We start from the raw sequence: 57,671 nt of genomic DNA, 5'->3' as shown, positions 1-57,671 counted from the left end.
CGAGCCCACCACCGGCACCGACACCACCAAGATCAAGACCACGGCCGTGCGCAAGGGCGACAAGTACGTGATCAACGGGCAGAAGGTGTGGATTTCGCGCATTCAGCATTCGGACCTGATGATCCTGCTGGCCCGCACCACGCCGCTCGATCAAGTGAAGAAAAAGTCCGAAGGTATGTCGATTTTCCTCGTCGACCTGCGCGAAGCCATCGGCAACGGGCTGACCGTGCAACCGATTGCGAACATGGTCAACCACGAGACCAACGAGCTGTTCTTCGACAACCTGGAAATCCCTGCCGACAGCCTGATCGGTGAGGAGGGCAAGGGCTTCAAGTACATCCTCGATGGCCTCAACGCCGAGCGCACCCTGATCGCCGCCGAATGCATCGGTGATGGTCGCTGGTTTATCGAAAAGGCCAGCGCCTATGCCCGTGACCGCGTGGTGTTCGGCCGCCCCATCGGCCAGAACCAGGGCGTGCAGTTCCCGATTGCCGAGGCTCATATCGAGATCGAGGCGGCGGACCTGATGCGCTGGCGCGCCTGTGAGCAGTACGATGCCGGGATCAATGCCGGGGCGAGTGCCAACATGGCGAAACTGCTGGCCGCCAAAGCCTCCTGGGAAGCGGCCAACGCCTGCCTGCAAACCCATGGCGGTTTCGGTTTCGCCTGCGAATACGACGTCGAGCGCAAATTTCGTGAAACGCGCCTGTACCAGGTCGCACCGATTTCCACCAACCTGATCCTGTCCTACGTGGCCGAGCATCTGCTCGAGCTGCCGCGCAGCTTCTAAGGGGCCGAACCATGAGTCATACCCGCACACTCGCCGCGTTCCTGGCCCGCCTGGATTACACCGATCTGCCACAAGACGTACTGGCGCGAACCGAGGACCTGTTCCTCGACTGGCTGGGCTCGGCCCTGGCCAGCCAGGGCGCGCATCCGATCCCGCTGTTCGAGCGCTACGCGGCGAAAATGGGGCCGACCGCCGGCCCGTCGATCATCCTGGTCAACGGCCAGCATACGTCGGCGTATTTTGCCGCACTGGTCAATGCCGCTTCGTCACATTTGGTGGAGCAAGACGACCTGCACAACAGTTCCGTGCTGCACCCGGCAACGGTGGTGTTTCCCGCCGTGCTTGCCGCGGCGCAGGACCTGGGCAAGTCCGGCCGGGAACTGCTGCTGGCCTCGGTGGCCGGCTACGAGGCCGGTATTCGCATTGGCGAGTTCCTCGGCCGCTCGCATTACCGCCTATTCCACACCACCGCGACCGTCGGCACCCTGGCCGCCGCGGTGGCGGTCGGCAAGCTGATGAACTTCGATGAAGAAGCGTTCATCAACCTGCTCGGCAGCGCCGGTACCCAGGCCGCCGGGCTGTGGGAGTTCCTGCGTGACGCAGCGGACTCCAAGCAACTGCATACCGCCAAGGCCGCCGCCGATGGCCTGTTGGCGGCCTACCTGACCGCCGATGGCCTGACCGGTGCGCGCAACATCCTCGAAGGCGAGCAGGGCATGGCTGCGGGCATGTCCAGCGATGCGCGGCCGCCGTGCCTGTCCGACCGCCTCGGCAGCCGTTGGGCATTACTGGAGACGTCGTTCAAGTTCCACGCCTCGTGCCGCCATACCCATCCTGCTGCCGATGCCTTGTTGGCGTTGATGCAGCGCGAGCAACTGCAGCATGACCAGATCGCCAGCGTGGTAACCCGCGTACACCAGGGTGCCATCGACGTGCTGGGGCGGGTCACCGTGCCGCAGAGTGTGCACCAGGCGAAGTTTTCCATGGGCACCGTGCTCGGCCTGATCGCCGTGCATGGCAAGGCGGGACTTCCCGAGTTTCACCAACTGGCGTTGACCGATTCGCGTGTCAGCACCTTTCGCGACAAGGTCTCGATGCAGCTCAATGCCGAGGTCGATGGCGCCTATCCGCAGCGCTGGCTGGGCCGGGTCGAGGTGCAAACCCTCGACAGTCGCCTGTTCAAGGCGGCCATTGATTCGCCCAAGGGTGACCCCGACAACAGCCTGTCTCGTGCAGAGCTCGAAGACAAGTTCCGCCGTTTGCTGGCCTTTGCCGGTGCGCTGGACAGCGACCGGGCCGGGGTGCTGATTGGCCGCGTCTGGGCGCTGCGCGATGCGGCCGACCTCAATGGCTTGATGGAGTGTGGCGATGCGTGCTGATCCCTTGAACCCACGCCCACTCGATGGCATCACCGTGGTCAGCCTGGAACACGCGATTGCCGCGCCATTCTGTACGCGCCAACTGGCCGACCTCGGTGCGCGGGTGATCAAAGTCGAGCGCCCGGGCTCCGGTGATTTTGCCCGGGGTTATGACCAACGGGTGCGGGGCATGGCGTCGCATTTCGTCTGGACCAACCGCTCCAAGGAAAGCCTGGCACTGGACCTCAAGCAGGCAGAAGCCGAGCAAGTGCTCGACAAGCTGTTGCAGCAGGCCGACGTGCTGGTGCAGAACCTCGCACCGGGCGCACCGGGCGCAGCGGCGCGCATGGGGCTGTCGTTTGAGGCGCTGCACGAGCGTTTTCCACGGCTGATCGTCTGCGATATTTCCGGCTATGGCGAAGGTGGCACTTATCAGGACAAGAAGGCCTACGATCTGTTGATTCAGAGCGAAAGCGGTTTTCTCTCGGTGACCGGCGATGCCGCCGAGGAGGGGATGGCCAAGGCGGGTTGTTCCATTGCCGATATCTCTGCCGGGATGTACGCCTACACCGGTATTCTTTCGGCGCTGTTGCTGCGCGGCAAGACCGGCCAGGGCAGTCGGATCGATGTCTCCATGCTCGAAAGCCTGGTGGAGTGGATGGGCTTCCCGATGTATTACGCCTTCGAGGACGCCACGCCACCGCCACGTACCGGCGCGTCCCACGCCACGATCTACCCCTACGGTCCGTTTCCCGCCGGGGAAGAGGGCACGGTCATGCTGGGGCTGCAGAACGAACGCGAATGGGCGATGTTCTGCGACAAGGTCCTGCAGCGCCCCGAATTGAAAGGCGATGAGCGCTTTTGCGCGAACTTCAAGCGCTCGGACAACCGTCAGGCTTTGCGCGAGATCATTGTCGAGGTGTTTGCACAGTTGGGCCTTGCAAGGGTCATCGAGCGACTTGACGCCGCGCAGATCGCCAATGCCCAGGTCAACGACATGGCGGCGGTGTGGGCGCATCCGCAGCTCAAGGCGCGGCAACGCTGGACGGAAGTGACAAGCCCCGTCGGCACGCTACCGACGTTGCTGCCACCGGCCAGCAGCAGCGCCTTCAGCCCAAGGATCGCGGCAGTACCGGGCCTGGGCGAACACAGCAAAAGCCTGTTGGCGGAGCTGGGTTACAGCGCCGTGCAGATCCAGCACATGAGCGAAACCGGTGTCATCGAGGGGCTGCAACCATGACCCAGGGCGTGCATGACTTGATGCGTTCGGCCTTGTTCGTGCCGGGCAACCGCCCGGAACGCTTTGCCAAGGCCTTGGCCAGTGGTACCGATGGGGTGATCGTCGATTTCGAGGATGCTGTGGCGGACCAGGACAAGGCGATGGCCCGCACGCACCTGGCGGCCTTTCTCGCGCAGCATCCGGCTGTCCGCCTGCGGGTGCGGGTCAACGCCGCCGGGCACCGCGAACACGAGGCCGATCTGCAGCTGTGCCGCGAGCAGGCGGGCGTGGTCGGGATCCTGCTGCCCAAGGCGGAATCGGCAGCGCAAGTGATTCACTGCGAGGCCAGCGGCAAGCCGGTGTGGCCGATTATCGAAAGTGCCCGAGGCATGCTGTCGCTCGAACACATCGCGGCTTGCAGTGGGGTCGAGCGCCTGACGTTCGGTGCCCTCGACCTGGCGCTGGATCTGGGGTTTGACGCACAAAGCGCTGGCAGCGACGCCGTGTTCGACCAGGTGCGTTTCGCCTTGCTGCTGCATACGCGGGTCAACGCTCTTGCGCCGCCGCTGGACAGCGTCTACCCCGCGTTCACGGACGACCAGGGCCTGGCCGCCGCCATGCGCCGTGGTCGTGACATGGGCATGGGCGGCGCCTTGTGCATTCATCCGCGCCAGGTGGCGGTGCTGCATGCCGCCATGGCCCCCAGCACCGAGGAAAAGGCCTGGGCGCAACGGGTCGTGGCTGCCTCGGCCTGCGGCGCGGCGGCGTTCGAGGTGGATGGGCAGATGGTCGACGCGCCGGTCTTGAACCGAGCGCGCCGGGTGTTAGTCTGCGACTGAATCGCGCTGTGATCAGTACGCTTCGCTGAGCCGCTTCGACTCCTGATCTGTGTCGCCGCCGGACATCGGTATCGGCGGCATTCGTGCATATGGCCACGATCGTCAGAGCTTGCGTGCTGTCAGCCCTGCCCAAAAGCCCTCGCTGCCGGCAGCGATCGCTGCCTGGCCAAGCACCTCGGCCCACTGAGCATCGCTGCCGAACTCTTCGCGCCAGGACCACAGGCGCCGGGTGGCGAAATGCAGGGTGTGCTCGTGGGTAAAGCCGATGGCACCGTGCACCTGGTGTGCAACCGAGGTGGCCAGGGTGGCAGCTTCACCCGTGCAAACCTTGGCCACGGCCACGTCGAAGGCCAGGCTGCTGGTATATCCCTGGCCGAGGCCTTACCCTGGACCTGGAAGGGCACGTCGCGACCTTGAGTTTCCACCGCCCGCCGCTGAACTTCTTCGACGCCGAGCTGATCAAGGACCTGGCCGACACCCTCGACCACCTCGATCAGTTGCCCGAGTGCCGGGTGGTCATCCTTCAGGCTGAAGGCAAGGTGTTCTGCGCCGGTGCCGATTTCTCCGGTGCCGATCAGCGTGATCCGCAGTACCCACGTCGCGTCTACAAGTCGGCCGTGCGCCTGTTCCGCACCCGCAAACCGCTGATTTGCGTGGTCGAGGGCGCCGCGATCGGTGGCGGCCTGGGTCTGGCATTGGTCGGCGACTTCCGGGTGACCAGCGAGAAAGCGCGTTTCTCGGCCAACTTCAACCGCCTGGGTATTCATCAGGGCTTCGGGATTTCGGTTACCCTGCCGCGTGTGGTTGGCCCGCAGATGGCCTCGTTGCTGATTGCCACCGGCCGGCGTATCGACGGTCGTGAGGCCGTGCGCATCGGTCTGGCCGATGTGCTGGCCGAACCAGGGTTGGAGCGTCAGGTTGCGCGTGAGCTGGCCGAGGAAATCGCCGCTTCGGCACCCAAGGCCGTGATGTCGAGCCGTGAAACCTTGCGCATGGGCCTGGCCGATGCCGTCGACCGGATTATCGACCGCGAAGCTGGCGAGCAGGAATGGCAGATCGTCAGCGCCGACTTTGCCGAGGGCACCCGTGCCATGGCCGAGCGGCGCACCCCCGCTTTTACAGGTGAGTAAGTACAGGTGAGTAAGGAATTGCCCAATGGAACCCGCTGAAAAAACCGACCAGCCCATGTCGCGCCGCACCCAGGCGGAGCGTCGCGGCGAGGCTGAGCAACGGCTGTTATTGGCGGCACGGCAGATTGTCGCGCGCAAAGGCTGGGTCGGCATGACTCTGTCCGAGGTAGGTGAGGAGGCGGGTTACAGTCGCGGCCTGGCCACCCACCATTTCGGCAACAAGGCCGGGCTGTTGCGGGCCCTGGCGGGCTTCGTCAATGCCAGCTTCATGACCCTGGTGCAGGTCGAATCGCCCAAATGGCGCCCCGGCATGGATGCGCTCAAGGGTTTTGTCAGCGTCTACTTGGGGCGTAACGATGGCGACTGGATCAATACCCGTGCGCTGCTGGCATTGATGTCTGAAGCGGTGACGCAAGACTCGGAAACCGCGCAGATACTCGCCGAATACAACCGCTCGGTGCAGCAGCACCTGGCGCAGCACATCCGCTGTGGCATCGCCAACGGCGAGATCCGTGCGAGTGTGCAACCGCTGCCCGGTGCCATGCTGATCCTCGGCGCCATGCGCGGGGCGATGCTGCAGTTCCTGTTGGACCCGGCGGGTATCGACTTGGCGGCCCTGCACAAGCAACTGCTCGACTTCATCGGGCATGCCATGGCCGCCGTGCCGTCAGCCTGAGGCAGGCGTGGTACAAAGCCTGCCTCAGTCGAGCAAGCCTCTGGTTCTGGCGATCGACACCGCCTCGGTGCGCCCGCCAGCGCCGAGCTTGGTGTTGATCTTGCGTAAATGGGATTTCACGGTCAGTTCCGAGAGAAACATTTTCTCGGCGATTTCGCGATTGCGGTATCCCAGTGCCAACAGCCGCAGTACCTGTAGTTCGCGGGCGGAAAGGTTGACCTGCGAGGCGTCTTCGCTTTTCGCTTCGATTTCTGTATGGGCACGGTTGCGCTGCAGTAAATGGGCAACGAAACGGGCCTGGATGCCCAAGGCATTTTCCTGGCCGTGGAAGGTGACTGACCAGCGCTCCAACAACGCATTCAGCGGCGCGCCCTCGTCGAGAAAGGTACGGATGAAACCGACATGGCTGGCCACGCGCAAGGCCAGGGTCAGGTGCTCGAGGGCTTCCTTGTGACGTTTTGCGCAGTCGAGCGCCAATGCCAGCAGCAGGCGCAGTTTGAGCGCGCGGCGGTGCTGATGCCGCTGCAGTGCTTCTTCCATGGCGCGCAGCAGTTCGTCGGGATTGCCGACGCCCTGGGCGATGCACAGGCGCTGCCGCGCGATGAAAGGGGTGTCGACATCGTTGGCGGTCAGCAGTATGCCCGGCCGCTCCCAGTCGCTCAGTTGTTCGGCCGAACGCATCGCGTGGTCAGCGGTGTCGAAACGGTTTTCCAGGGTGGCGACGCGCGCGCGTTCCAGCCAGGTGGAGCAGAGGGTACGCGTGGAGCCGGCGACCCGACCCAACTGGTCGAGATCGGCCAGGTAGCGCATCCATCCAGGCCGGTCGTCGTTCAGGTAGGCGATGCGTGCCAGCAGGATATGGGTGGTGATGAGCGAGTCCGATGCCGCATGCTTCCTGGCATAGGGGAGCATTTCGATGAGTCGTTGCTGTGCCTGCTCCAGCGCGTCCGTTTCGTACATGACCAGGCAGAGAGTGGCCTGCAGTAGCGGGAAGCCCTCTGGCGGTGCGCCAGCCAACTGCTCGCGACTGCGACGGCTGGCGGCCATCAGGCGGCTCAGGCCACTGTCGAGCTGGCCCTGGGTAATGTCCAGGATGGCTTCCAGGCTGTCGCTCAAGTCACGCAGGTAGGGCGAGTCAGCCTGAGCTTCACGTACTGCATCGCTGGCCAGCATGTGCCGGGCTTCGTCATAGCGGCCGCTATAAAGCAGGCTGCAGATGAGCACAATTGCAGTGATCCGGTAAGGCCGCGTGTCGTGGGGGAGCCGCTGCAAGAGTTCGCGGCTGGACGCCAGAGCTTCCTCGACGCGGTCATTGAGCAACAGCAACAAGCTGTGAATAGGGGAGGGTTGGCGCGTGACTGCCAGGCTTTCCAGAATGAGCAGCGCTTCCTTGTAACGGCGCGCATGGAGCAGCGCCCAGGCATAGGCGATACCCAGGTCAGGATGGGTTTCACGAATGTCGTTAGGGATTCGCGACAGCCAGCGCATCATCAGGCTGGCATGGCCACTTTCCACCAGGCTATCGACGTGCAGGATCAGTTGAGTGGCGGCCTCATCGAGGTCGTGGGCGGCAAACAGGTGCTCCAGCGCATCGACTGACCGATCAGCGGCGAAATACCACTTTGCAGCATTGAGGTTCAATTGTGCCGCTGCGTTCGGCTGCTGTTGCTCCAGGCTATGCTGCAGGAACTCGGCGAACAGGGGATGATAGCGGAACCTTTGCCGCTCTTCGTCTGTGGCGACAATGAACAGGTTGGCCCGCTCCAGGGCCTCGATCATCGCTTTGCTGTCGCTGCGGGCACCGACAGCATCGCACAAGGAGGGGCAAAACTGTGGCAGCACACTGGTTTGCAACAGGAATTGGCAGTACGGCTCGGGCTGCCTGACGAACACGTCTTCGGCGAAATACTCCGCCAGTGCCGGGTTGGCGCCGCTGAACGATTCAATGAAGGTTGCCGGGTCGCTGTGCCATTGCAAGGACAGCGTGGCCAGGAAGATCCCGGTGATCCAGCCTTCAGTGCGCTCGTACAGTTTGGCCATATCATCGCTGCCAAGGGCCAGTTGGCGGCAGTGGGTGATGTACTGAGTGGCTTCATCCAGGCTCAAGCGCAGGGCGTCGGTGCCGATTTCGAGCAGTTGCCCGCGCGCGCGTAACCGGCCAAGATTGAGCGGCGGCGTGGTGCGCGATGCAATGGCCAGGGTGCCGTTGGCGGGCAGCGTCTGGAGCAGTTGCTGGAAAAACTCCAATACCTGCGGATTGTGGATCGCTTCGAACTCGTCCAGCAGAAGGGCGAATGCCACGTTGCTGGTGGCGATGCATTCGAGCAGCGCCTGCTCCATTTGGGCGGGGGCTGGCTGGCAGGTGTCGTTGATCAGGCCGATATCGCGCAGGCCGCTGTGCAGAATGCTGACCAGGCGCGGCAGGTCGTTGTCCGCGTCATCCAGATTGCACCACAACACCCGGCGTTCCTCGGCCAGGCAGCGCTCGCGGTACTGCTGCAGCACGACGGTCTTGCCATAGCCTGCGCAGGCATTGATCAGAATCAACTGCATGCCTTCGCTTTGTTCGAACCGGGCAAGCAGGGCAGTGCGTTCCAATTGGCCGGTCATGCTCGCCGGCACCAGGAACTTACCCGGGCGCATAGGCGGCCTTACTCCCTGTGTTGGTTCGTTGGAACTACGTTGAAAACCTTCCATGCATCCTACCTTTGGTCGTCGTCGGGTCGGTGTCGCCCTTTCTAGTATCGGACGTCATGAGCCAAACCCGAGTCGCGGTTCGAGCCCTTGAGTGTAACGGCCCGCCACGGGATTGAAAGCTCCCGAACCGACCCATTGTATGGATAACCAAACCGCATGAGTGCCAATGAAAACCTGAGTGCTGCCAATGTTCGCGTCATTCTGGAAAAACAGCGTGCCGCTTGCCTGGCCAACGAACCCTGGACGGCCGAACAGCGCTGCGAACTGATCGACCGCGCTATCGGTCTGCTGGTCGATTATCAAGAGCAGATCGTGGCGGCTCTGGCGGCCGACTTCGGTCATCGCAGCCATGATTTCTCGCGCCTGTTCGACGTGCTGAGCCCTCTTGCGGCAATGAAAAGCGCCAAGGCCAACGTCGCCGAATGGATGCGTGACGAACAGCGCCATACCGACCGCGGCGAAGCCTGGGTGCAGTACCAGCCGCTGGGCGTGGTGGGCATCCTCACTGCCTGGAACTTCCCCGGCAACCTGATTTTCAACGGCCTGGCCGGTGCATTGGCAGCGGGCAACCGGGTGATGATCAAGGTCTCGGAGTTCACCCCGCAAACCGCCGCGTTGATCGCGCGTATTTTCCGTACCGTGTATGCCGAAGATGAAGTGGCAATCATCACGGGTGGCTCGGATGTCGGTCAGGTGTTTTGCAGTCAGCCGTTCGACCATCTGCTGTTCACCGGCGCCACCAGCATTGGCAAGCATGTGATGCGCGCGGCTGCCGAAAACCTGGTGCCGGTGACCCTGGAACTGGGCGGCAAGTCGCCGACTATCATCTCTCGCTCCGCCGACCTTGAGGCCGCGGTAATCAAGATCATCACCGGCAAGCTGCACAATGCCGGGCAGATCTGCCTGGCACCGGACTATGTGTTCGTGCCCGAGGAGCGATTGGCCGAGTTCGTTGCTGCCGCCAAGGCCACGGTCGCCAAGCTGTTCCCGACCCTCAAGGACAACCCGGACTACACCTCGGTCATCAATGCCCGTCACTACGAGCGCCTGCAGGGCTACCTGGCCGAAGCGCGTGCGGCCGGTGTCGAGCTGATCGAATTGAACCCGGCCGGTGAGGATTTCGCCGCTCAGGCGCACCACAAGATCGTACCGACCCTGCTCGACAACCCGGGCGACTCGCTCAAGGTCATGCAGGACGAGATCTTCGGCCCACTGCTGCCGATCAAATCGTACAGCGACATCCAGGAAGTGGTCGCCTATATCAATAGCCACCCGCGCCCGCTGGGCCTGTACTACTTCGGCAACAACGCCGACGAAGAAGCTTTCGTGCTCAAGCGCACCACCTCGGGCGGCGTGTGCCTCAATGACGTGCTGCGTCATGCCGGTATCGAGACCTTGCCGTTCGGCGGGGTCGGTGCCAGCGGCATGGGCGCCTACCACGGTTTCGACGGTTTCCGCACTTTCAGTCATGCCAAGGCCGTCATGCGTGCGGCGGACGCACCGGACTTGATGCGCCCGCCCTACAGCGACCAGGTGCGCCAGCTCGTCGGTTCGCTGATCAAGCGTTGAGTTTCTCCCGGCATGGCGGAGTTGCCCACCATGCTTGCCTGCTTCTAAAAATAAGAGAACAAAAACATGAAAGCTGCCGTATTCCACACACCGGGCTCGCCACTGACCATTGAAGAAGTCGGCATCAGCAAGCCTGGCCCGCGTGAAGTTCTGGTGCGTACCGTCGCCGTTGGCGTCTGTCATTCCGACCTGCACTTCGTCGACGGTCACTATCCGTATCCGGCACCGGTGGTACTGGGCCACGAAGCCTCCGGTATTGTCGAGCAGGTGGGTGAACTGGTGCGCACGGTCAAGCCGGGTGATCATGTGGTGACCTGCCTGTCGGCCTACTGCGGTCATTGCGAACACTGCGTCACCGGTCACCTGTCGCTGTGCGTCTCGTCTGACACCAAGCGTGGCGCGAATGAAGAGTCGCGCCTGACCTATGTGCAGAAGCCCATGCCGCAGTTCATCAACCTGTCAGCTTACGCCGAGCAGATGTTGGTGCACGAAAACGCGCTGGTCGCCATCCGCCGCGACATGCCCCTGGACCGTGCAGCACTGCTGGGTTGTGCGGTCACCACCGGCACTGGCGCGGTGTTCAATACGGCCAAGGTTCGCCCCGGCGAAACGGTCGCCGTGATCGGTTGCGGCGGTATTGGCCTTGCCACCATCAATGGTGCGGCACTGGCCGGTGCCGGGCGCATCATCGCCATCGACATGTTCGACTCCAAGCTGGAGCTGGCCAAGCAGTTCGGCGCTACCGATGTGATCAACCCGAAGAACGGCGACCCGGTGCAGCAGGTGCAAGAGCTGATCCGTGGCGGTGTGCACCATTCCTTCGAGTGCATCGGCCTGAAACAGACCGCCGAACAGGCCTTCAGCATGCTCGCCCGCGGTGGCTGCGCCACCATCATCGGCATGATCAAGCCCGGTGTGAAGCTGGATATCGACCCGTTGTTGTTGATGCACGAGCGCCGCATCCAGGGTTCGTTCATGGGCTCGAACCGCTTCCCGGTGGACCTGCCGCGCCTCACCGACTTTTACATGCAAGGTCGCCTCAAGCTCGACGAGATGATCTCCCAGCGCATCAAGCTTGCGCAAATCAACGAAGCCTTCGACGAACTGCGCCGTGGTGAACTGGCTCGTTCGGTCATTGTTTTCGACCAGTGATGACCTGCCGCCGCAGTGCCCCGGCCTGCGGTGGCCGTGATCGCCCCCCAAACCTTGCGAGCAAAGCAACCCGTCACACGCGGGTTGATCAATATCGAGGTATCAGATGGATATCCATTTCAGTCCCGAAGAAAGCGAATTTCGCGAAGCGGTTCGTGCCTTTCTGAAGGAAAAACTGCCGGCTCATGTGGCCGCCAGAGGCATTCACGGCAAGTCCATAACCAAGGCTGATCACGTCGCCTGGATGCACACGCTCAACGATAAGGGCTGGCTGGCGGCAAGCTGGCCGGTGGAGTACGGCGGCACAGGCTGGAGCGTCGTGCACAAGCACATCTTCGACGAAGAGTACGCGCACTCCGGCGCACCCCGGATCGTACCTTTCGGGATCAACATGGTGGGGCCTGTCATCATCAAGTTCGGTACGCCCGAACAGAAGGCGCATTTCCTGCCGCGCATTCTCAACAGCGAAGACTGGTGGTGCCAGGGTTACTCCGAGCCAGGCGCAGGTTCTGACCTTGCCAGCCTGAAGACCCGTGCGGTGCGCGAAGGCGATCACTACGTGGTCAATGGCCAGAAAACCTGGACGTCCACCGGCCACTACGCCGACTGGATGTTTTGCCTGGTGCGCACCGATAACGAGGCGCAGGCTCAGCGCGGAATCTCTTTCCTGTTGATTGATATGAAGACGCCCGGTATCACCGTGCGGCCGATCATCACCCTGGAGGGTGCTCATTATGTCAACGAAGTGTTCCTCGACAACGTGCGCGTGCCGGTACACAACCTGGTCGGTCGCGAGCACGAAGGCTGGACCTGCGCCAAGTACCTGCTGACCCATGAACGCACCACCATTGCCGGCATCGGGATGGCGAAGGCCATGCTCGCACGCCTCAAGAAAACCGCCAGCATCGAGCTGCGCAACGGTAAACCGCTGATCGAAGACCCGCACTTTCGGGCGCAGATCGCCGAAGTCGAAATGCAATTGATGGGGATCGACATGAGCAACATGCGCATCCTGGCAGCGGCCCGCGATGGCGGTGTACCGGGTTCGGAAAGCTCGATTCTGAAGATCAAGGGCACCGAGATCCGCCAGGCCATCAGCTACCTGCAGAGCAAGGCCGTGGGGGGGTATGCCGTACCATTGCTCAAGGATGAACTGGGTCATGAACATGACGGGGAGTTGCTGCATAACGATTACAGCACCACGTCGACCTGTCAGTACCTGGAAATGCGCAAAGCCTCGGTCTACGGCGGGTCCAACGAAATCCAGAAGAACATCATCGCCAAGATGATTCTCGAACTGTAAGGGGCAGGTCATGAACTTCAAATTGAGCGAAGAGCAGCAGATGCTGCAAGACACCGCCGCCCGTCTGGTGCGCAACAGCTATGGCTTTGAGCAGCGCGAGCAGTTTCTGCACAGCGCTCGGGGCTTCAGTTTCGAATTCTGGCAGCAATTGGGTGAGCTGGGCCTGACCTCGGTGCCGTTCGATGAGGCCTACGGCGGCTTCGGCGGTGATGGCGTAGACGTCATGTTGGTTGCCCAGGAGCTGGGCCAGGGCTTGTGCCTGGAACCGTACCTGCATTCGGTGATTCTGGGCGGTGGCCTGTTAGCCCAACTCGGTAGCCAGGAACAGAAAAGCGAACTGCTGCCCCAGGTGGCCGGCGCGGTGCTGCAACTGGCCGTGGCTGTCGACGAACCGCAGAGCCACTACCAGCTGCACGACGTGCAGACCTGCGCAGAGCCGGTGCAGGGCGGTTGGCGGCTCAACGGCCGAAAAGCGATGGTGGTCGGTGGGCAGAGCGCCGATTTGATCCTGGTTTCGGCGCGCGTTGCTGGCGATAGCCGCGACGAAACGGGCATCAGCCTGTTCCTGCTCGATCCGAAAAGCCCGGGAGTCAACCTGCGCCAGTACCCGACCATGGACGGCCGCCGGGCTTGCGACCTGTTCCTGGAAAACGTCTTCGTCAGCAGTGCCACATTGGTGGGCAAGGACGGCGAGGCCCTGGGTGCGTTGCGCTACCAGCAAGGCCGCGCCATCGCAGCACAGTGCGCCGAAGCTGTCGGCAGCATGAAGGCAACCTGCGAGCTGACCCTGGACTACCTGAAAACCCGCAAGCAATTCGGCCAGGTGATCGGCAAGTTCCAGGTCCTGCAGCACCGCATGGTCGACATGTACATTGAACTGGACCAGGCCACCTCCATGGCCATGCTCGCCGCCTGCATGGCCGACCAGCCCGACAGCGCCGAGCGCAGCCGCACCCTGGCCGCTGCCAAGTTCATCGTGTGCCGCGCGGCGCGCTTCATCGCCGACCAGGGCATCCAGTTGCACGGCGGTATCGGCCTGACCTGGGAATACGTGCTGTCGCACCATGCCAAGCACTTGCTGATGGTCGCGCGGCAGTTTGGCGACGACGATCATCATTTGCTGGCGTTCAGCGAGTTGATGGACGTGGCGTGAAACCACCCCTCTCGGGTGCCTGAAACAAATGCTGTAGCCCTTCACACCAGCCCTCCCCCCTGAAGGGAGAGGGCTGGTGTGAAGGGCAAATTGGAATACTGCCCCAGATTCAACAATAACAAGGAGACTCAAAACATGACCCGCTTCGGGAAATGGCTAACTGCGCTCGCCATACTGGCAGCTTCGTTCGGCGCACAAGCCGCCGATAAACCGAATGTCCTGGTGATCTTCGGCGATGACATTGGCATGTTCAACGTCAGTGCCTACAACCAGGGCATGATGGGCTATGAAACCCCTAACATCGACCGGATCGCCAAGGAAGGTGCATTGTTCACCCACGCCTATGCCGAGCAGTCCTGCACTGCCGGGCGTTCGGCATTTGTGCTGGGCCAGCATCCGTTTCGCACCGGGCTGTTGACCGTAGGCATGCCCGGCTCCGAGCACGGCATCCCGGACTGGGCGCCGACTCTGGGCGATGTGATGAAGCAGCAGGGCTACACCACCGGCCAGTTCGGCAAGAACCACTTGGGCGACCGCGACAAGCACCTGCCGACCAACCACGGTTTCGACGAGTTCTTCGGCAACCTGTACCACATGAATGCCGAGGAGGAGCCGGAAACCTATCACTACCCCAAAGATCCTGCGTTCCGTAAACAGTACGGTCCACGCGGCGTCATTCACTCTTATGCCGACGGCAAGATCGAAGACACCGGCCCCCTGACGCGCAAGCGCATGGAAACCATCGACGACGAACTGGTGCAGGCCACCGGGAACTTCATCGACAAGGCGCACAAGGCCGACAAACCCTTCTTCGTCTGGTTCAACAGTACGCGCATGCACATCTGGACCCACCTGAAGGAAGAGTCCGATGGCAAGACGGGGGTTGGCCTGTATCCAGACGGCATGGTCGAGCACGACGGTCATGTGGGCCAACTGCTGAAGAAGCTGGATGATCTGGGAATCGCCGACAACACCATCATCATCTACACCTCCGATAACGGCGCCCAGAAATTCAGTTGGCCCGACGGCGGCACTTCGCCTTTCAACGGCGAGAAAGGCACCTCCAATGAAGGCGGCCACCGCGTGCCGCTTTTAGTGAAGTGGCCGAAGGTCATCCAGCCGGGGGCGCACTTCAATAACCTGATCGCCCACAACGACTGGATGCCGACCCTGGCCGCCGCGGCCGGCGACGCGAATCTGGTGGCCGACATGGCAGGTGGCACCAAGCGCAACGGCAAGCAGTTCCGCGTGCACCTGGACGGCTACAACTTCTTGCCGTTTTTCAAGGGTGAAGAGAAGAGCAGCCCACGCGAGGAGTACTTGTACTTCAGCATGGGTGGCGACCTGGATGCAATCCGCTGGAAGGAGTGGCGGGTCAGTTTCGCCTCCATGGACGGTGATTTTGGTGGCGCATCACGCAAGGTCACCAACGCCCCGATCATCACCAACCTGCTGGCCGACCCATTTCAGACCGCTCGCCAGGAAGCCCCCATGTCCAAGCGTTGGGCCGCCGACCAGATCTGGCTGTTCGTGCCGGTGCAGGCCAAGGTCAAGTCCTTCCTTGCCAGCCTGTCGCAGTACCCGTTCCAGGAAGGTGTGAGCCTCAACGTCGGCAACATCAACTACCAGAGCCTGGCGGTGAAAAAAGCACTGATGGGCTTGCAGAAACCCGCAGCGACCCCGGTGGCGAACTGATCAGTTTTAGTCACTCACTTACCCGGGCTTCGCGCCCGGGGTTTTCGGAGTTTTCCAATGAAAGTCCTCGTAGCGATCAAGCGCGTGGTCGACTTCAACGTCAAGGTTCGCGTCAAAGCGGACAATTCTGGCGTCGACCTTGCCAACGTCAAAATGGCCCTGAATCCCTTCTGCGAAATCGCCGTGGAAGAAGCCGTGCGTCTGAAAGAGCAGGGCATGGCCAGTGAAATCGTGGTGGTCAGCGTTGGCCCGAGCACGGCTCAGGAACAGCTGCGCACGGCCCTGGCCCTGGGTGCCGACCGCGCCATCCTCATCGAAGCCGCGGATGACCTGAGTTCCCTGGCCGTGGCCAAGCTGCTCAAGGCGCTTGTCGACAAGGAGCAGCCGCAGCTGGTGATCCTTGGCAAGCAGGCCATCGACAGCGACAACAACCAGACCGGTCAGATGCTGGCTGCGCTGAGCGGTTACGCCCAGGGCACCTTTGCCTCGAAAGTGGAAATCACCGGGGACAAGCTGCGCGTGACCCGCGAAGTCGACGGCGGCCTGCAGACCGTTGCCCTGAACCTGCCGGCCATCGTCACCACCGACCTGCGCCTGAACGAGCCACGCTACGCATCCTTGCCCAACATCATGAAGGCCAAGAAGAAGCCGCTGGACACTGTGACGCCGCAGGCTCTGGGCGTGAACACGGCGTGTACCGTGACCACCCTGAAAGTCGAAGCACCGGCCTCCCGTAGCGCCGGCATCAAGGTCAAGTCGGTAGCCGAACTGGTCGAGAAACTGAAGAACGAGGCGAAGGTCATCTGATGGCAATTCTGATTATTGCAGAGCACGAAGGCGGCGCAGTCGCTTCGGCCACCCTGAACACCGTGGCAGCAGCTGCGCAGATCGGTGGCGATATCCACGTGCTGGTCGCAGGCAGCGGCGTTGGCGCTGTTGCCGAAGCTTCGGCAAAAATTGCTGGTGTGGCCAAGGTGCTGGTGGCCGATAACGCCGCCTACGCCCACCAACTGCCGGAAAACGTCGCGCGCCTGGTGACGGCCATTGTCGTCGACCAGCAGGTGATTTACAGCCACGTGCTGGCCCCGGCGACCGCCAACGGCAAGAACATCCTGCCGCGCGTTGCGGCTGCGCTGGACGTCGACCAGATCTCCGAGATCATCACCGTTGAGTCGCCCGACACCTTCAAGCGCCCGATCTATGCCGGTAACGCCATTGCCACCGTGCAATCGAGCGCTGCGGTCAAGGTGATCACCGTGCGTGCCACCGGCTTTGACGCTGTTGCAGCCGTTGGTGGCTCGGCTCATATCGAGCAGCTTGCTGCTGCCCACGACGCCGGCCTATCGTCCTTCGTCAGTGAAGCGTTGGCCAAGTCCGACCGTCCTGAGCTGACGGCTGCCAAGATCGTCGTTTCCGGCGGGCGCGGCATGCAGAACGGCGATAACTTCAAGCACCTGTATAGCCTGGCTGACAAGCTCGGTGCCGGCGTAGGCGCCTCGAGGGCGGCGGTGGATGCCGGTTTCGTGCCCAACGACATGCAGGTCGGCCAGACCGGCAAGATCGTCGCGCCGCAGCTGTATATTGCCGTCGGTATCAGCGGCGCGATCCAGCACCTGGCCGGGATGAAGGACTCGAAGGTCATCGTTGCGATCAACAAGGATGAGGAGGCACCGATCTTCCAGGTGGCCGACTACGGCTTGGTGGCGGATTTGTTCGAGGCTGTGCCGGAGTTGGAGCAGGCCCTCTAAGGGGCCTCAGGCTGCCGACAAACCTGGAACTGATGGATAACCCCCCTTGTAGCCGCTGCCGATAGGGGGGTCGTCCTTACCCTGAGGCCCTGCAAGGGGCCGCGACAGATTCACCCTGTCTCAGGCAATCCACCCCCACGCCCGGGCAATGGCCAGGGTTTCGGTGCGGCCCTTGGCGTCGAGCTTGGCGTAGATCTTCTGCAGGTGCGACTTGACCGTGAATTCGGAAAGAAACACCTTCTCGGCGATGTCCCGGTTCCGATGTCCGGCGGCCAGCAGCTGGAGGATCTGGTACTCGCGCACGGTCAGTATCTGGCCGGCGCCGTTGTCGTTGCGCGCGCCCTCCATGTCGCCACCGCTGACACCCAGATGTTGCAGCAGGTCATCCACGAAACCGGGCTCGATACCCAGCTCTTTGCAGCGTGGCTTGCCGGTCACCGACCAGCGTTGCAGAAGGCCGGTCAGGCGTTGGCCCTCCTCGATGAAAGTGCCGAAAAACCCCTCGTGGCTGGCCATGCGCAGTGCATCACTGAGCGCCTGGAAGGCATCCTGCGGCTGCTGGAGGCTGTCCAGCGCCATGGCCAGCAAGATGTGCAGTTTCAGCTCGCGACGATAATGCTGCCAGTGCCGCGCCTGCTCGATGGCTGAGCGCAGGCACTTGACCGCGGCAGCGCCTTCGCCCTGGGCAATGCGCAGGCGTTGGCGGGCGATGGTGGGGGTATCGACGTCATTGGCGAAACGGATGAAGCCGGGGCGGTCCCAGCCGCCGCTCAGGTCGGCCGAGTGCAGGGCCTGCGCCGCTGCATCCAGGCGCTGCTCGAGAATCGCCACCCGCGCCCGTTCCAGCCAGGCGGAACACTGTACGCGGTGTGAGCCGACCTGTTGGCCGATGTGTTCCAACTCCACAAGGCAACGCATCCAGGTGGTACGGTCACCCTTTGTGTAGGCCATGCGTGCGGTGAGTACGTGGGTGACGATCTGGTTTTCCGGGGAACTGACCTGCTTGGCGAAAAACAGGCATTGGGACAGACATTTCTGCGCTTGGTCGAAAGCGGCGCTCTCGTACAGCAACAGGCCGTGGAAAATGTCCAATGACAGCTTGGCTTCGTGCGGCTTGCGCTGGCCGGCGCCGCGTGGCGTGTCGACGGTGCTCTGGACACGCACCATCGCATTGCTCAGGCGCCCCTGGATCAAGTCGAGAATGCTTTCGTTGACGCTGAAAGTGTGTCGCAGAAAGCTCGAATTGATCCGCGGGTCGCGCTGCAGCGCATGGGACAACAAGCTGCGAGCTTCATCGTAGCGACCACTGGCAACCATGTTCATGGCCACCGAATTGGCCAACACCGTATACAGGTTCGCTTCATCGGCGGGCATGCGCTCAAGCAATTCGATGCCCAGGCGGCAACACTCCTCGGCGTGGTCGCTGGTGCCCAGTTGCAGGCAGTGCACGACCTCGGTGACGTAGGCGTAGCTCGGCCCGGCAAGGCGATGCAGGCGTTCGGCGACCTGCATCGCGTCCTTCAGGCGGGTGGTGGTTGCCAGTAACCAGGCATAGGACTGGTTGATGTACGGATAGGCGTCACGGGTGTCTTCCGGAATGCGATCCAGCCAACGCAGCAACAGGCGTGTGCGGCCGCTGTCGATCAAGGTGTCCATGTGCTGGTTCAGGCGCTTGGCGGCCTCGTCGAGGAGCCCGGCATTGAACAAGTGCTCGATGGCCGGGATCGGTTGTTCGGCCGTGAAGAACCACTGTGCGGCAATTTCGTGCAAGCCTTTAGCCATGCCCGGATGCAGTCGTTCCAGTGCGTGGCGCAGGAAGCTGGCAAACAAGTGGTGGTAACGGAACCACTGCTGTTGGCTGTCCACTGGCACCAGGAACAGGTTGGTCCGGTCGAGGTGATCGAGCATCGCCCGGCTGTCGCTGCGACCGGTCACCGCCTCACACAAGGGCACGCAGAATTGCTCGAGGATGCTGGTTTGCATCAGGAACAGGCGACAGTCTTCGGTTTGTCGCGTGAGAATGTCTTCGGTCAGGTATTCGGCCAGTTCCAGGTTCGATCCGGAAAACGACGCAATGAAGGCTGCGTGATCATCGCGATCCTTGAGCGACAGGCTCGCCAGGTAGAGCCCGGCGATCCAGCCTTCGGTGCAGCGGTAAAGGGTTGCCAGTTCGTTGTCGCGAAGCGGTATCTGGCGCTTGTCGCGGATGAACGCGACCGATTCTTCAGGGGTGAAACGCAGGTCGCTTGGCCTGATTTCCAGCAACTGGCCGCGGGCGCGGATGCGCCCCAGGCCAATACCTGGCGTGGAGCGTGAAGCCATCGCGACGCCGCCGCCCGATGGCAACTGTTCGATCAGATGCTGGAGGAAGTCGAGCACTTCCGGGTTCTGGAGTGTTTCGACTTCGTCGAGCAGGATGGCGTAGGGCAGTGCGCTGTCGGCAATCTGCTCGAGCAGGTTTTCGGCGCTTTGCGGCTCAGCGGGTGAACGGTCCTCCAGGGGCGAGGGGAGGAATGGCGACAGGCCGTTGGCCAACAGGCCGATGAAGCGCTGCAAGTCGTTGTCGGCCGGTTCCAGGTTGATCCACAGCACAGGTCTGCCGGCGGCCAGGCAGCGTTCACGGTATTGCTGCAGCAACGTGGTCTTGCCGAAACCTGCGGCGGCGCGGATCAGGATCAACCGGGCTGAATCTGCCTTTTCCATCACGTGCAACAGACGTGAGCGCGGCAAGTGACTCTCGGCCGATTTCGGGCTCGCGAATTTGGTGGAGGTGGATTTATTGGCGCAAACCTCGCCCTGATGAGTTGGCATTGAAAACCTCCATTTTTGTGACCTGTCGCTTGGGGCCGCGGGCAGGTCGAATGCATTCTTATTTTAGTCCTGAAGCATAGTGCCACGTGATTCGGGTGACTGGGTGGCAGGTCCATCCGAGCCTCTTCACCCTGTGCGACGAACAGTCCCCGATTATTGTGCACGCGTTGCTTCTTGGATACCTGCCCCCCCTGTGGGGGTGGCTCTCGGTCAACCCGCTCTCATGCAAAGATTGTATCGACACGAGGGTGCGGGTTCGCCCCGTTTCCCTATGCAATCGGGCTGTGGCCAAAGGTTACCGGATGGATGTCCAACGCAGTATCTACCGCGAAGATCATGAAATGTTCCGTACTGCCGTGCGGCGTTTTCTCGAGCGTGAGTACCTGCCACGCCGGGCGCAATGGGAGCCCGGCGGCGCCCTCGATCGCCGGCTCTGGTTGAAGGCCGGACGCGAAGGCCTGCTGTGCGTCACGCTGCCCGCGCAGTTCGGTGGTGGTGGCGATTTCGGTCATGCGGCAGTCCTCAGCGAAGAGTTTGCCCGGGCCGGGGTGCGCGACAGGGCGTTGTCCCTGCATTCGGACACCCTTGCGCCCTGTATTGCCAGCCTCGGCGACGACGTACAGAGTCAGCGTTGGCTACCGGGTATCTGCAGTGGCGAAACCATTCTGGCGCTGGCGGTTGCCGAGCCCGCCAGCTCATTGGAGAACGACCCTACACGCGCAGTACGGGACGGTGGGCACTACCTTATCAACGGCAGCAAGGCCTGTGTCGGCAATGGCATGCAGTGCGACATGGTGCTGCTTGCCTGCCACATACAAGGGGATGACGGCGCGGGCGGATTGAGCCTGGTCATTGTCGAACTTGACCGCCCCGGTGTGTACCGCGTGTCCCATGACGCCGAGCAGCCAACCGCTGCCGAGTTGCACCTGGTCAATGTGCGCGTGCCGGTCGGCAACCTGCTCGGCGAAGCGGGCAGGGGCCAGGAGTACCTCGATGAGGTATGGAGCCAGGAACACCAGCTGTCGGCGATTTTTTCCGCCAGCCAGCTTGAGCAATTGCTGCTGCAGACCCTTGCCTGGGTGCAGCTACCCGATGGCGCGGGGCATGCGCTGTGGGGCCAGGCGGACATCCGACGCACGTTGGCCGGGATCAAGATCCGAGCAGTCGCCTTGCGCCTGCTGGTCGATCATTACCTGGAAAGGCGCATGCGGCAGTCGTTATCCAATGAGCAAACGGCGATTGCCAGTTTGTACGCCAGTGAAACCCTGGGCCAGTGCATCGAAGAAATCGCGCACCTGCACAGGGCCGGCGACCGGCAGTCGAGTCTCCACGGTCAGCGCGCGAACGGCAGCGTAACGCATTTGCACGAGTTCATTGCACGAGCACTGTGAGTCCTTCCATCCATCAATGTTGTCAAACAGTCAGGACATATCCATGAGTGAAAAAGTACTGGTAGCCGGTGTCGGCATGATCCCGTTCACCAAACCGGGCGCGAGCCCGAGCTATATCGATATGGGCGCCGAAGCCGTGCGCCTGGCACTGGCCGATGCGGGCCTGGACTACGACAAGGTGCAAATGGCGTTCGCCGGTTACGTCTATGGCGACACTACCTGCGGCCAGGCCGTGCTTTACCGCGTGGGGCGCACGGCCATTCCGGTGTTCAATGTCAACAATGCCTGCGCCACCGGCTCCAGTGCCTTGTACCTGGCGCGTGCCGCCGTGGAAAGCGGCCAGGTTGAATGCGCCCTGGCGGTCGGTTTCGAACAGATGCGCGCCGGGCCGACTCGCTCCAACTTCGATGACCGCCCGCTGCCCCGTGGCGACTACCTGCCGATCCAGGACCAATTGTGCGGCGATGCAGGCGACATCCCGCGCAATCTGATCACTTTCGGCGGTGCCGGGCGTGAGCACATGCGCAAGTACGGCACGCAAATGAGCACCTTCGCCGCGATCCGCGCCAAGGCCAGCCGCCATGCCGCCAACAACCCGTTGGCTCTGTTCAGGAAGGTCGTCACCACCGATGAGGTGATGAACGACCAGCTCATGTGGGAAGGCGTCATGACCCGCATGATGGCCTGCCCGCCAACCTGTGGCGCAGCCGCTGCCATCATTTGCTCTGCGGCTTTTGCCAAAAAGCATGGCCTGCGCACTGACGTATCGATCCTCGCCCAGTCGCTGGTGACCGACCCGGTGGAATCGTTCGAACCCAAATCAATGATCGGCTTCGTCGGCGCCCATATGGCCGAACGAGCCGCCGGGGCGGTTTACGAAAAAGCCGGCGTGGGCCCGCAAGACATCCGCGTGGTCGAGCTGCACGACTGCTTCGCCCACAACGAATTGCTGACCTACGAAGCGCTCGGCCTGTGCCCGGTCGGCGGGGCCGAGAAGTTCGTCCTCGACGGCGACAACACCTATGGCGGACGCGTGGTGACCAACCCGTCCGGTGGCCTGTTGTGCAAAGGCCATCCATTGGGCGCCACGGGCCTGGCGCAATGCTACGAGCTGACTCAGCAATTGCGCGGCACGGCGGGTGCGCGTCAGGTCGAAGGCCTGCAGCACGGTTTGCAGCACAACCTCGGCCTGGGCGGTGCCTGCGTGGTCACGTTGTACGGCAAAAACTGATTCCCCCAGACCTGGGGCAGGGCCACCTGCTCCCGGTCTACCCGGCATGTTTCTACAGTGGCCAAATAAAGAAGGAGCCCACCAAATGACGACCACAACCGCGGATTCGCTTACCCGTACATTGCTGCACACCCGCGAAATCGTCTGCAAGGGCTACCAGCGCAGCGATGGCCTGTTCGATATCGAAGGGCGTCTGCTGGACCTGACCAACGAGCCGACCGACTTGCCATTTCACACCGTGCCCAGCGGCGGTGCGATCCATGACATGCGCCTGGTGATGACCGTCGACGCCGACATGCAGATCCAGCACATCGAGGCCACCACGGCCGTCGGTGCCAGCCGGTTCTGTGGCGAAATCAGCTCGGCCTATGACGGCCTGCGGGGGCTGAAGATTACCGCAGGCTTCAAACAGAAGATGAAAGCCATCGTCGGTGGGGTAAAGGGGTGCACCCACCTGACCGAATTGCTCGAGCGCATGGCAACCACGGCGATGCAAACGGTGTTTTCGACCTACCGGGCAGAGGCCAGTCGCCAGAGATCCAGCGGTACCCAGCGCGTGGTCGCCGTGCGCCCCTGGGTGATCGGCACGTGCCACGCCTATCGCGAGGATGGCGACGCCGTACGGCTGTTGTGGCCACAGGGCTTGCCCAAGGCCTGATGGGGTCTCCAGAGTAGGGAATGCGCAATGGCCGGGAACAACACTTTATCCGTCTTGACCAATACCAATGACGGTCGGCAAGCGACACGTAAAGACTTACACTGTGCCGCATTGTCGAAAACAGCCCGGGGATGGCACTGTCCCGAGCTGTTTTTCGTTTTGCCCGTTTCCAGGAAGTTTCCGATCATGCCGCTAGCTCCTGATACAGGCGCTGGCCTGGACCCGTCGGCCGACGGAGATCAGGCCATTGCCGATACCAAGGTCGTTCCGCCGCGAGGAGCGCGCCGCCTGGTGGCCCGCGAAGGGCTGATGCTGCGTTTGCAGGATGCCCGGCGGCAACGCTGCGTGGTGATCCAGGGGCCGGCCGGCTGTGGCAAGACCAGCACCTTGCTGGCCTGGCGCCGGGAGTTGATGGCACTGAATTTCGATGTGGCCTGGTTGTCGCTGGCCGCCGAAGACAACGCGCTGCAACGCTTCTCCCATTGCCTGCAGGCCAGCCTCGCGGAAATAGACCCGAATCTGGTGCGCGATGCCTGCTTCCTGCTCGGCCGCGACAACGGCGAAATGGCCGTCGAACATTGGGTCATTACCCTGGTGCAAAGCATCGCACAACATCCGCGAGATCTGGTGTTGATGCTCGATGATCTGCACCACGTGCAAGACCGGCAAATTGTCCAGGCGCTGCAGTGGTTGCTCGACTATGCACCGGCCAAGCTGCACCTGGTGTTCGGCTCGCGCATGGCCATGCCGTTTCCGATGGCACGCTTGCGCGCGCGCGGTCATGTCAGTGAGTTCGACCTGCGCGACCTGCGCTTCAGCCGCGAAGAGTCGGAGCGTTTTCTGCGCGAGCACCTGGGCAGCATCGACGCGCGCGACGCAGCCGTGCTGCATGAGCTCACCGATGGCTGGGTGGCGGGGCTGCAGTTGTTTGCCATCGACCTGAAGGCCAAGCAGGTGCCCCGTTTCGACCGCGTACAGATACGCGATGCCGATGGCTTTGCCAGTTATTTCGAACGTGAGGTATTGGTGCGCCTGGCGCCTGACGACCTGCGCCTGCTCACCCGTGCTTCGATCTGCGAGCGCTTCTGTGCATCGCTGTGTGCCACGTTGCTCGGCCAGCCCCATGCGCTGGCGGGGATGCTCACCCAACTGACCCGGCTCGACGGCGACAACCTGTTCATCACCCAGGTCAAGAGCCACGACCACGAGACCTGGTACCGCCTGCACCCGCTGTTGGGCAAGGTACTGCGCGCGCATCTCGAGGCTCACTCGCCCGACGAGTTGCCGGCTCTGCACGCGACCGCGCGCGGCTGGTTCAGCGAGCACGGCCATCTCGATGAGGCCGTGCGTCATGCGGTACAGGCCGGCGATGTCGAAGCGGCAGCCGATATTGTCGAAGCCTGCGCCAACGACCTGCTCGCCAATGGCAACCTCAGTCAGGTTGCGACGCTGCTGCAGGGCTTGCCGCAGGAGCAGGCAGCCGAGCGTATCGGCTTGCAACTGGTCATGGCGCACCTGCACCTGTACGCCCGTGATTTCCAGGCGTTGCACCAGAGCATGACGCACCTGCACAGCCAATACGCCAGGCTCGACGGCACACAGCGCCATATATTTACCGTACTGCAAGCCAGCTGGGCCCTGTGCCGGGACGATACCGCCGCGATGATGGCGATCCTCCCCGAGTTGCTGGCCATGCCCGCCGATGCCGATGATTTTGCCTATTCGGGCCGCTGCAATACGCTGTCCTGGCTGTACATGTACAAGGGCGAGTTCGAGCAGGCCAGGGCGGTTCTCGAAGAAGGCGAGCGTCTGCAGGGTTCGCCGCGCCGCAGCCTCCTGGGTCGATGCCTGAGTGGCATGAGCCTGGCCCTGGAAGGCCGCATGACCCAGGCCGAGCACCTGTATCGCGAGGTGCTGGAGGAGGCTGAAGCACGTGGCGTGGGTTACCTTGTGGTCAGTAGCATGGCCGCCGCACTGCTGGGTGTGGCCTTGTATGAACAAGGTGATTTCGAGGCGGCCTGCCAAGTGCTGGAGCGACGGATGAAGCTGCTCGAGCGCGTGGCGGTGCCCGATACCGTGCTGCAAGCCCTGCAGACGCTGGCCCAGGCGCACTGGCTGGCGGGCCGGCAAGCCGAGGCGTGGAGCTGGGTGGAGCGCCTGGAACATTACGCGACGCGCTATGCACTGGACCGACCGCTGGCCAGCGCATTGACCGTGCGCATGCGCTGGTTACAGCAGACCGGCAATGAGTTGCAGGCCGATGCGGTGCTGCAGCGCATCGAGCAGATCGCCCAGCGCCATGACGAGGGGCTGGGCACCTCCCTGGAAATTCAGATCATTGCTCGCCGGGCCGCCAGCGAACGGCGCCTGCATGGCGCGGATTTCAGCGGCGCCGCCGAGCGGTTGCAACGGCTGATCGAGGTTTCGCAGAACGACCGGCGGTGGCGCCGCGTAGTGTCCATGCGCTTGCAGATGGCGATCAGTGAGCAAGGCTGCCAGCGGGAGCAGCAGGCCCGTGAGCACTTTGTCGAGGCGCTGCGCCAGGGGCATCGGCTTGGTCTGGTGCGCAGCCTGTTGGATGCCTGGCCAGGGGTTGCAGACAGGCTTGAGGCATTGCTGGCCGAGGGTGTGCTCGATCCTGTGTTGGCGTTCTACACCCAAAGGTTGCTTGGGATTGCCCGCGCCACCCAGGCGCGCAGCGAACACGCTGAAGATGCGCACACCCCGAAAATGTTGAGTGCCCGCGAGCTCGACGTGCTGAGCCTGGTGGCCCAGGCACTGCCCAACAAGAAGATCGCCCGCGTGCTGAACCTGTCGCCGGAAACGGTGAAGTGGCACATGAAGAACATCTTCTACAAGCTGGGCGTGACCGGCCGTGACGAAGCGATTGCCAAGGTGCGCGATCTGGCGCTCAAGCTGCCCGACAACACACCCGTGTGATCAGCGTTTGCCCAAGACGTTGCCGATGAACGTTGCCTTGGCGCGCGCCACCAGGCGTTCGCCATCGAGCAGGTCGAGGCTGGCGTGATACAGCGTACGGCCCATCTTGTGCACCTGGACGTGAGCCTCGAGCCAGGCGCCGAGCGGGGCCGCACCCAGGTAGTCAATGCACAGGTTGACCGTCGCCGGCGGCAGTTCGGTACCGGCTGTTCTCTTCAGTACCAGCCCGAATGCCGTGTCGGCCAGCGTGGCCAGATAACCGCCATGGGCAATGCCCAGCGGGTTCAGGTGCTCGGGGCGGATGCGGGCGGCCAATATGGGGCGCTCGGGATGGTGGTACAGCCCGGTGCACTGGGCCATGAAGCCCACGGCTGGCATTGGTATGAAGCCTGCCGGCGGATCGTCATGGGGGATCGGGGCAGAGTGCTGGGGGTTGGCTGCAGTCATTGAATGTCTCCAGTGGATGGGTTCTTTGGCCCGTCCCGGCCTCGTGCACTGCGCCAGAGGTCAGGTCGGCCCCTCCGATTATTGTTGGTGTGCAAACGCTGTGCCTGGGGCGCGGCCGCAAGCGCCAGCCACGCCCGAGCTGGCGCAGGTTTACAGCGTGCGGGCGATCAGCTCTTTCATGACTTCGTTGGAGCCGCCGTAGATCCGCATCGGACGGGTATTGATGTACAGCCGCGCGATGGGGTATTCGAGCATGTAGCCATAACCGCCATGCAACTGCAGGCAGTCGTCGATGATCTGGCAGGCCTGGGTCGAGGTCCACCACTTGGCTTTCGCCGCCGTGATCGGGTCCAGTTGGTGTTTCACCATCTTGTCCAGGCAGTCGTTGATGAAGGTCCGGGCGATGGTCACGGTGGTCTGCATTTCCGCCAGCTTGAAGCGGGTGTTCTGCATGTCCAGCAACGGTTTACCGAACACCTTGCGGTCGTTGGTGTACTTGATGGTTTCCTCGACGGCACGCTCCATCGAGCCGAGTGCGTTCATTGCAATGAACATGCGCTCTTCGGGCAATTGCTGCATCAGCTGGATAAAGCCTTTGCCTTCTTCCGGGCCGAGCAGGTTGGCCACTGGCACGCGCATGTCATCGAAGAACAGCTCGGAGGTGTCCTGGCCCTTCTGGCCGAGCTTTTCGAGAATGCGGCCACGACGAAAGCCCGGCAGGTCGTTGACCTCCAGGACGATGATCGAAATCCCCTTGGCTCCCAGGCTCGGATCGGTCTTGCACACCAGCAAGACCAGATCGGCGAGGTAGCCGTTGGTGATAAAGGTTTTGGAGCCATTGATGACGTAATGGTCACCGTCGCGGATGGCTTTGGTCTTGATGTTCTGCAGGTCGGTACCGGCGCCTGGCTCGGTCATGGCGATGGCGGCGACCATTTCGCCGGTGGCCATCTTCGGCAGCCAGCGCTGCTTCTGCTCTTCGTTGGCGTAACGCAGGATGTAATGGGCGCTGATCGCGCTGTGCACGTTGGTGCCCAGGCTGGTGGCCACCGCGTGGGCCAGTTCGTAGCCGATGATCGCGTTATGGGCATGGCTGCCACCGCCACCGCCGTACTCTTCCGGAATCGCCGGGCACAGCATGCCCATCTCGCCGGCCTTGAGCCAGGTCTGGCGGTCGACGTGCTGCTGTTTGGCCCAACGTTCTTCGTGGGGTACCAATTCTTCGGCGGTAAAACGACGAACCGACTGCTGGAAGATCGCCAGGTCTTCGGTTAACCACGATGGTCTGTATTCGCTCATTTCAATCCTCGACAGGTGGGGCTGGGAGTGCCCGGCGTTGTGCGCCTGCGCCGTTCGCCGGGGTCTATCTGGCCAATCCTAGGGTTAGCGCAAATGTGCAGCGAGGGCCGAAGGGATGATGCTGCGGAGTAGGTGCCGGATCGTTCGAAGGGACGTAGCGAGGGAGGGGGGTGGCGCGAGGGAGGGGGTTACTCCTGTCACACGTTCCTTCGAACGCTTTGGGGTGTATCCGAAACTTCATCCCTTCGACGGTCGTAGAGCCGTCGCGACCGATCCTAGGATGGGCTCCAACGAAAACCCGCCGGCCGGTGGGTACATCAACCGAGTGTGCATTTCACAGGAACAGAGTCGATGAGCGAAAAAGTCGTCGTTGCAGGGGTCGGCATGATCCCGTTCTCCAAACCGGGTGCAAGCCCGAGTTACACCGACATGGGCGCCGAAGCCGTGCGCCTGGCACTCAAGGATGCCGGCATCGATTACGACAAGGTACAGATGGCCTTCACCGGCTATGTGTATGGCGACTCTACTTGCGGCCAGACTGCGCTGTACGAAGTGGGCCGCACCGGTATCCCGGTGGTGAACGTCAACAACAACTGCTCCACCGGCTCCACTGCACTGTACATGGCCCGCGCGGCCGTTCAGAGCGGCCAGGCCGACTGCGTGCTGGCCCTGGGTTTCGAGCAGATGCAAGCCGGTGCCCTCAAGTCCCATTGGGATGATCGTCCGCAGACTCGGGCCAGTGTGGTCCATGTCATGGAAGGCCTCACCAGCGATGTCGACCTGCCGCGGGCGCTGCGCACCTTTGGTGGCGCCGGGCGTGAGCACATGCAGCGCTACGGCACCCGCATGGAAACCTTCGCCGCCATCCGGGCCAAGGCCAGCCGTCATGCGGCGAACAACCCGCTGGCGTTGTTCAAGAATGTGCTGACCACCGAAGACGTGATGAACGACAAGGTCATGTGGGAGGGCGTGATGACTCGCCTGATGGCTTGCCCACCGACCTGCGGCGCGGCAGCGGCAATCATCTGCTCGCCGGCTTTCGCCAAGAAACACGGCCTGCGTAGCGACGTGGTGATCCTGGCCCAGTCCATGGTGACCGACCCGGTCGAATCCTTCGATCCGCCTTCGCTGATCGCTTACGCCGGCTTCTACATGACCCAGCGTGCCGCGCAGCAGGTCTACGAGCAGGCGGGCGTAGGGCCACAGGACGTGCGCGCCGTGGAGCTGCATGACTGCTTCGCCCATAACGAATTGCTGACCTACGAAGGCCTGGGGCTGTGCTCGGTCGGGGGCGGCGAGCAGTTCGTCCTGGACGGCGACAACACCTACGGCGGTCAGGTGGTGACCAACCCGTCCGGCGGCTTGCTCTCCAAGGGCCACCCGCTGGGTGCCACGGGCCTGGCCCAGTGCTACGAGCTGACCCATCAACTGCGCGGCACGGCCAACAAGCGTCAGGTCGAAGACCTGAACATCGCCCTGCAGCACAACCTGGGCCTGGGCGGCGCCTGCGTCGTCACTATGTACGGTCGCAACTGAGCCTTTCCCCGCCGGCGCCCGAATGGGCACGGTTAACAACAAGAGGAGTGAGATACATGGCAGACAAGAGTCTGATCGGGCACAAGCTCGATGTGTTCAATGCCGAAGTCGAGAAGGGCCGCTTGCGCTTCTTCGCCAAGGCCATCGGTGAAACCGACCCGGTGTATACCGACGAAGCCGCTGCCCTGGCCGCCGGCCATCGCGCCTTGCCGGTGCCACCGACTTTTTTCAAATGCCTGGAAGGTGAAGGTCGCGACCTGAGCGCATTCCTCAAACTGTGTGATTTCGATCTGGGCCGCATTCTGCATGCCGAACAATCTTTTGTTTATCACCAGATGGCCTACGCCGGTGATGTACTGACCTTCAATGCACACATCTCTGATGTGTACGAGAAGAAGGGCGGTGCCCTGCAGTTCGTGGTCATGGAATCTCGCGTGACCAATCAGCATGGCGAGCATGTCGCCGATGTCCGTTCTTCCCTCGTACAGCGCTGAGGAATTGTCGATGCATACCGCTCAATACTCCGATATCCAGGTTGGCGACCAAGTGCCGCTGCTCAAGCTGCAACCGATCAACCGTACCACCCTGGCCCTGTACTGCGGCGCTTCGGGCGATCACAACCCGATCCATGTCGACATCGACTTCGCGCGCAAGTCGCGCATGCCCGACGTGTTTGCCCACGGCATGCTCTCGGCCGCCTACCTGGGCCGCTTGCTGACCCGGTGGGTACCGCAAAAGCAGGTGCGCAGCCTGTCGATCCGCTTCACCGGCATTACCCAACTGGGCCACATCCCTAGCTGCACCGGTACCGTCACTGAGAAGTTCGAAGAGAACGGCGAGAAGTGCGTGCGCCTGGTGATCCGCTGCGCCAACCAATACGGCGAAGAAAAGATGGCCGGCGAAGCCGTCGTTGCCCTGGCCTGATTCTCTTACCCCGAACAATAAAAATTCACAGGAATAGATCAATGAAAAAGCTTGAAGGCAAAGTAGCTCTGGTCACCGGTTCTGGCCGTGGTATTGGTCGTGAAGTCGCCCTGCAACTGGCCGCTTACGGCGCCAAAATCGTGGTCAACGACCTGGACGCCGCGCCAGCTGAAGAAGTGGTTGCCGAAATTCGCAACGCTGGCGGTGACGCCGTCGCTTGCGTCGGCAGCGTGACCGCGGCTGATTTCGCAGACCGCCTGGTGCAGACAGCCGTCAAGAATTACGGTGGCATCGACATCATCATCAACAACGCCGGCTTCACCTGGGACAACGTGATCCAGAAGATGAGCGACGAGCAGTGGTACGCCATCATGGATTGCCACCTGACCGCGCCGTTCCGCATCCTGCGCGCCGCCCAGCCGGTGATCAGCGCCGCCGCCAAGAAAGAAGCCGCCGAAGGCCGCGAAGTGCTGCGCAAGGTGGTCAACATTTCCTCCGGCGCTGCCGGCGGCAACGTCGGTCAGAGCAACTATTCCTCGGCCAAGGCCGGCATGCTGGGCCTGACCAAGACCCTGGCCAAGGAGTGGGGCCGCCTGAAAGTCAACGTCAACGCCGTGGCCTTCGGCCTGGTCGAGACCCGCCTGACCCAGGCCCTGGCCGGCGAAGACAGCAAGACCGTCAACATCGAAGGTCGTGAAATCAAGGTCGGCGTACAGCAGTCGCGTCTGGACAATGCCAGCGCCACTATCGCGCTGGGTCGTCCAGGCACGCCTCAGGAAGCTGCCGGTGCGGTGGTGATGTTCTGCCTGCCTGAGTCGGACTACTGCTCCGGCCAAGTCATCTACTGCGGCGGTGGCCCAGGCTCCAACTTCTAACGGCCTGTCTGTGTGTCTGCTCGCAGTTCGAGACTGCGGGCAGTCGACGATGTTCTGCGCCCGTTGCCGATCACGCAGCACCGGGTTCGCACAATTGAGGTAGCTGCAATGCTGGAAAATTACCGCTCGCCGTGGATGACCGAAGACCTGGAGCAGTTCAGCGACATGGTTCATCGCTTCGCCAAGGAATACATGGAGCCAAATGAGCTGAAATGGCGCGAGCAGCACTTCGCCGATCGTTCAGCCTGGCTCAAGGCCGGCGAACTGGGCCTGATCCTGCCCGATGTCTCGCAAGAGTATGGAGGTGCCGGCGGCAGCATCGGCCACTATGCCTGCGTCGTACGGACCATGAACGCTTTCGGTGGCGGCCTGGGTATCGGCCTGAGCCATATCGTGGCCCATTACATTCTCGAATCGGGTACCCACGCGCAGAAAAAACATTGGCTGCCGAAAATCGGCTCCGGGGAAATCATTTGCGCCATCGCCATGACCGAACCCGGTGCCGGTTCCGACCTGCAATCGGTGCGCACGCGTGCGGTGAAGAAGGGCGACAAGTACGTCATCAACGGTGCCAAGACCTTCATCAGCAACGGCCAGACCTGTGACATGGTGCTGGTGGTCGCCAAGACCGATGCCGGCGAAGGCGCCAAGGGCGTTTCGCTGTTCATGGTCGACACCGATACCCCGGGCTTCCGGCGCGGCAAGTTGCTGAGCAAGGTCGGCATGCATGCCCAGGACACCTCGGAAATGTTCTTCGATGACGTCGAAGTACCAGCCGACTGCCTGCTCGGTGAAGTGGAAGGCAAGGGTTTCTCCACCCTGATGAGCCAACTGCCGTACGAGCGTGCACAGATCGGTGTGGGCGCCGTGGCCGTGATGGAACGTGCGCTGCGCCTGACCGTGGAATACACCAAGGACCGCAAGGCCTTCGGCAAGCCGGTCATCGACTTCCAGAACAGCCGCTTCGTGCTGGCCGACGTCAAGGCAACCGTCATGGCGGCCAGGACCTTCGTCGACCTGATTATCGGGCGCTGGATCGACGGCACCCTCGATACCACGCTGGCATCGATGGGCAAGTTCTGGCTCACCGAGCGCCAGGGCGAAGTACTCGATCGCTGCCTGCAGCTGTTCGGTGGCTACGGCTACATGAACGAGTACCCGATCGGCCGGATGTGGGCCGACGCCCGCGTGGCGCGCATCTATGGCGGCTCCAACGAGATCCAGCGCGAGGTCGTTGCGCGATCCCTGTAACCGCTGGGCTGGGCGCAAAACGGATCACGGCGCCCTGGTGCCCACGCCCGTACCCGGGCTGTGAAAGTTCCAAAGTTCAATAATAAAAAATTCGATTTGGAGTTGTTCATGTACATCACCCAAGGACTACACCGTCATCTACAGCAACGCCCCAACGCCACCGCGATCCGTTTCCAGGGGCGAGGCATTACCTATGCCCAATTCGGCGATCGGGTTGCACGCCTGGCCAGTGCATTGCAAGCGCTCGGCGTTGCCAGCGGCGATCGGGTAGCGATGCTTTCGTTCAACTCCTTGCGCTTTATCGAGTACTACCAGGCGGTGCCGTGGGCCGATGGGGTACTCAACCCGGTGAACTTTCGCTGGAGCGCCGCCGAAATCATCTACTCCCTGGATGATTCGCAAACCTCGGTCCTGATCGTCGACGACCATCACAAGGACCTGGGCGCCAAGATCCTTGCGCAAGCCAAGACCGTGCGGGTGGTGATCTATGCCGGTGAAGGCCAGACCCCCGAAGGCATGCTCAACTACGAAACACTGATTGCCGACAGTCAACCGGTGGAAGATGCTCGCCGTGGCGGTGACGCATTGCTGGGTATTTTCTACACCGGCGGCACCACCGGCCACCCCAAAGGCGTCATGCTCAGTCACAACGGTGTGTCCTTCTCCGCATTCAATTCCTTGTGCAATGACCGCTGCGGCGTCGACGCGGCGTTCCTGCATGCCATGCCGATGTTTCACCTGGCCGACTTCGCTGCGATGACGGCATTGTTCATGAGCGGCGGCACCCATGTGGTCCAGCAGAGCTTCACGCCGCAGGGTGTGCTGGAGACCATTGCCCAGGAAAAAGTCACCGAGATTCTCCTGGCCCCCAGCATGATCCAGATGCTGCTGGACTGGCGTGAAGAGCATGGTCAACACCTGGACCTCAGCTCATTGAAGTGCATTGTCTATGGCGCTTCCACGATCACACCGGTGCTGCTTGACCGTACCCGTGCGGTATTCGCCAATGCCGGGTTCACCCAGGGCTATGGCATGACCGAACTGTCGCCTGCAGCGACCATACTCGGGGTCGAACATCACAGTGCCGAGTACCAGGCCAACGGCAAGATGTACTCCGCCGGCCTGCCAGGCATTTGCGTGGAAGTACGTATCGTCGATGCCCAGGACAATGAAGTGCCGCGCGGGACCGTCGGCGAAATCATCGTGCGCGGCCCGAACGTGATGCTCGGTTACTGGAACAAACCCGAGGCCACCGCCGAAGCCTTGCGTGGCGGCTGGATGCACACCGGTGACGGTGGCTATATGGACGAGGATGGCTTCGTCTATATCTGCGACCGCCTCAAGGACATGGTGGTCAGCGGCGGCGAGAACATCTACAGCGCCGAAGTCGAGACGGCCATCGCCAAGCATCCTGCGGTGCTGCAAAGCGCGGTCATCGGCATTCCCTGCAATAAATGGGGTGAGACCGTGCACGCCGTGATCATTCTCAAGCCGGGTGTCATCACCTCCGGCGAGGACATCATTGCCCACTGCCGCGAATACATCGCCGGCTACAAGGTGCCACGCAGTATCGAATTCCGTGATGCGCTGCCGCTGAGCAGCGTTGGCAAGGTACTCAAGACCGAACTGCGCAAGCCATTCTGGGACAAGCATCAGCGCGGTATTGCCTGAGCCGTTACTGCCGCGTGGCCATTACGGCTGCACTTTTTACTCTTGACGCAGGGCACCTGGGCCGCACCGGTGGGTGTGACGGGCAAACTTTGCGCCAATGCAATCGGAGAAACGCATGAGAATTACAAGAATGCGTGGAGCTTGTTATCCACAGCTGCTGGCCTTGGCGGTCGCGGTCGTGGTCAACCCACAGGCCTTTGCCAAGGGTTTCAGCATTGGCGAAATCGAAGGGAATTTCGATTCCGCGTTGTCGGTGGGCGCCAGTTGGGCGGTACGTGCACCGGATCCGGATTTCATCTCCAACTTCAACTCGCAAGGGGTCAGGGGCAATGCCTCGGCCCGTACCAACGACGACAACCGCCTGAACTTCAAAAAGGGTGAAACCTTCTCGAAGATCTTCAAGGGTGTGCACGACCTGGAGCTGAAATACGGCGAAAGCGGCGCCTTTGTGCGTGGCAAGTACTGGTACGACTTCGAGCTGATGGACGAAAGCCGGCCGTTCTACGACATCGACGATCACGGTCGCCAGCGTGCCGCCAAGTCGTCCGGGGCAATGTTCCTCGACAGCTTCGTCTACCACAACTACACCCTCGGCGAGCGGCCGGGCAACGTGCGCCTGGGCAGTCAGGTGGTGAGCTGGGGCGAGAGCACCTTCATCGGCAACTCGATCAACAGCATCAACCCCATCGACGTGGCGGCCTTGCGCCGTCCCGGTGCCGAAGTCAAGGAAGGCCTGATCCCGGTCAACCTGCTCTACGTGTCCCAGGGGCTTTCCGAAAACATTACCGCCGAAGCCTTCTATCAGCTGGAATGGAAGAGCTCGGTGGTCGATAACTGCGGCACTTTCTTCGGCAACGACGTAGTGCCCGATGGCTGTAACGACCGCCTGGTGCTGGCAGGCCTGGACCTGGCCCCGGGCGTGGCGAACAACACCGGTGCGCCGGGTGCGACCGACGATGCCTACCTCCCGCGCACCAGGACCAAGGACGCCAAGGACAGCGGCCAGTTCGGCGTGGCCTTGCGCTGGTTCGTAGCGCAAATGAACGACACCGAATTCGGTGCCTATGCGCTGAACTACCACAGCCGCAACCCGAACCTGGCCTTCACCCGCGCCACCAACACCGCCAACCCGGTCGCGGCCATTCGCAGTGCCAGTTACAACGTGGTCTACCCCGAAGACATTCGCCTCTATGGCCTGAGCTTTGCCACCAACGTGGCTGGCACGTCCCTGGGCGGTGAAGTCAGCTTCCGGCCGAACATGCCGTTGCAGCTCAATGGTGTCGATATCAACCTGGCGGCACTCGGCAATGTGGCATCGCCATTGTTCCAGAGTGGCAACGCGAGCAATAGCGCCGGTGCCGACATCGAGGGCTACAAGCGCATGCCGGTGCTGCAGGCGCAAATGTCAGCCACGCGCTTCTTCGACCAGATCATGGGCTCCGAGCGCCTGACCGTGGTAGGTGAGGTGGGCTACAACCGCATCAACGGCCTGGGCTCCAGCGACGGCAGCGACTTGCGTTTTGGTCGCAGCACCGCGTTTGGTTCCGGCCAACTGGTCAACCAGGCCGTCTGCGTCGGTGCTAACCAGCCCGTGCCGGGGCAGCCGGGTGTCACTGCCCCGGGCAACCCGCAGCAGGAGTGCAACAGCCATGGCTTCTATACCACCGACTCCTGGGGCTACCGCCTGCGCGGCAAGCTCGAGTACTCCAATGTGTTTGCCGGCATCAACCTTTCGCCAAACCTGGCCTGGTCCCATGACGTCAATGGGATAGGGCCTAACTTCCAGGAAGGCGACAAGGCTGTCAGCCTCGGGCTAGATGCCGACTACCTGAACACCTACACCGCAAGCCTCAGTTACACCGATTATTTCGGCGGTAAGTGGAATTCCAATACAGATCGCGACTACGTCGCCCTCAGCTTCGGCGTGAACTTCTGACACCTGTGAGACGGAGATAATAAAAATGCAATTCAGCACTCTGATCAAAGCCAGTTCGTTGTCCCTCACCCTCATCGCCTCCAGCGTCATGGCGGCCGTTTCCCCGCAGGAGGCGGCGCAACTGGGCACCACCCTGACGCCGCTGGGCGGTGAAAAGGCCGGCAATGCCGATGGCAGCATTCCAGCCTGGACCGGCGGGCTCAAACCCGACGCCGCACCGGTGATCGATGAGTTCATCGGCAACCCCTTCGAAGGCGAAAAACCGCAGTTCGTGATCACTGCCGCCAACGTCGCGCAGTACAAGGACAAGCTGACTGCCGGGCAGCAGGCCATGTTCCAGCGCTATCCCGACACCTACAGGATTCCGGTGTACAAGACACAGCGCACCGCATCGGCGCCGCAAGCGGTCTACGATGCGGTGAAGAAAAGCGCAGTGACGACCGAGTCGACCAATGACGGCTACGCCCTGAAAAACTTCGAGCAGTCGCGCTATTACGCTTTCCCGATCCCCAAGACGGGCCTGGAAGTGGTGTGGAACCATCTGACCCGTTCCCGGGGCAACAACTTCATCCAGCGTCAAATCCAGGCCACGCCTCAGGTCAACGGTGACTACACCCCCGTGCAGATCGAATTTTCCACGGGGCTGCCATGGAAAATGAACGACATCAAGCCCGAGGACAGCGCCAATATCCTGTTCTACACCAAGCAGACCGTGACGGCGCCGGCGCGCATGGCCGGTAGCGTGCTGCTGATCCATGAGACCCTCGATCAGGTCAAGGAGCCGCGCATGGCCTGGGCCTACAACGCCGGGCAGCGCCGCGTGCGCCGTGCGCCGCAAGTGGCCTATGACGGTCCGGGCACAGCGTCCGACGGCATGCGCGTGGCCGATAACGCCGACATGTACAACGGCGCGCCGGACCGTTATGACTGGAAGCTGATCGGCAAGAAAGAAGTCTACGTGCCCTACAACAACTACCTGCTGCAATCGCCGAAGTTGAAGTACGCGGACATCATCAAGCCGGGCCATATCAACCAGGACCTGACCCGCTATGAACTGCACCGGGTATGGGAAGTGGAGGGCACCCTCAAGCCAGGTCAGCGCCACATCTACGCCAAGCGTCGCATGTACTTCGACGAGGACACCTGGGCTGCCGTGGAAATCGACCAATACGACGGTCGCGGTGCGCTGTGGCGTGTGAGCGAAGGTTACCTGGTCAACGATTACCGGCAGGGCGTCTCCGTGTACGCCGCGATGGGCATCTATGACTTGCTGGCCGGACGTTATCTGGTCTCGAACCTGGGGAACGAGAACAAGCGCGGCGCCGACTACGCCTACCAGCCCACCATGAATGATTTCACCCCGGCAGCACTGCGCAACGCCGGTATTCGCTAAGCCATCCGAGCAATCGCTGTTCGTCCTCATGGGAGGGCGAACGGCTACCTCTTGTGCAACTGTTCCGTTCACTGAATCTGGAGAAAAGTAATGTCGCAGAAACCTTACGTCGTCGGCGTCGGCATGATCCCGTTCGTCAAGCCTGGCACCAGTGGTAACTACGTCGAGATGGGCTCTGAAGCCATTCGCCTGGCGCTGCAGGATGCCGGCCTTGATTTCAATCTGATCCAGCAGGCTTACGCCGGCTACGTCTACGGTGACTCCACCAGCGGCCAGGCCGCGCTCTACCAGGTGGGCCTGAGCGGTATCCCGGTGATCAACGTCAACAACAATTGCGCCACCGGTTCCAGTGCTCTGTTCCTGGCCCGCCAGGCTGTTGAGAGCGGGGCGGTGGAATGTGCCCTGGCCTTCGGTTTCGAACAGATGCAGCCAGGCGCCCTCAAGAGCATATGGGATGATCGGCCACGTGCCACCACGATCAAGACCCAAGGCGTTATCGATGAGCTGACCTTGGATGTCGCCGACATGCCCGGCGCCCTGAGAATGTTCGGTGGCGCCGGCCGCGAGCACATGCACAAGTATGGTACCCAGATGAGCACTTTTGCCGCGATCCGCGCCAAGGCCAGCCGGCACGCCGTCAACAACCCACTGGCGCTGTTTCGCAAGGTGGTCACTACCGAAGACGTGATGAACGACCAGGTGATCTGGCCGGGCGTGATGACCCGCCTGATGGCCTGCCCGCCGACCTGCGGCGCCGCTGCCGCGATCATCTGCTCCGAAGCCTTTGCCAGGAAGCACAACCTGCGCACTGACGTGGTGATCCTGGCCCAGTCCATGACCACCGACAAACCGGTCTGCTTCGAGTCGCGCTCGATGATCGAGGTGGTGGGTTTCGACATGGCGCAACGTGCCGCCAAGGAAGTCTACGAGAAAGCCGGGGTCGATCCGCTGGACATCCGTGTCGCCGAGATGCACGACTGCTTCGCCCACAACGAACTGCTGACCTACGAGTCCCTGGGCCTGTGCGATGTGGGTGGCGGCGAGCGGTTCGTGCTCGACGGCGACAACACCTACGGTGGCCAGGTGGTGACCAACCCGTCCGGCGGCCTGCTGTCCAAGGGGCACCCACTGGGTGCCACCGGCCTGGCGCAGTGCTATGAACTGACCCACCAGCTGCGTGGCAGCGCCGACAAGCGTCAGGTGGAAGGCGCGAACATTGCGCTGGCCCATAACCTGGGGCTGGGCGGTGCTTGCGTCGTGACCCTGTTCGGCCGCGCTTGATCCCAACCGAGGCACACCTGGGGTGTGCCTCGTACCGGCCCGAAATGTATTCGATTCAGATGCTCTGGGCGAAGGCCAATGTCGGGGCGGCCATGCACGTTGCCAACAGCACCCAGTGTGTGCGTAACGCAAACATGATTTCTTCCTTTTATTGTTATTTCACAGGTGTGAAGGGCAGAGTAGAGCCGGGCTCTTGACGCCGGTAGCCCCCCTTGGCGGGGGGCGGGATTCGGGGTGCTTCCTCTGTTAGCGTGAACCCTTGTTCGAGTCATGACCAATGAGGGAAAAACAATGCTGTCCGGAATCAAGATTGTAGAAATTTGCAGCATCGGCCCAGGCCCCTTTTGTGCCATGCACCTGGCCGATCTGGGGGCCGATGTCATCGCTGTGGAGCGCGGCGAGTCGACGTCGGTTACCGGCGAAAAAAATGCCGTGATCAACCCGCTCAACCGTGGCAAACGCTCGGTTGTGGCTGACCTGAAAACCCCTGAAGGTCGGGAGGTGGTGCTGAGCCTGATCGAAAGTGCCGACATCCTCATCGAAGGCATGCGCCCCGGGGTCATGGAGCGTTTGGGCCTCGGCCCGCAAGCGTGTCAGGCCCGCAATCCACGCCTGGTCTACGGGCGCATGACCGGCTGGGGGCAACACGGCCCGATGGCCAACGCGGCCGGCCATGATAACAATTACATCGCCTTGTCCGGTGCGCTGTACCACTGCGGTACGGACGGCGAAGCCCCCTCGTCACCGATTACCTTGATCGGCGACATCGGTGGTGGTGCGCTGTACCTGGCAGTCGGCTTGCTGGCGGGGGTCCTCAACGCACGGCAAACCGGTAAGGGCACAGTGGTCGATGCCGCCATCGTCGACGGCTCGGCGCACATGATGCAGTTGATGTTGAACCTTTCGCGCAAGGGTTTGCTCCAGGAGCAGCGCGGAAAGAGCGTGCACGATGGCTCGCATTTCTATGGCACCTATCGCTGCGCCGACGACCACTACATCGCCCTGGGTTCAATGGAGCCGCAGTTCTACGCGCTGCTGCTGGACAAGTTGGGCTTGCACAATGACCCGCGTTTCGCCAGGCAGTGGGACATGAGCCGCTGGGAAGAACTGCGCGGGTTGTTTGCCGAAATTTTCGCCAGCCATCCGCGCGAGCACTGGTGCCAACTGCTCGAAGGCACCGATGTCTGCTTTGCGCCGGTGTTGAGCCCGCGTGAGGCGTCGCAGCATCGTCATATGGTCGAGCGGGGCGTGTACTTCGAGCGTGATGGTCTGTTGCAGGCCAACCCCGCGCCGCGTTTCGATGGCCAGGTGGTGACCCCGGGTGCTGTTCCTACTCGTGGCGCGCACACTGAGCAGGTCATGGCGGCACTGGCCGACAATGACTTGGCGGCGCTGTGGCGCTGAGCGCATTGCGCTGAAACGGGCACGCGTGCTGAACGACACCTGTGGCGTTACGAGATGTGCTCTCGGCGTCTCAGGTGTCGTGGGTTACCTCACACCGCACTGGGCCTATCGCAGGCCCGATTTGCGAATCGCAGATTGATCCTGCGCTGAATCGGTCATGCAGCAGAGTCGACCCCGGCGACCGGCACCTTGGAGGTGCGGCGGGCCAGTAACTTCAACAGCACGACCTCACCGGCCAACAATATCCCGCCCCCGACCACAAGCAAGAGGGAGGACTCGACCGGTGGCTCTGTCACATGCACCGACAGCGCTACAGCCAGGAAAACGAAGGCGTTCAGGTTGATGAACAGCGGCACCAGCATGCCCCCACAAAAAATCAGGTACAAGCCACAGAGCAACACAACACCTGTCGCCGTCAAGTGCCCGAGCCAGGGGGTGAGTGCGCCGATGGTCCATACAATCCCATAGGCCAGCCATACACCCGTAACGCCCCCGGCGATGATTTTTGGTATCTGCTTGGCGTCCTTCTGGCAGACCGTAAACAAAATGGCGCAGAAGAATGGCGGCCAAAGCTCCTTGAAGCCCAGCATCAATCCGATCACGGCCACCCCGACGATCCAGGCGACCAGTACCAGGGAGTCGAATAAAACCTTTGCGCTCACTTTTGTATTACTTGTGCTCATTGTATTGCCTCTTTTTATTATGGTTTGGCATGCGCCTGCCAGTAGACGCCGGTTGGCGTCTACAAGGGTTCACTGACAAAGAGTGTGGTAACCACATCCCGTACTTAAAAACGCTACTCGTGCGCCAGTCGGTTAATGGGCGAACAACGACTTGCTCGGTTGCCCCGCCATCTGTTCAGGCTTGATCAGGAACCGCGCCAGCGCCGGCAGCAGCCACAGCGCGCCGAACATGTTCCACAGCAGCATGAAGGTCAGCATCAGGCCCATGTCGGCCTGGAACTTGATGGCCGAGAAGATCCAGGTGCACACGCCAATGGCCAGGCACAGGCCGGTGAACAATACGGCTTTACCGGTGGATTTCAGCGTCTGGTAATAGGCTTCCTGCAACGGCAGGCCGGCACGCAGGAAGCTTTCCAGACGGCTATAGATGTAGATCCCGTAGTCCACGCCGATCCCCACGCCCAGGGCCACCACCGGCAAGGTCGCGACCTTGACGCCGATGCCCATGAACGCCATCAGCGCATTGCCCAGCACCGAAGTCAGCACCAGCGGCAGCACGATGCACAAGGTGGCAGCGAACGAGCGGAAGGTGATCAGGCACATGACTGCCACGCACAGGTACACCAGGATCAGGATGGTCAGCTCGCTGGTCTTGATCACTTCGTTGGTGGCCGCTTCGATGCCAGCGTTGCCGGCCGCCAGCAGGAATTCGAGACCGTCCTTGTGGTGTTCCGTGGCGAAGTCCTTCACCGCCGCCACGGCGCGGTCCAGGGTCTCGGCCTTGTGGTCGTTGAGATAGATCAGCACTGGCGCCAGCGAGCAGTCGGCGTTGTACAGGCCTTCGGCACGGGCAATGGAGCTGTTCAGTACATCGGGGTTGCGCGACAGGGCTTCCCATTTCAGGTTGCCCTCGTTCATGCCCTTGATCATCTGCTTGGACAGAGTCACCAGGGAAACCGCGGATTGCACGCCCTCGACGTTGTTCATCTTCCACATCAGCTTGTCGATCGGGTCCATGGTCGCGTAGGTCGAGCAGCCTTCGCCCCGGGTCTTGACCATGACGACCAGCACGTCCGAACTGGTCGAGTAATTATTGATGATGAACTGGTTGTCCTGGTTGTAGCGCGAGTCGGGGCGCAGTTCCGGGGCGCCCTGGTCGAGGTCGCCGATTTTCAGGTGTTGCCCATACCAGAGGCCGCCCCCCAGGGCCAGCAAGGCCAGGACGATGGATACCGGTGCCACTTTCGCGCTGGCAAAGTTCGATAGCAAACGCCAGAACGGATGTTCGCGCACGGCGTCCCGCTTGCTGAGTTCGATAGCGCGCTGGCTGATGCCGACGTAGGAAATCGCCACCGGCAGGAGGATCAGGTTGGTGAACACGATCACGGCCACGCCGATGGAGGCGCCGATGGCCAGTTCGCGGATGACCCCGATGTCGATGATCAGCAGGGTGATAAACCCCACGGCGTCGGCGAGGATGGCGATCATGCCCGGCAGGAACAGTTGTCGGAAGGTGCGCCGCGCCGCCGTCAGGGCGCTGTCGGTATTACTGGACTGCAAGGCGATGCCGTTGATTTTCTGCACGCCGTGGGAGATGCCGATGGCGAAGATCAGGAACGGCACCAGCATCGAGTACGGGTCCAGGCCAAAGCCTACGGCATGCATCAGGCCCAACTGCCAGACCACCGCGACCAGGGTGGTACTCAACACGGCGATGGTGCTGCGGATACAGTGAGTGAACCCGTACAACAGCACCAGGGTAATGACAAACGCGACGCCGAAGAACGTCAGCACCATGTTCAACCCGTCGATCAGATCACCGACCTTTTTGGCGAAGCCGACGATGTGGACTTTGACGTTGGGGTTCTGCGTCTGGAACTTGTCGCGGATCTTTTCTTCCAGGTCGTGGGAAAACTTCTGGTAGTCCAGCGAGAGCAGCGTGCTCTGATCATCAGGGTCTGGGTAAGACTCCAGCAGCGGAATCTCGACGATGCTCGACTTGAAATCGTTGGACACCAGACGCCCGACCTGCCCGGACTTGAGCACGTTGTTGCGCAACTGTTCCAGGCTGTCAGCCGAGCCATCGTAGTTCTGCGGGATCACCTCGCCACCGGCGAAGCCGTCCTCGGTGACTTCGGTCCAGCGCACGCTGGGGCTCCATAACGACTTCATGCCCGAACGGTCGACGCCTTGGATGTAAAAAACTTCGTCGTTGATCTGGCGCAGGGTCTCGATGTAGTCCTTGCTGAAAATATCACCGTTCACCGCTTCGACCGAGATGCGCACGCTGTTGCCCAGGTTCGCCAGGTCGCTGCGGTGCTCCATCATCTTTTCGATGAAGGGGTGCTTGAGCGGGATCATCTTCTCGAAGCTGGTGGAGGGGCGGATCAGCGTGGCCTGGTAGAACAGGAAGGCGCTGACCAACAGGCAGAGGAGGATCACTGCCGGCCGGTTGTTGAAGATCAGCCGCTCAAGGAAATTGGCCTTCTCCTGGTCGTGTCGCGTCATCGAAAACTTCTCTCGGCTGGTCATTGTTGCGCCACCTGTTGGCCCAGATCAGCGCCGGTCGCGGCACTTGTGCGTATGCCTCCCTGGCCGACCAGGATCAGCTCGCCATTGGGACCGCCGGTGACGGCGGAAAGGGAAATGCGGTCGGGCCGATTGAACACGCTGAAGCGCTTGCCGGCGTCATCGCTGCGCAATACGCAGCCTCCGTTGCCGACCAACACCAGGGTGCCGTCGTCGAGCAGGCCTGCGCCGGAGAGGCCGAACTCCAGTGCGCCACGAGCGCCCTGCAGCGGGATTTTTTCCCAGCTGTCACCAAAGTCCGTGGAGCGGAACAGGTTGCCACGCAGGCCATAGACCAGCAGTGTGCGGGCCTGTCCCGTACCGGTGATGCCGAACAGTGAACCTTCATAGGGGCCCTGCACGCGCTCCCAGGTCTGGCCCCAGTCGGCGGAGCGGAACAGGCTGCCCTGCTCGCCGACAATGAACAGGCCGGCATCCTTCACCGCACCGATGGCGTTGAAGTGATACTGGTCCTGGTTATCGATACGCGCGCTGGCGTCGCTCCAGTGCTGGCCGCCGTCGGTGGTGGTGAGGAGCTGGCCATAGGCGCCCACGGCAAAACCGGTGTTGGCGTCCTTGAACCAGAGGTCGAGCAGCGGAGCCTCGCGCGTGAGGTCTTGGAATTGTCTGCTCCAGGTGGTGCCGCCGTCGGTCGTGGCCAGGATCTGGGCATCATGCCCCACAGCCCAACCCTGCTTGTCATCGACGAAGAACACCGCCGTGAGCATTTGCTGGGTCGGTACTTTTGCCTGGGCCCAGGTCTGGCCCTGGTCATCGGAATACAGGATATGGCCGCGATCGCCCACGGCCACCAGCCGGTCACCGGCGTGAACGACATCCAGCATCAGGCTGTGCACCGCCTTGTTCGACTCGATGGAGTAACTGTCCGTTTCAACCGTCGTTGCCATGGCCGCGGCCGGCATCATCCAGAATGCGCCGCACAGCACCAGCCCTTTCGACAGCGTTACCCAGTGGTGCGCCATCAGCGAGCAAGCGTCATTCTTATCCGTCACCATTGAGTTCTCCTGTTTTGATGTCTTACAACGGCCCTTTGGTTTCGTACAGGTCATAGCCCATACCTTGTCGTCATGATGAAAGGGCCAAACCGGCAGTCACCGATTGTTGGCTGCCACGGCTATGGAAAGACACCACCTGTTTTGGGGGGGCAGGGCTTCAGGATCACTGGATCTGATTTTCCAATGCCAGCACAGGCGTCACTGCGAGGGCATTGCAACGAGGAGAGCCTTCGTAACTAATGGGTGTGATTCGTGGATGAGCATCCGCAACTGACGACTGCTGGATTTGGTGATCGGAAACTGGAGAACACCGATCATCTGCATCTGCATCTGCATCTGCAGTACAGGCATGTCTGGTCGCGGTAGGAATGACATTACCTGCCAGTCCTACCGCGATCAGAATTGTGCCTTAGCCGCGGCGCCTCATTTGGCCTGAGCCAAATAGACAGAGTGACCGGGCGTTGGCTCTCATGTCAGAGGCATCCAGTGAACACAATGAGGCAAGCAGCCAGGAAGGCATAAAATAGGAGGTGTTTCATGATTTTTTCATCTGAAATGAGAATCAGTCATTTTAAGCCATGGGGGCAATTCAGATGAGAATGGGTGCCCAACGGTTGCCTGCAGCTGGATCAGATGTCCGCAGTAGCCCTTGCCATTCGTCGCGCGCGCAGCTGCGACGCCCGCTTGCCTCTACCTGATGAAATATTCGCCGGGTCATGCCCGGCGGTGGAGGGATGGGAATCGTCTATAGTCAGGGGTTCAGCCAATGGAGGTAGATTATGGAATGCCTGATTTGCGATGAGCCTGCTTCAGACATCGATGTGGGTGATGATTACCAGGAAAGAGCATGCGCGAAGTGCGGACATTATCGAATTACCCATACAGCGCTTGTATGGATGGAAACCCACGGCTGGCGATTCGACGTGAAGCTGACTCGGGCCTGGCTCGCACATCAACAGGGCTCGGGGTTGATCCCGATTATTGATTCGCAGCAGGCTAGCGTTCTGATCCAGGTTTAAGCTGCCGCCATGCCTCTATCATCTTGCGTCCTCGCCGGCTGGCGTGATTCGTTGAAGTAGAATTTGGCGTGTGTGTGCTGGTTCTGGCTTGGACAGGCATCGCCGTTGCGGCGCTGGCTATTTCCCAGGCATCACGAGGTTCGTCCACCGGCCCTTGCAGTCCCACCACGCCAACGATGTAGCTCACCGCCAGGGCCTGGTAGATCGATGAACCACCGTTTTCCCCCAGGCGCAGGCCAATGCCGATCAGCAAGGTGGGCCTGGAGTGTTCCATCGCACTTTTTAGCGGGTTGACGCATACGCGCTTGAGCGCCTTGAGGCGGATGAAGGTCGGCGATTCCTTGAGCGACATGCGCATGTACAGGCCCAGGCTGCACGGTGCAAGTCTTTCTTGCGCTCTTGCGTGTCGGGGATCGAAGCGATGTCGGATGGAGAATGATCGTGAGTCATCGTGGTACCTCCAGGTGCCTTTACGGCATCTTGTTATTGCCAGGTAGTTGGGGGGCTTACACCTCGACGCTGCCGCCCCACCGGATCTTGGCCGAGAGCGAAAACGGCGAACCCATGATCGAGCCGCAGAGGGTTGGCAGGGATTGAGGCATGTTGGAGTCCTTGGTGTGAGAGTTAGACGACACTGGTCAACCCACCATCGACGAACAGGGTCTGGCCGTTAACGAAGTCGGATGCTGACGAGGCGAGGAAAACTGCCGCGCCGCACAGTTCCTCGACATGGCCCCAGCGCCCGGCAGGGGTGCGTTGCACCAGCCAGTCGGAGAACGCCGGGTCGTCGACCAGCGCCTGGTTCAGCTCGGTCTGGAAATAGCCGGGGGCCAGGGCGTTGATCTGCAGGCCATGGCCGGCCCAGTCGGCACACATGCCCCGGGTGAGCATGCGCACGGCGCCCTTGCTGGCGGCGTAGGGCGCGATAGAGGCGCGGGCCAGCTCGCTTTGCACCGAGCCGATGTTGATGATCTTGCCGCGCCGGCGAGCGATCATGTGTCGGGCCACCGCCCTGGACACATTGAATACGCCGTCGAGGTTGGTGCTCATCAGCCGGTGCCAGTCTTCGGCACTGACGTCCTGAAGCGCCTGACGATGCTGCAACCCGGCGTTGTTGATCAGAATGTCTATCGGACCCAGGCGGTTTTCCAGCGCATCGACGGCCGTCGCGACGGCCTGGTGGTCGGTCACGTCGAACACCGAGTATTCGGCGTCCAGGCCTTCATCGCGTAACAGCGCGCAGGCGCCTTGGGCACGTTCGGCATCGCGGCCATTGAGCACCACCTGAGCTCCAGCTTGTGCCAGCCCACGTGCCAGGGCCAGGCCAATGCCGCGCACTGAGCCGGTGATCAGCGCCCGACGCCGGTTCAGGCGAAAGTTGTCGATCATGTGTGTCTCCCTGTGTTGGATTTGTGAATGGGGCAATGACGCCACTTTCAACCGCTACCGCCCTGGCATGCCAATCGTTTATGGTGATGCCGTGATCACCGCTCTTGATCATCAAGCAGGCTGCAGCGAGTCGGGAGGATCAGTGGAACTCAAGCATCTGCGGGCTTTTGCGGCCTTGGCCGAAGAGCTGCACTTTGGTCGTGCGGCGGCGCCTGCACATTGTCCAGCCGGCCTTGAGTGCGCAAATACGTGCCCTGGAGGAAGATGTCGGGGCGCAGTTGTTCGAGCGTGACCGGCACCGGGTCGAGTTGACCGAGGAGGGGGCGCTGTTTCTGCCCGAGGCCCTGGCGACCCTGCGTCAGGCCGGGCGCGCCCGTGAGGTGTTGCAGCAGGCCGCGGCCGGCGAGGTCGGGGTGTTGCGCCTGGCCTTCGTGTCTTCAACCTTGTCGCACTTGTTGCCGGTGCTCGTGCGTACGCTGGAGGAGCGCTACCCGCGTATCGAGCTGGAGCTCAAGGACATGCCTTCGCTGCCGCAGGCCCGGGCCTTGCTCGACAATGCCCTGGATTTTGGCTTGGTCCGCCTGCCCTTGAATGTGTCTGGCGTGCACACGCGCATGCTCTTCGAGGAATCGCTGGTGGTGGCGCTGCCGCAAGACCACCCGCTGTGCACCCAGCGTCGTATAAAACCTCAGGATCTGGCCGGGTGTCCGATGCTGGTGCTGGCGCGCAAATTCGCTCCCGGTTTGTATGACCAGATGCTGGCGGGTTTTCACCGGCGCAAGATCACCCTGACGATTGCCCGGGAAATGGGCGAGTTCACCACCCAGTTGGCGTTGGTGGCTGCCGGCCTGGGCGTCGGCATCTTGCCAAGCGGTGCTGCATCGGCGCTGCCAATCGGCGTCGTGACCCGACCACTGACCCTGGCCATGAGCGGAGCCGGCATCGGCGTGGCCTGGACCGGCCTGGAAAACCCGCGCAAGCGGGCGCTGATGCAGGTGCTCGACGAACTCTATCCCGCGTCGAGTCCTGAGCTTACTGAGGGGCTGTAGGGAAAGGTGGGGCCTGCTCAGCCAGCGCCCGGCTCTCAGGCTCACCCGTTAATCGAGGGCACGCGTTGGAAGGTGTTCGATCGTGTCGAGCTGCTGCTGAATCTGATTGAGCTGACCCTGTTCCTGGGCGGAGGCGGCATGGCTCCCGGACCCGCCTTAAGGCGCTGCTGGCTGATCTGGTCGACGAGTGGCAGGTAACTGCCATTCCTACTGCGACCGGTCAGGTGCCCCACAATGCTGCACTACTGAGCATTGCAACGCCCAGCCCCAAAACCAGCACCTCGCCCAGTCGTGGCGCTGAGCTTTTTTCACGTATGTGCTGCGCTGACTTGCGATAGCCGTCGATGATTAAGAGTGAGTAGATAGAGCCGATACACAGGGCCGTGAGCATTAGCGTCATCATGGGAATGTCGCGGGCCAGGGGATGACGAAATACTGTGCATCCAAGTATCAGAGTAGAGAGTACTGTGCGCTCCCAGGTCAGCGCAGTACGTTCGGGCTGTAGGCCTTGATCGTCATGTAGGGGAGGGGAGACTGAGCTCGACACGCAGGTGACCTCAAGGCAATAACAGTATGGTGGAAACTATCAGGCCGAATAAACCCAGCATTGGTGCCAGGATTGGGTAAGGAAGCGATTGGCGGCGACGAAGGGCGCGCTCCACATTGAGCCAGCGCAGGGTTGCGTTAACGCTAACTAGCAGCGCCATGCCAGTGAGTGCAGATGACAGCAGCGTTTGCACGCGCCCGGCCAGTAGATCCAGCGGGAGTGCATCCAGTGCAATTCCGCTGGCCAGAAGCGCAAGGGCCGTACGGATCCAGGCAAGGAAGGTCCGTTCATTGGCTAGCGTGAAGCGAGGATCGGGCTCGCATCCATCGGCAAGTGCGAAAGCCTTGCGGAATCTGGCTTTAAGGGATTTTTCATCGGGTTGATGCAACATGGCAAAAAACCTTCTATTCGGACGCCAGTGAGTCGTGTTGTGCAGTCGAAGACCGCCTGTCTTGGCATTCTGAACGGATTTTTTTTCGTGGCTAGGGCATATTTTTGTAATCCGTATTCACTTCTTGGTAGCTGCCTAATTAAAAAAAGCACAATGTTAATCAAGTATCTGCATAGCAAGAGCTGAGGAGAGTTGGCTAAGGTCTGTCGTGATTCAAAACGGCATCGGAGTGCTTGTCGCAAGAGCAGCTATCAGTAAGAACTCTGATTGCCTGGCAAGGGTCAAGGTGTATCAATTTTTCTTCAATGAGGTGAAAAATATGGAGTCAGGGATAATGCACTCAGACCGAAACGTGCCACTACCTTTCGGTGTTGACGAAATAAAGTCCATGATTGGCCGTAAAGTTTGGAATGTGCTGGGTACTTCTTATTGGCCGATTCTCGGCGGAGATGAGCAGAGTAGTTTTGCTTGGTTGACCTACGATCCTCCCGGCAGCTTTATACCGCCACATACTCATCCGATACAGGATGAACACGTATTTGTTCTGGAAGGTGAGTATTCGCTGTACAAAGATGGTGAGTGGATGACGGCCAAGCCTGGCGATTATGTTTGTTGGCCGCGTGGTTCGACTCATGCGTATCGCATCGATTCGGATAAACCTGCTCGTGGACTGTTTTGGGTTAGTCCGGGTAACGACCTGTCCAGCCTCTTCGATGAATTGCATAATCAGTCCAGCCCCGAAGAAGTGGTAAGACTGTCAGCTCTGCGTAACATCGTGTTTGCTAAGCCAGGTACAGCGCCGAACTTCGAATGATCTACAGGCTCAGCCGTCCAGGGACGGTGGCTGTGGTCGCCAACGACAGGAATGCAGTCAGGCACTGCTGTACATGGAATTTGAGGCAACCTGTCTCATAAAGTCGCAAGCAAAAATGAATACAAACCAAGAGAAAACCGCATAGTGATAAATGAGTCCCTGGATTAGATTTGATCTGGCAGTAACCAGCTTTTCTTATTAATGAGAACAAAAAGGTAGTCAGATGAGCCAGGCAAATCATTCCGGAATGACTGTTCACACGCTCGGCACTGGTGGTGGGCCAGTGGTTTCCGCTAGTCGTGCAGGTATCTCTACTGCGGTTGTGGTTGATGGGTGTTCATACGTTTTTGATTGTGGCATGGGCAGTATTCGTAACTACCGGTCTCATTGTACTTGGGATCAATTAAGAGCGATTTTCATAACCCATCACCATTCGGATCATATATATGACTTGGGCTCGTATTTGCTTACCGGCTGGCAAGTACCGGGAGAGTCTTTTAGTCAACCGATTCACGTCTACGGGCCCGCTAAACCGCCGCGTGTACCCGCCCTGCATACTCACAGCGATCATCCTGTCGTGCCCGGTTGCTGTGGTGGAGATCACCCGATGGTCGGTACTGCTGATATTGTGGATGCGTTGATCAACAAGGTTTTTGCGTCTGACGTAGCCATTCGCATGGCCGACGAAGGGCGCTCCAACCCCAATCAGTGGGTATATGGCCACGACATTGAAGTGCCGGCCGAAGCCAAGGCTGATCCCGTGCTGGCCCGTCATCCAGTCATGGATCCTTTTGTGGTTTATCGAGACGAGCAAGTCGTTGTTTCGGCCATTCTGGTGGACCATCGCTTATGCTATCCAGCCTTTGGCTTCCGCATTGACAGTAAGTACGGATCGGTAGTGATTTCCGGTGACACGACTTACTCGGAAAATTGTATCCGCCTGGCCAAAGGTGCCGACATGCTTCTGCATGAGGTCATCGATCTGGATGCGATCCTGGACACTTTTCCAGAAGGGCCGACCCGCGAAGGGATCGCCGTACACCTTGAGGAGTCTCACACTTCATACGAGCAGGTCGGAAAGGTGGCCCAAGCGGCTGGTGTCAGTCAATTGATTCTGCATCATATCGTGCCCAATGTGCCGGGCGCGGCTGACATCGAAAAAATGCTCCAGGCCGCCCGTCGTGACTTCAGCGGTAAGGTTTTTGCAGCAGAGGATAACGACAGCTTTCGCGTAGGTAGCACTATCAACGCCGCATCCTTGAGCGAAGTTTCGCACACGTCTGAAAACGTGGGGGTGTGCGCATGACAGAGTTAACTCAAACCACTTATCCGCCTCACACACTGCGTGCCGCGGTCGCCACGGGGCAGATGAATCGCCGCGCCTGGATGATCACCGGCATGCTAGTGATCTTTCAGATGATCAACTTTGCCGATAAGGCCGTTTTGGGATTGGTTGCCGAACCTGCCATGCGTGAACTCGGTTTGTCCGCGAGTGAGTTCGGTTTTATCGGCAGTGCTTTTTTCTTTCTTTTTGCCGTTAGCGCAGTATGGGTAGGCTTTCTTGCGGCTAAGGTGCCGACCCGATGGATTCTGTTGACCATGGGGGTGTTTTGGTCGGTCTTGCAGTTTCCGATGCTGCTTGGCGGAGGCGCTGCAGTATTGCTTGTAACCCGAATAGTGCTCGGTGCTGCGGAAGGGCCCGCGACGCCGATTACCCTGCACCATGTACACGGTTGGTTCCCAGCCAGGGAGCGCGGTTTGCCTAGCACCCTGGTGGCCATAGGCTCTACTTTGGGGCCGATTGTTGCAGCTCCAATCCTTGCCTATATCATTGCCCACCCGCAGTGGGGTTGGCGCTGGGCATTTGGTTTTCTCGGGCTCGTCGGCTTGATTTGGTCAGCATTATGGCTGGTGGTCGCCAAAGAAGGCCCCTACAGCCATATCAAGGACAAGCATCAGGAGGACGCTCACCGCGCAGAGCGGGCGGAACATCAGTCCCCTCCCAAGGATCGAGCCAGCATTGCCGAAAAATCGGACACTCTTAAACACGTCCCCATTTTTCGGGTGTTTTCCTCCAGTATGTTCATCATCGCGACGCTCGCCGGTGCAGGTTGCTTTTGGGCGCAGGGCTTCTTGACAACCTGGTCGCCTCGTTACTTGAGTGCGGTAGTGTCGCTTTCACCCGAAATGGTGGGGCTGGTGTCTACCTTTCCGTGGTTGTTCGGCGCACTGACTCTGGGTGTATTGGGTTATGCGTCTCGCGTAATGATGCGGCGCGGCATCTCGGTTTACTTGTCATTGGGCGCCTCGTTCGGTTTCGTCCTGCTACTGTCCGGGGTCTGCTTCCTGATTCTTCCGCACCTGGAGGGATACGCCGCGGTCACCTTGCTGGTTATCGCCGCGGGACTGGCCATGACCTTTCCCCTCGCCCCGACTGCGGTGGCCTTTTGCGTTGCCTCCAAACAACGTGGCGCAGTCATGGCGACCCTGACTGCCATTGCGTCTCTAGGGGGCATCGTGGCGCCGGTCATGGTCGGTCTGTTGATGGAGCGGGCAGGTTACGTGCAAGTGGTCAAAGGCGCGCCACAGACCTTGGAAATGACCGTCCGGCTGGCCGAAGGGATGAACGCTTCTTTCGACTACATTGGTTTTTACCTGGTGACTGTGGGCCTTATGAGCATCTTCTGTCTAAACCCCGACCGCACGGCGAAGAAGCTTCAGCAGCGCTTTACTTAAGGGCACGGCGAACACGCCAGCGGCAGGCGTCCATCCGCCGGTCTCGTGCTGACGGCCCAGCCGCAGCTGGCGGACTTCAACGTAAACCAGGGTTTACCTTGGTTTCTGCGTATTACCGGTGCAGCTCTTCATCACCTGCCTGGTCGCTCCTCCACAGACTCAGTAAAGCGAACAGGTTTTGCGTCAGGGGCCGGCGAACTCGATAGTTGGGTGCGGGTCTGTTGTGTGTTTTTCAGTAAGTGGTCATAAAAATAACAATGCGGATTAATGGCCTGGTTTTTTACGGGCAATTAATCTGCTTCCACTCGTTGTGCTTTGCACACGTTAGAAGGGCTCACGTCGATGTTCCATAAAAGTTGGATGGCCAGCGGCGTTGCCGCGGGCCTGATGGGGATGTTTGTGCCGATTTCTGCCCAGGCGGACTTCGTGAAAGATCGCCAGATAAGTCTGGGTCTGCGCAACTTCTATTTAGATCGCGACTTCAAACAGAACGATGCGCAGCAGTCGCGGGTCGGAAGTTGGACCCAGGGGTTCGATTTCCGTGCCATCTCCGGCTATACCGAAGGCACCTTACAGTTCGGTCTCGATTTGTCGGGACAATATGCCTATCGCCTCGATGGTGGCGGCGGCCGTGGTCCAGATAGCGTCATTCCCTACGATGCCAGCAACAGTGAGCAGGTACGCGACTATGGCCGCGCCGCCCTGACCGGCAAAGTGCGCTACTCCAAGACTGAGCTAAAAGTGGGGGAGCACCGCCCGCTGCTGCCTGTGGCCTTCATTGACGATTCCCGTCAGCTTATGACCACCTACCATGGTCTATTGCTGGAGTCGCGTGAAGTGGACGGTCTCGTTCTGACGGGTGGACGCTTCACCGAGATCAGCAGTCGCGAATCTTCCAATCGCGAGAAAATGTTCCTGTTCACCGGACCCAACGGTCCGCGCCGGACCAGCGATGGGCTGAACTTCGCCGGCGCTAGCTACACACTCACCCCCAGTCTTTCGGCCACTTACTTTTATGGACAACTGGAGGATATCTACCAACAGCATTATGTGGGCCTCACCCAAAATGCCAATCTGGGTAACGGCTTCGCCCTGAAGACCGATCTACGCTATTTCAATAACAAGGAAGATGGAGAGGCCCTATATGGCGAGATCGACAACCGCTCCTACGGCCTGCTCACCAGCCTGAGGAAGGGTGTGCATGCCGTTTCCGTCGGTTATCAGCGCATGCTCGGCGACAGCACATTCCCCACGCTCAACGGCTATGCGCCGCAACCCTACCTGGTGAACTGGTCCGCCGTTGCCTTCGTTAAACCCAACGAAAGCTCCTGGCAGCTGCGTTACGATCTGGACTTCGCCGGCTACGGTGTGCCCGGTTTGAGGCTGATGACCCGTTACCTGCGCGGTACCGGCATCGACCGAGGCAACAATGCCCTGGATCAGAACGTCGAGAGTGAGCGTAATATCTTTCTCAGTTACGTGGTGCAGAGTGGCCCGCTCAAAGGCGTTGGTTTTGAGTGGCGTAACATCGACGTCAAGACCCGCTACGGCAGCGGGCTGGCCTCGGGGGTGGATTATCAGGAGAACCGTCTGATCACCACCTACACCTTCAAGTTCTAATGACCCCACTGGCCGTCCCTCAGGGGCGGCCACGGACAAAGCAGATGGCTCACATGATGCGACGCTTTGAACTGACCACCTGTACCGCACGCGTGCGCCCACTGGTGGCCGTCGACATGCAACGGATCTAGCAGTCCCCCAAGGCAGGCAAAGCGAACTCGAGGCCAAATGGGACGATGCCGATACGAGGCTCGAAGGCGGAGCTGACCCGATTACGATCAGCTACGAAGGCAGGTTGTGTCAGTTGATTGCAACACCATCGATAGCAGGGCAGACCGCTTGATACATGGTTTCGATCAGTTCGAGCAGAGTCCCGGAGGGGCTCTCAAATTCTTGCAAAACAGTGAAATGATCCCGCCCAGCCACTTCCAGGCAAGTCGCAGGGCTACCAGTAAGGCTCCATGCAGCCATCATGGTGCGATTCTGCTCAAGAAAAGCGGGTGTTTCTTCGCCACCCACTACAAAGGCTGCTGGAACCAGATCCCCGGTCACGCGGGTCAGCGGCGAGCAGGCCTGCGCTTGGCGCCTATCGAGGAGCAATTTGTTATTCAGGCTGGTCTCGATCAGCGGCTCTAAATTGTAAATCCCGCTAATGGGCACTATCGCTGAGATGGGTCGCTGCTGTTGAGGAAGCGCTGTTTGTGCCATTGCCAATTCAACCGCAAGGTGCCCCCCCGCTGAATGCCCTGCAACAATAAGCGGCAGCCGCTGTTCCTTAGCTGCAAGTGCAGTTCGGGTGAACAATACGCCGTGGCCTAGTGCGGCAACTATTTGATCGATAGACACTTCAGGGCAAAGTGGGTAGTTCAGCAGGGCTACGTTGTAGCCGCGAGCAGTCAGGGCTGAGGCGATAAAGCGAAACTGTGCCTTATCCCGCGATTGCCAATAGCCAGCGTGAAGATAGAGCAGATTGGCTTTGGCAGGTCCTTTGGCGAAGCACAGATCGAAGGTCTGCCTCGGATGCAAACCGTAGCGGACGTCCAGATCCCAGGAGCGCTCCAGGAGTACCCTGTCGTTTGCCAATTGATACTGTTCGAACAGAGCGGTGAAACCAGGGCGGTACTGCCCTGTGACGTATTGATATTCAGGCGTATTTTTCGGCATTGCGCAGGCTCTTGCGGTTAGTATTCTGGCCCATCCCTGATGCGGGGATGTCGTTAGCCGGATGGCTAGGCAGGTACGGTGCTTTTTGCAGCGCCGCTACTTTCGTAGATTTTTCCAAGTCTTGAAGTGAGGCGCATCAGTCAGGTTCCGAACCGCCAAGAAGCGATCCGGCCTTAAACAACTCATATTGAGAGCTCAGGTGTTGCTCTGTGCGAATTTTTCGTAGTAGAGATGACTGTTTTCCAGGCCTTGCTCCTTCCGCCAGTTTTTCACCGACTCGACCATTGGTGGCGGACCGCACAGGTACATGTCGAACGGCGTGTCGCGCATGCTCGCCACATCGAAATGTTCGGTGACATAGCCGCACTTGCCGCTCCATTGACGGTCAGCGTCGCTGATCACCGGGGTGAAACTAAAACCTGGAATGCGCTTGCCATAGCCGGCGATCCGCTCGAGCTCACAGAGGTCTGCCATCTGCCGAACGCCGTAGTACAGATGCACCGGCTGACCGCAACCTCCACGTTCAGCAATCTCGTCCAGCATGCCGAGGAAAGCCGACAGGCCAGTCCCTCCGGCAACCATCAGCAGTGGCCGGGTGATGTGGCGCAGATAGAAAGCCCCCAAGGGCGCCTCAAATACCAACTCATCGCCGATCTGGCAGCGTTCACGAATGTAGTTGCTCATCGCCCCGTCAGGCAGAAGGCGAATCAGAAATTGCAACTGATTACCACTGTTCGGCTGGTTGGCGAAGGAGTAGGAACGCGTGTAATCGGTGCCTGGCACCTGAACGCGGGCGTACTGACCTGGCAGAAAATCCAGGCTCTGAGTATGGGTCCTTGCCTCGACATGCAAGATCGCCGTGGTCGGGGAAACCTGCACCACGGCGCTGACGATCCCTCGCTGCTCACGAGGTCCCGCGGTATGGCAGAGCGTTGAGTCGAAGTCGAAGTAGAATGCCGCATCCGATTGCACGCGTGTCTGGCAGGTCAGGACCTTGCGCTGGGCAAGGTCACTGGCCGAGAGGGCTTCGTCGTCCACATAGTCCTGGGTGTACAGCCCGGATTCACAGCGGCCCTGGCAGGTTGCGCACACACCTTCCCGGCAATCGAGCGGGATCTTGATGCCTGCACGCAGTGCTGCGTCGAGCAGGACTTCGTTGCCCTGAACGGCACAGAACAGTGTTTTGCCGTCGGCAAAGTTGAAGGCGACCTTGTACGTCATGATCGGTAATCCGCTGTATCAAAGATGGTAGAAGTCGAGCACCGAATTAATCGTGTCGTTGAGCAGAACTACATGCTTGCGGGCAATCTTCCAGCTCTCGCCGTCGGGCCGCAGCCGGTAGGTGGCGCGGCCGAAGAACTGCTCGGCGATCTGCATGCGGTAATACAGCGTGTGCCAGTTAACCTTCACTTCCAGGTCGCCGCCATCGAGCTTGGCAATACGTACGTTGCTGATCAGGTGCAGGGTGCGCGGCATTGGAATGGTCGAGGCTGCCTTGCCGGTTCGAATGCGGAACACCCGGTCTTCCAGGCCACCGCGATTGGGGTAGTAGATCAGCGACATGCCTTTCTTTGGATCAAGGGTGTAGACGTGCTCCGAGTCCCACTGCGGCAGATGGAATTCGCTGTCCTCACTGAACATCTCCAGATACGTATCCCAGTCCTGGGCATCGCAGGCCTCGGCGTTACGGTAGAAAAACTGTTCGATGCGGTATTGCAGTTCGACATTCATGTTCACACCTCTTTGAGCTTGAGGGATTGCTCTTCTTCGGCCTTGCGGGCCAAGCCCTCGAGCAGGAAACGCTGCCAGTTGCCATGCTGATTGACGTACAAGCCTTCGTGGGTGAACTCGGTGCCGGTCAGGGCAGGGGAGATGCCGATGGTTTCGCTGTTGCGGGTGGCGCCTTCGACCCACTTGCCGCTGCCGCGAGAAATGTCGCTCCAGCGTTCCAGACGCGCCTGGAAGCCACGCTGCGCTTCGCGGAACTCCACCAAGTCGTCCGGCGTACCGAGGCCGGAGACATTGAAGAAATCCTCGAACTGACGGATGCGGTTCTCGCGGTCTGCGTCGGACTCGCCTTTCACGCCCAGGCAGAAACTGTTGATCTCGGTCTTATTCCAGGCCAGTGGGCGGATGATCCGCAGCTGTGAGCTGATCTGGTCGAGGAAGAACATGCTTGGGTAGATGTTCAGGTTGCGCAGGCGGTGCATCATCCATTCAGCCTTGCCTTGGCCGTACTCATCGACCAGACGCGGCATGATCGCGGCGTATCCGGGACGTACTGCGGGGTTGGGCATATCACTGAACAGCAGGCTGTGGCCGTTGTGAAAGGCAAACCAGCCGTCATCGGTTTCCTTG

At 60.9% G+C, this 57,671-nt stretch carries 47 protein-coding genes and 3 pseudogenes (2 of these 50 only partly in view); 34 read left to right on the top strand and 16 right to left on the bottom strand.

All coding sequences use genetic code 11. The features are described 5' to 3' along the window. The 4 genes in view from F8N80_RS23600 to F8N80_RS23585 are tightly spaced (at most 11 nt apart) and all read left to right on the top strand, a layout consistent with a single transcriptional unit that may run on beyond the window. Positions 1-790 carry the 3' portion of an acyl-CoA dehydrogenase family protein gene (locus F8N80_RS23600; RefSeq protein ID WP_150746327.1) on the top strand. Its footprint begins 371 nt before the window's first position, so only the last 790 of its 1,161 coding nucleotides appear in the window; its start codon lies beyond the left edge, outside the window; its stop codon occupies positions 788-790. Positions 791-801: 11 nt separating this feature from the next. After that, positions 802-2,169 (top strand): MmgE/PrpD family protein, encoded by a 1,368-nt coding sequence (locus tag F8N80_RS23595; protein WP_150746326.1) that lies wholly within the window; start codon positions 802-804, stop codon positions 2,167-2,169. After that, positions 2,159-3,388 carry a CaiB/BaiF CoA transferase family protein gene (locus F8N80_RS23590; protein ID WP_150746325.1) on the top strand — a complete coding sequence of 410 codons (1,230 nt, stop codon included), beginning with the start codon at positions 2,159-2,161 and terminating at the stop codon, positions 3,386-3,388. Before F8N80_RS23595 ends, F8N80_RS23590 begins: the two co-directional genes overlap by 11 nt. After that, entirely contained in the window at positions 3,385-4,206 is an 822-nt protein-coding gene (locus F8N80_RS23585) for an HpcH/HpaI aldolase/citrate lyase family protein (RefSeq protein WP_150784784.1), read from the top strand. Before F8N80_RS23590 ends, F8N80_RS23585 begins: the two co-directional genes overlap by 4 nt. Before the next feature lie 102 nt (positions 4,207-4,308). Here F8N80_RS23585 and F8N80_RS23580 read toward each other — a convergent pair whose 3' ends face one another. Then, positions 4,309-4,548, bottom strand: a complete 240-nt coding sequence (locus tag F8N80_RS23580) for a hypothetical protein (RefSeq protein WP_224790748.1) — start codon at positions 4,546-4,548, stop codon at positions 4,309-4,311. 23 nt (positions 4,549-4,571) lie between these two features. Between F8N80_RS23580 and F8N80_RS23575 the strand changes: the two genes are divergently transcribed. Then, positions 4,572-5,336 carry an enoyl-CoA hydratase/isomerase family protein gene (locus tag F8N80_RS23575; RefSeq protein ID WP_150746336.1) on the top strand — a complete coding sequence of 255 codons (765 nt, stop codon included), beginning with the start codon at positions 4,572-4,574 and terminating at the stop codon, positions 5,334-5,336. Positions 5,337-5,361: 25 nt separating this feature from the next. Further along, positions 5,362-6,012: a TetR/AcrR family transcriptional regulator gene (locus tag F8N80_RS23570; protein ID WP_150746324.1), complete on the top strand. Its 651-nt coding sequence runs from the start codon at positions 5,362-5,364 to the stop codon at positions 6,010-6,012. Between the two features lie 24 nt (positions 6,013-6,036). Here the strand turns inward: F8N80_RS23570 and F8N80_RS32010 are convergent, their stop codons facing one another. Further along, positions 6,037-8,655 carry a LuxR C-terminal-related transcriptional regulator gene (locus F8N80_RS32010; protein ID WP_318186050.1) on the bottom strand — a complete coding sequence of 873 codons (2,619 nt, stop codon included), beginning with the start codon at positions 8,653-8,655 and terminating at the stop codon, positions 6,037-6,039. 210 nt (positions 8,656-8,865) lie between these two features. Here F8N80_RS32010 and F8N80_RS23560 point away from each other — a divergent pair, with 210 nt between their 5' ends. The 7 genes from F8N80_RS23560 (at position 8,866) to F8N80_RS23530 (ending at position 17,329) form a co-directional block, all read left to right on the top strand. Continuing rightward, positions 8,866-10,278: a coniferyl aldehyde dehydrogenase gene (locus tag F8N80_RS23560; RefSeq protein WP_150784783.1), complete on the top strand. Its 1,413-nt coding sequence runs from the start codon at positions 8,866-8,868 to the stop codon at positions 10,276-10,278. Positions 10,279-10,344: 66 nt separating this feature from the next. Continuing rightward, a complete protein-coding gene (locus F8N80_RS23555; protein ID WP_150746321.1) occupies positions 10,345-11,430 on the top strand; it encodes a Zn-dependent alcohol dehydrogenase in 1,086 nt (361 codons plus the stop codon). A 106-nt stretch (positions 11,431-11,536) separates the two neighbouring features. Beyond that, on the top strand, positions 11,537-12,733 hold the full coding sequence (locus F8N80_RS23550) for an acyl-CoA dehydrogenase family protein (RefSeq protein WP_150746320.1): 1,197 nt from the start codon (positions 11,537-11,539) through the stop codon (positions 12,731-12,733). Between the two features lie 10 nt (positions 12,734-12,743). Next, positions 12,744-13,886, top strand: a complete 1,143-nt coding sequence (locus F8N80_RS23545) for an acyl-CoA dehydrogenase family protein (RefSeq protein WP_150746319.1) — start codon at positions 12,744-12,746, stop codon at positions 13,884-13,886. Between the two features lie 135 nt (positions 13,887-14,021). Then, the gene (locus F8N80_RS23540) at positions 14,022-15,581 is read left to right on the top strand and encodes an arylsulfatase (protein ID WP_150746318.1); all 1,560 of its coding nucleotides are present in this window, start codon (positions 14,022-14,024) and stop codon (positions 15,579-15,581) included. A 57-nt stretch (positions 15,582-15,638) separates the two neighbouring features. Continuing rightward, positions 15,639-16,388 (top strand): electron transfer flavoprotein subunit beta/FixA family protein, encoded by a 750-nt coding sequence (locus tag F8N80_RS23535; RefSeq protein ID WP_150746317.1) that lies wholly within the window; start codon positions 15,639-15,641, stop codon positions 16,386-16,388. Beyond that, positions 16,388-17,329, top strand: a complete 942-nt coding sequence (locus F8N80_RS23530; RefSeq protein ID WP_150746316.1) for an electron transfer flavoprotein subunit alpha/FixB family protein — start codon at positions 16,388-16,390, stop codon at positions 17,327-17,329. The genes F8N80_RS23535 and F8N80_RS23530 overlap by 1 nt, the downstream gene beginning before the upstream one ends. A 120-nt stretch (positions 17,330-17,449) precedes the next feature. On the opposite strand, the gene F8N80_RS23525 is transcribed toward F8N80_RS23530, so the two are convergent. After that, positions 17,450-20,140, bottom strand: coding sequence for a LuxR C-terminal-related transcriptional regulator (locus F8N80_RS23525; protein ID WP_150746315.1), 2,691 nt, complete (start codon positions 20,138-20,140; stop codon positions 17,450-17,452). A 302-nt stretch (positions 20,141-20,442) separates the two neighbouring features. Between F8N80_RS23525 and F8N80_RS23520 the strand changes: the two genes are divergently transcribed. The 4 genes from F8N80_RS23520 (at position 20,443) to F8N80_RS23505 (ending at position 26,360) form a co-directional block, all read left to right on the top strand. Then, on the top strand, positions 20,443-21,531 hold the full coding sequence (locus tag F8N80_RS23520; RefSeq protein WP_150746314.1) for an acyl-CoA dehydrogenase family protein: 1,089 nt from the start codon (positions 20,443-20,445) through the stop codon (positions 21,529-21,531). A gap of 43 nt (positions 21,532-21,574) precedes the next feature. Further along, complete coding sequence (locus tag F8N80_RS23515; RefSeq protein ID WP_150746313.1) at positions 21,575-22,762, top strand: lipid-transfer protein; 1,188 nt, start codon at positions 21,575-21,577, stop codon at positions 22,760-22,762. 85 nt (positions 22,763-22,847) lie between these two features. After that, positions 22,848-23,420, top strand: coding sequence for a DUF2889 domain-containing protein (locus F8N80_RS23510; RefSeq protein ID WP_150784782.1), 573 nt, complete (start codon positions 22,848-22,850; stop codon positions 23,418-23,420). 186 nt (positions 23,421-23,606) lie between these two features. Then, positions 23,607-26,360, top strand: coding sequence for a LuxR C-terminal-related transcriptional regulator (locus F8N80_RS23505; protein ID WP_150784781.1), 2,754 nt, complete (start codon positions 23,607-23,609; stop codon positions 26,358-26,360). Here F8N80_RS23505 and F8N80_RS23500 read toward each other — a convergent pair whose 3' ends face one another. Continuing rightward, positions 26,361-26,807: a PaaI family thioesterase gene (locus F8N80_RS23500; RefSeq protein ID WP_150784780.1), complete on the bottom strand. Its 447-nt coding sequence runs from the start codon at positions 26,805-26,807 to the stop codon at positions 26,361-26,363. It abuts the gene before it with no gap. Between the two features lie 150 nt (positions 26,808-26,957). Further along, a complete protein-coding gene (locus tag F8N80_RS23495) occupies positions 26,958-28,106 on the bottom strand; it encodes an acyl-CoA dehydrogenase family protein (protein WP_150784779.1) in 1,149 nt (382 codons plus the stop codon). A gap of 351 nt (positions 28,107-28,457) precedes the next feature. On the opposite strand from F8N80_RS23495, the gene F8N80_RS23490 reads away from it, so the two are divergent. From F8N80_RS23490 to F8N80_RS23445, 10 genes are all read left to right on the top strand, one after another. Beyond that, a complete protein-coding gene (locus F8N80_RS23490) occupies positions 28,458-29,642 on the top strand; it encodes a lipid-transfer protein (protein WP_150746308.1) in 1,185 nt (394 codons plus the stop codon). A 56-nt stretch (positions 29,643-29,698) separates the two neighbouring features. Beyond that, positions 29,699-30,136 carry a MaoC family dehydratase N-terminal domain-containing protein gene (locus tag F8N80_RS23485; RefSeq protein WP_150784778.1) on the top strand — a complete coding sequence of 146 codons (438 nt, stop codon included), beginning with the start codon at positions 29,699-29,701 and terminating at the stop codon, positions 30,134-30,136. Positions 30,137-30,146: 10 nt separating this feature from the next. Beyond that, positions 30,147-30,566 (top strand): MaoC family dehydratase, encoded by a 420-nt coding sequence (locus F8N80_RS23480; RefSeq protein ID WP_150784777.1) that lies wholly within the window; start codon positions 30,147-30,149, stop codon positions 30,564-30,566. 41 nt (positions 30,567-30,607) lie between these two features. After that, on the top strand, positions 30,608-31,441 hold the full coding sequence (locus F8N80_RS23475) for an SDR family NAD(P)-dependent oxidoreductase (RefSeq protein WP_150746305.1): 834 nt from the start codon (positions 30,608-30,610) through the stop codon (positions 31,439-31,441). Positions 31,442-31,549: 108 nt separating this feature from the next. Then, positions 31,550-32,692: an acyl-CoA dehydrogenase family protein gene (locus F8N80_RS23470; RefSeq protein WP_150746304.1), complete on the top strand. Its 1,143-nt coding sequence runs from the start codon at positions 31,550-31,552 to the stop codon at positions 32,690-32,692. 108 nt (positions 32,693-32,800) lie between these two features. Continuing rightward, a complete protein-coding gene (locus F8N80_RS23465) occupies positions 32,801-34,363 on the top strand; it encodes a long-chain-fatty-acid--CoA ligase (RefSeq protein ID WP_150784776.1) in 1,563 nt (520 codons plus the stop codon). A 115-nt stretch (positions 34,364-34,478) separates the two neighbouring features. Beyond that, positions 34,479-36,299: a DUF1302 domain-containing protein gene (locus tag F8N80_RS23460; RefSeq protein ID WP_150784775.1), complete on the top strand. Its 1,821-nt coding sequence runs from the start codon at positions 34,479-34,481 to the stop codon at positions 36,297-36,299. 25 nt (positions 36,300-36,324) lie between these two features. Next, positions 36,325-37,692: a DUF1329 domain-containing protein gene (locus F8N80_RS23455; RefSeq protein WP_150746301.1), complete on the top strand. Its 1,368-nt coding sequence runs from the start codon at positions 36,325-36,327 to the stop codon at positions 37,690-37,692. Between the two features lie 90 nt (positions 37,693-37,782). Further along, positions 37,783-38,973, top strand: a complete 1,191-nt coding sequence (locus F8N80_RS23450) for a lipid-transfer protein (RefSeq protein WP_150746300.1) — start codon at positions 37,783-37,785, stop codon at positions 38,971-38,973. A 291-nt stretch (positions 38,974-39,264) separates the two neighbouring features. Beyond that, the gene (locus tag F8N80_RS23445) at positions 39,265-40,377 is read left to right on the top strand and encodes a CaiB/BaiF CoA transferase family protein (protein WP_150746299.1); all 1,113 of its coding nucleotides are present in this window, start codon (positions 39,265-39,267) and stop codon (positions 40,375-40,377) included. Positions 40,378-40,532: 155 nt separating this feature from the next. On the opposite strand, the gene F8N80_RS23440 is transcribed toward F8N80_RS23445, so the two are convergent. From F8N80_RS23440 to F8N80_RS23430, 3 genes are all read right to left on the bottom strand, one after another. Continuing rightward, complete coding sequence (locus F8N80_RS23440) at positions 40,533-41,060, bottom strand: hypothetical protein (protein WP_150746298.1); 528 nt, start codon at positions 41,058-41,060, stop codon at positions 40,533-40,535. Positions 41,061-41,192: 132 nt separating this feature from the next. After that, complete coding sequence (locus F8N80_RS23435; protein WP_150746297.1) at positions 41,193-43,568, bottom strand: efflux RND transporter permease subunit; 2,376 nt, start codon at positions 43,566-43,568, stop codon at positions 41,193-41,195. A 20-nt stretch (positions 43,569-43,588) separates the two neighbouring features. Beyond that, entirely contained in the window at positions 43,589-44,644 is a 1,056-nt protein-coding gene (locus tag F8N80_RS23430; protein ID WP_412071183.1) for a WD40/YVTN/BNR-like repeat-containing protein, read from the bottom strand. A gap of 779 nt (positions 44,645-45,423) precedes the next feature. Between F8N80_RS23430 and F8N80_RS23425 the strand changes: the two genes are divergently transcribed. Next, positions 45,424-45,663, top strand: coding sequence for a hypothetical protein (locus F8N80_RS23425; RefSeq protein ID WP_150746296.1), 240 nt, complete (start codon positions 45,424-45,426; stop codon positions 45,661-45,663). Between the two features lie 145 nt (positions 45,664-45,808). Here F8N80_RS23425 and F8N80_RS23420 read toward each other — a convergent pair. Together F8N80_RS23420 and F8N80_RS23415 are read right to left on the bottom strand one after the other, a co-directional pair. Continuing rightward, positions 45,809-46,036 (bottom strand): annotated as a pseudogene (locus tag F8N80_RS23420) (MFS transporter); the annotation flags it as partial. A gap of 251 nt (positions 46,037-46,287) precedes the next feature. Further along, the gene (locus tag F8N80_RS23415; protein WP_150746295.1) at positions 46,288-47,052 is read right to left on the bottom strand and encodes an SDR family oxidoreductase; all 765 of its coding nucleotides are present in this window, start codon (positions 47,050-47,052) and stop codon (positions 46,288-46,290) included. A 142-nt stretch (positions 47,053-47,194) separates the two neighbouring features. On the opposite strand from F8N80_RS23415, the pseudogene F8N80_RS23410 reads away from it, so the two are divergent. Further along, positions 47,195-48,101, top strand: a pseudogene (locus F8N80_RS23410) (LysR substrate-binding domain-containing protein). A gap of 220 nt (positions 48,102-48,321) precedes the next feature. Here F8N80_RS23410 and F8N80_RS23400 read toward each other — a convergent pair. Beyond that, positions 48,322-48,648 (bottom strand): DUF202 domain-containing protein, encoded by a 327-nt coding sequence (locus F8N80_RS23400; RefSeq protein WP_150746293.1) that lies wholly within the window; start codon positions 48,646-48,648, stop codon positions 48,322-48,324. 10 nt (positions 48,649-48,658) lie between these two features. Beyond that, positions 48,659-49,039: a YidH family protein gene (locus tag F8N80_RS23395; RefSeq protein ID WP_150746292.1), complete on the bottom strand. Its 381-nt coding sequence runs from the start codon at positions 49,037-49,039 to the stop codon at positions 48,659-48,661. Between the two features lie 208 nt (positions 49,040-49,247). Between F8N80_RS23395 and F8N80_RS23390 the strand changes: the two genes are divergently transcribed. The 5 genes and pseudogenes from F8N80_RS23390 (at position 49,248) to F8N80_RS23375 (ending at position 54,209) form a co-directional block, all read left to right on the top strand. After that, a complete protein-coding gene (locus F8N80_RS23390; RefSeq protein ID WP_224790746.1) occupies positions 49,248-49,853 on the top strand; it encodes a cupin domain-containing protein in 606 nt (201 codons plus the stop codon). Between the two features lie 223 nt (positions 49,854-50,076). Continuing rightward, positions 50,077-50,316: pseudogene (locus F8N80_RS32045) on the top strand (MBL fold metallo-hydrolase); the annotation flags it as partial. A gap of 144 nt (positions 50,317-50,460) precedes the next feature. Continuing rightward, positions 50,461-51,159: an MBL fold metallo-hydrolase gene (locus F8N80_RS23385; RefSeq protein WP_224790752.1), complete on the top strand. Its 699-nt coding sequence runs from the start codon at positions 50,461-50,463 to the stop codon at positions 51,157-51,159. Then, positions 51,156-52,589, top strand: coding sequence for an MFS transporter (locus tag F8N80_RS23380; protein ID WP_150746291.1), 1,434 nt, complete (start codon positions 51,156-51,158; stop codon positions 52,587-52,589). The genes F8N80_RS23385 and F8N80_RS23380 overlap by 4 nt, the downstream gene beginning before the upstream one ends. A gap of 342 nt (positions 52,590-52,931) precedes the next feature. After that, a complete protein-coding gene (locus F8N80_RS23375) occupies positions 52,932-54,209 on the top strand; it encodes an OprD family porin (RefSeq protein ID WP_150784774.1) in 1,278 nt (425 codons plus the stop codon). A 240-nt stretch (positions 54,210-54,449) separates the two neighbouring features. Here F8N80_RS23375 and F8N80_RS23370 read toward each other — a convergent pair whose 3' ends face one another. From F8N80_RS23370 to antA, 4 genes are all read right to left on the bottom strand, one after another. Then, the gene (locus F8N80_RS23370; protein ID WP_150746289.1) at positions 54,450-55,313 is read right to left on the bottom strand and encodes an alpha/beta hydrolase; all 864 of its coding nucleotides are present in this window, start codon (positions 55,311-55,313) and stop codon (positions 54,450-54,452) included. Positions 55,314-55,508: 195 nt separating this feature from the next. Further along, complete coding sequence (gene antC / locus F8N80_RS23365; protein WP_150784773.1) at positions 55,509-56,534, bottom strand: anthranilate 1,2-dioxygenase electron transfer component AntC; 1,026 nt, start codon at positions 56,532-56,534, stop codon at positions 55,509-55,511. A gap of 18 nt (positions 56,535-56,552) precedes the next feature. Then, complete coding sequence (antB, locus tag F8N80_RS23360; protein WP_150746287.1) at positions 56,553-57,044, bottom strand: anthranilate 1,2-dioxygenase small subunit; 492 nt, start codon at positions 57,042-57,044, stop codon at positions 56,553-56,555. Positions 57,045-57,046: 2 nt separating this feature from the next. Further along, positions 57,047-57,671 carry the 3' end of an anthranilate 1,2-dioxygenase large subunit gene (gene antA / locus F8N80_RS23355; RefSeq protein WP_150746286.1) on the bottom strand. Its footprint extends 776 nt past the window's final position, so the window shows 625 of its 1,401 coding nt (coding positions 777-1,401); the start codon falls outside the window, past its right edge — the gene reads right to left on this strand; it ends in the stop codon at positions 57,047-57,049.

Source organism: Pseudomonas fluorescens (assembly GCF_902497995.1).
Lineage (GTDB): Bacteria > Pseudomonadota > Gammaproteobacteria > Pseudomonadales > Pseudomonadaceae > Aquipseudomonas > Aquipseudomonas fluorescens_BK.
Note: the sequence above shows the minus strand (reverse complement) of the source record. Positions and strands in the feature narration are given on the sequence as shown.

What these genes read in the sequence shown, in the direction of transcription:
- F8N80_RS23500 (WP_150784780.1), bottom strand. Translation starts at nt 26,807, where the DNA reads ATGACTGCAGCCAACCCCCAGCACTCTGCCCCGATCCCCCATGACGAT.
- F8N80_RS23460 (WP_150784775.1), top strand. Translation starts at nt 34,479, where the DNA reads ATGAGAATTACAAGAATGCGTGGAGCTTGTTATCCACAGCTGCTGGCC.
- F8N80_RS23520 (WP_150746314.1), top strand. Translation starts at nt 20,443, where the DNA reads ATGGATGTCCAACGCAGTATCTACCGCGAAGATCATGAAATGTTCCGT.
- F8N80_RS23395 (WP_150746292.1), bottom strand. Translation starts at nt 49,039, where the DNA reads ATGTTGCATCAACCCGATGAAAAATCCCTTAAAGCCAGATTCCGCAAG.
- F8N80_RS23485 (WP_150784778.1), top strand. Translation starts at nt 29,699, where the DNA reads ATGGCAGACAAGAGTCTGATCGGGCACAAGCTCGATGTGTTCAATGCC.
- F8N80_RS23380 (WP_150746291.1), top strand. Translation starts at nt 51,156, where the DNA reads ATGACAGAGTTAACTCAAACCACTTATCCGCCTCACACACTGCGTGCC.
- F8N80_RS23590 (WP_150746325.1), top strand. Translation starts at nt 2,159, where the DNA reads ATGCGTGCTGATCCCTTGAACCCACGCCCACTCGATGGCATCACCGTG.
- F8N80_RS23440 (WP_150746298.1), bottom strand. Translation starts at nt 41,060, where the DNA reads ATGAGCACAAGTAATACAAAAGTGAGCGCAAAGGTTTTATTCGACTCC.
- F8N80_RS23375 (WP_150784774.1), top strand. Translation starts at nt 52,932, where the DNA reads ATGTTCCATAAAAGTTGGATGGCCAGCGGCGTTGCCGCGGGCCTGATG.
- F8N80_RS23370 (WP_150746289.1), bottom strand. Translation starts at nt 55,313, where the DNA reads ATGCCGAAAAATACGCCTGAATATCAATACGTCACAGGGCAGTACCGC.
- F8N80_RS23505 (WP_150784781.1), top strand. Translation starts at nt 23,607, where the DNA reads ATGCCGCTAGCTCCTGATACAGGCGCTGGCCTGGACCCGTCGGCCGAC.
- F8N80_RS23570 (WP_150746324.1), top strand. Translation starts at nt 5,362, where the DNA reads ATGGAACCCGCTGAAAAAACCGACCAGCCCATGTCGCGCCGCACCCAG.
- F8N80_RS23425 (WP_150746296.1), top strand. Translation starts at nt 45,424, where the DNA reads ATGGAATGCCTGATTTGCGATGAGCCTGCTTCAGACATCGATGTGGGT.
- F8N80_RS23435 (WP_150746297.1), bottom strand. Translation starts at nt 43,568, where the DNA reads ATGACGCGACACGACCAGGAGAAGGCCAATTTCCTTGAGCGGCTGATC.
- F8N80_RS32010 (WP_318186050.1), bottom strand. Translation starts at nt 8,655, where the DNA reads ATGCGCCCGGGTAAGTTCCTGGTGCCGGCGAGCATGACCGGCCAATTG.
- F8N80_RS23545 (WP_150746319.1), top strand. Translation starts at nt 12,744, where the DNA reads ATGAACTTCAAATTGAGCGAAGAGCAGCAGATGCTGCAAGACACCGCC.
- F8N80_RS23515 (WP_150746313.1), top strand. Translation starts at nt 21,575, where the DNA reads ATGAGTGAAAAAGTACTGGTAGCCGGTGTCGGCATGATCCCGTTCACC.
- F8N80_RS23525 (WP_150746315.1), bottom strand. Translation starts at nt 20,140, where the DNA reads ATGCCAACTCATCAGGGCGAGGTTTGCGCCAATAAATCCACCTCCACC.
- F8N80_RS23550 (WP_150746320.1), top strand. Translation starts at nt 11,537, where the DNA reads ATGGATATCCATTTCAGTCCCGAAGAAAGCGAATTTCGCGAAGCGGTT.
- F8N80_RS23385 (WP_224790752.1), top strand. Translation starts at nt 50,461, where the DNA reads ATGGTCGGTACTGCTGATATTGTGGATGCGTTGATCAACAAGGTTTTT.
- F8N80_RS23470 (WP_150746304.1), top strand. Translation starts at nt 31,550, where the DNA reads ATGCTGGAAAATTACCGCTCGCCGTGGATGACCGAAGACCTGGAGCAG.
- F8N80_RS23455 (WP_150746301.1), top strand. Translation starts at nt 36,325, where the DNA reads ATGCAATTCAGCACTCTGATCAAAGCCAGTTCGTTGTCCCTCACCCTC.
- F8N80_RS23430 (WP_412071183.1), bottom strand. Translation starts at nt 44,644, where the DNA reads ATGGTGACGGATAAGAATGACGCTTGCTCGCTGATGGCGCACCACTGG.
- F8N80_RS23445 (WP_150746299.1), top strand. Translation starts at nt 39,265, where the DNA reads ATGCTGTCCGGAATCAAGATTGTAGAAATTTGCAGCATCGGCCCAGGC.
- F8N80_RS23450 (WP_150746300.1), top strand. Translation starts at nt 37,783, where the DNA reads ATGTCGCAGAAACCTTACGTCGTCGGCGTCGGCATGATCCCGTTCGTC.
- antC (WP_150784773.1), bottom strand. Translation starts at nt 56,534, where the DNA reads ATGACGTACAAGGTCGCCTTCAACTTTGCCGACGGCAAAACACTGTTC.
- F8N80_RS23415 (WP_150746295.1), bottom strand. Translation starts at nt 47,052, where the DNA reads ATGATCGACAACTTTCGCCTGAACCGGCGTCGGGCGCTGATCACCGGC.
- F8N80_RS23585 (WP_150784784.1), top strand. Translation starts at nt 3,385, where the DNA reads ATGACCCAGGGCGTGCATGACTTGATGCGTTCGGCCTTGTTCGTGCCG.
- F8N80_RS23535 (WP_150746317.1), top strand. Translation starts at nt 15,639, where the DNA reads ATGAAAGTCCTCGTAGCGATCAAGCGCGTGGTCGACTTCAACGTCAAG.
- F8N80_RS23490 (WP_150746308.1), top strand. Translation starts at nt 28,458, where the DNA reads ATGAGCGAAAAAGTCGTCGTTGCAGGGGTCGGCATGATCCCGTTCTCC.
- antB (WP_150746287.1), bottom strand. Translation starts at nt 57,044, where the DNA reads ATGAATGTCGAACTGCAATACCGCATCGAACAGTTTTTCTACCGTAAC.
- F8N80_RS23530 (WP_150746316.1), top strand. Translation starts at nt 16,388, where the DNA reads ATGGCAATTCTGATTATTGCAGAGCACGAAGGCGGCGCAGTCGCTTCG.
- F8N80_RS23560 (WP_150784783.1), top strand. Translation starts at nt 8,866, where the DNA reads ATGAGTGCCAATGAAAACCTGAGTGCTGCCAATGTTCGCGTCATTCTG.
- F8N80_RS23510 (WP_150784782.1), top strand. Translation starts at nt 22,848, where the DNA reads ATGACGACCACAACCGCGGATTCGCTTACCCGTACATTGCTGCACACC.
- F8N80_RS23540 (WP_150746318.1), top strand. Translation starts at nt 14,022, where the DNA reads ATGACCCGCTTCGGGAAATGGCTAACTGCGCTCGCCATACTGGCAGCT.
- F8N80_RS23475 (WP_150746305.1), top strand. Translation starts at nt 30,608, where the DNA reads ATGAAAAAGCTTGAAGGCAAAGTAGCTCTGGTCACCGGTTCTGGCCGT.
- F8N80_RS23595 (WP_150746326.1), top strand. Translation starts at nt 802, where the DNA reads ATGAGTCATACCCGCACACTCGCCGCGTTCCTGGCCCGCCTGGATTAC.
- F8N80_RS23480 (WP_150784777.1), top strand. Translation starts at nt 30,147, where the DNA reads ATGCATACCGCTCAATACTCCGATATCCAGGTTGGCGACCAAGTGCCG.
- F8N80_RS23555 (WP_150746321.1), top strand. Translation starts at nt 10,345, where the DNA reads ATGAAAGCTGCCGTATTCCACACACCGGGCTCGCCACTGACCATTGAA.
- F8N80_RS23495 (WP_150784779.1), bottom strand. Translation starts at nt 28,106, where the DNA reads ATGAGCGAATACAGACCATCGTGGTTAACCGAAGACCTGGCGATCTTC.
- F8N80_RS23465 (WP_150784776.1), top strand. Translation starts at nt 32,801, where the DNA reads ATGTACATCACCCAAGGACTACACCGTCATCTACAGCAACGCCCCAAC.